Raw genomic sequence first — 57,671 nt, 5'->3', positions numbered from 1 at the left:
TTAAAACATTTTGTGCCATTGTTAAGCATGGCGGTTTTTCTAAAGCTGCTCTTGCATTAGGTTATGCGCAATCTACTGTTACAGGGCATATAAAAGCATTAGAAAACGACTTACATATCCCTCTTTTCGATCGATTAGGGAAAAAAGTACTTCTTACAAAAGCAGGTCATCAATTTCATCCTTATGCATTAGAATTACTTGCTATTTATGAAAAAGCACAAGAAATCCCTCAAAATAATGATTATTTGGAAGGGACGTTAAGTATTACATCTAACGAATCGTTAGCAGTGTACCGTTTACCACAATTATTACGTACTTACAAACAGCAAAATCCGAAAGTAAATATCGTTCTTGAGACTACTACAAATGAACATGCAATGAAAAAGCTACATGAAGGAGAAACAGATGTTATCTTCTTAATTGGTGAAAGTATAGCACATAACGATTTTATTATACGTACTTTTTGTAATGAAACATTCGGATGGATTTTACCTATTCATTCCCCCGTACAGGAAAACCCATTTCGTTTATTACAGGATACTCAGTTTATTTTTACAGAACAAAGCTGCGGTTATCGGCCAATGGTCGATCGTTTTTTGCGTCAAAGCGGAAATATTCTAGAAAAAACATTTGAAACTTCTAATGTTGAAGTCATTAAACAAGCTGTTATGTGTGAGTTAGGAATTTCAATTCTTCCTTATATCGTTGTACAAGAGAATTGTCAAAAGGAACAAATACGTTTTCAACCTATCGAAACTCCAGCCGTTATTCAAAGTCATGTAATCTATCATAAATCTAGATGGATTTCCCCGGTACTACAGTCGTTTCTTTCCTTACTAGAGCGAGGCTAAATTATTAAAAATGTGCACAAAAAAAGAGTAACTGCCTAAAAAGCACTTACTCTTTTTCATTGATAAGTATATTATTTATTAGCCTGTCCCCCACCTGCAATTAATTTACTACCTGAATATGTACCTTTTTGCATAAACACTTGATTAATTAATTCTTTTTGTTCAGCTTGCGACATTATTCCTTTTCCTTCTCCTAAATTCCCACTTTGCAATTTCCAAATTTTATTATGATCCACATCAACCTTTTCATATTTCCCTTGTTTCCATCGTTCTAAAATATCCACATATGTATTTTTTTGTGCAACATCATTACTATTTATAATTTCAAGTAAACTTTCAATACGTTCTTGTGTGATAAAAATATAGCCCCATTTTTGTTCAGCTTTCGTTTTTTGGTGTGCCATTTCATGTAACGCTGTCTGTATGTTCTCATCTGTCCATTTAAAATTTTTATTAAAACCACTATTAGGTAATGAATGATTGCCATTTTCTAAAAGCTTCGCATCTTCGGCTTTTACATTACTATCAGCTAGCACTTCTACTGCCGGAGCTGCTGGCGTTGACTTTTTCGCAACTGGTTTACTATTATTCAAATAATAAAGCATACCATATGTTAAACCTACTCCGATTACTGCCATACCAGCTATAATACCGATTATTTTAAATAGTGTTTTCATCTCGCTTATTTCCTCCCAAATATCTCTGTTCTTACTACCTCATTATTTCTTATATAAAACAGTTCCTTCATTCAAAATAGTTCATCCCATCCCCTACCATATTATTTATATATATTTCCTTATATTGTATTTCTTTTTTTGTAAAATTGAAAGATTATTCCGTCAAAAACCAAAAATATTCTACAAAATTTCCCTTTATATTTATATGGAAACAAAAAACAACGAGCGCCTTCTACAACACTCGTTGTTTTTACTTTATGCACGATTTTCTTTTAACCACTCCGTAATAGCATCTAACCTCGAAACATCAAAACGTCTATCTTCACATACGTTTAAGCTGTTTAAACTTTTCACAATTTCTAATTCATTCGACTTTATACTTTTTGCTTCAATCAATTTACAGTACCCGTCTGTGACGGTATTTAAATTTTCATAATAACACTGCAACGATTTTGATATATGTAAATGTTTTTCAAAGTTTCTTCTGCTTCTCGTCTCATCAAATTCTTTTCGTTTTCTAAGTTCTTCATCATTCGTGTACAAATAAAAATATTGATCTGGAAAACCAATTTCCCTATTTATCATCTTTTCTTTATAAAAGTTTTCTATTAAAGATAAAGGCTGATTAAATATATCAAAATGAAAACACCAATTATAACTAAGTGGCTGATATATATCCCCATCAAGTATTACTAATTCATATTGCTGCGATTTTTGCACTGCCATATTCCAGCGCTCTACTTGTTTTTCAAAATACCATGTTCTATGTTCATTTTTTGGTCTTTCAAATAAAAAATTCACTTCAGGTATAATGAAGGCTCCATAATTGTTTTCTAGTTCACGGCATGTTGTACTTTTCCCAACAGCACTCGCTCCCTCAAACGCTATAATCCCCATAGTTTCTCCCACTTTCATTAACTAAAATCTCGTTGTTTCGCTCTTCTCCCCCATAACTGTCTCCATAAAACAATTGAAGCGATAGAAAGCATTATTGTTGTAATAATACTACCTTCAATCCCAAATGAGCCTCCATGAAGGACTTCATTGCCATTTTTTACAGGTTTAAATAGTGGTGTTGAATATATCGTCATTCCACTAACGGCAAAGCCATAAACGTTATATTGTGCCCAATTCCAAATGGAATGCCATGCACAAATCCCCCAAAGACTACTGTCCTTTAAAACGTAAAAAGCTGCAAATACGCCAACTAATATTATATTCGATATTGAAAGAATTGTAATTCCTGGATTAAGCAAATGAAGAAAACCAAATAAAAAGGACGTCACAACAATTCCAATCCATATACGGCTTCTAACAGAAAGAACTGGGAATAACCAACCTCTTACAACAATTTCTTCAGTGGCCCCTTGTATTAAAAATGCGACTAAAGATCCTACAATACCAAATATAACTGTCATCGTAATTTCTTGCATTTGTAGTTTTACATTTCCTGTTAATATGAGTGAAATTACTGGTATCGAAATGAAAATAAACCCTATTAGTGCCCCTCTCAAATACTTTCTCATCCATTGCTCATTCCAAAAACCAATAGATGAAAATGACCTTTTCTCTACAAATTTAATCCATAAAAACACAAAAAATATAGCCCCGCCAAACGTTAATATCATCTCAATATTGCTATAAATTGCCTTCATAAAAGTTGTTTCTGTTTTCGGTAAAAACAGCATAAATAACATAAACAATTCACCTAAAGTTAAAAATACAATTGCAAGTATAACAGCAAAGACAGGGTGAACTTTCCTTCTTCCTTCTTTTGCTGCTTCGATTATTTTAAATTGTTTATTTTGCAATATTCATCCTCCTAATTATTGTAATCATCTTTATTCTTAAAAAATATACCGTTTCCTTTAAACATACTTTTTTATATAAATGATTTCTGTTTGGAATACATTCAGATTAGGAATAATATATAAATAAAAGAGATGTCTTTGTGCGTTTTACCATTATCGCCCAAATTACTCACTGGTATTACCAGCACTTGCTATTTCACACCATTTGTTGTAAGATAGTAATTAAGGTCAATTTAACAATATATTTTCTTTGCATATTATCAAGTATCAATCAGGACCATTTCGTACTCCTTATGGGTTTTTGATAATATGTGAACTTTTATTTTCATTCAAATAAGGCCGATCATATTGTAATCTTTTTAAATTTTAGGAGGCATTACCATGACATTAACAGGTAAAGTAAAATGGTTTAACAGCGAAAAAGGTTTCGGTTTCATCGAAGTTGCAGACGGTAACGACGTATTCGTTCACTTCTCAGCTATCACTGGCGACGGCTTCAAGTCTCTTGACGAAGGTCAAGAAGTTAGCTTCGAAGTTGAAGACGGTAACCGTGGACCTCAAGCTAAAAACGTTGTAAAGCTATAATTCAAACAATAAAAAGGTTGTTACCAGCTCGGTTAACAACCTTTTTAATATATAACTAAAATTTTTTACATAAAAGGAGTGGTTACATGTATCGCAATCGAAAGAACGATGTAGCAGAAGTACCACCAGAACAAACACCTGTTTGGGAATGTGAATCAGAGGATTGTTTAGGATGGATGAGAAAGAACTTTTCATTTGAAGAAGAACCTAAATGCCCTTTATGTAAAAGTAGCATGAAAAGCGGAGAACGTTTATTACCTAAGTTAGGTTAATTTTACTTAACCCCTCTTTTAATAAGAGGGGTTTTTTATTAAATATTTAAGTCCTCTACATCTGTTCGCACTATAGAATATAACAATGCATCATGTTGTTTATTTCCTTGATGAATATAGCCGCGTAACAAACCTTCCTTTTGAAAACCTATTTTAGATAGCATTTTACAAGAAGTAACGTTTTCAGGATATGTAATAGCTCCAATTCTATATAAACCTAAATCTTGAAATCCATAATGAATGATTTCCCCGGCTGCTTCCGAAGCATATCCCTGCCCCCAATAACGCGGATGCAAATCATACCCTATTTCAGATCGTTTACTCCATAATTGTAAATTATTCAACCCAATTGTCCCAATTAAAGTGTTTGTTTCTTTTAACACAATCCCCCAACGTATTGCCTTTTTCTCAAAGTAATTTTTCGAAAAAGATTCAATCATACGTGAAGCTTGGCCAAATTCCGTAAAAGAATTCATACCGTAATAACATGTAACTTCATCCAATGAAAAGATTTCATATATTTTTTGACAATAAGATTGTTCTATTTCAACTAAACGCAAGCGCTCTGTTTCTAATATAGGAAATACCACAGGATCACTCCTTTCTCTCTACTAATTTATTATAGCAGAAAAAATATTCATAATTAGGCAAGTCCTCAATGTCCCACTAATCAAATATTTCTAATGACTCTTTTCCTTTTTATTCTATAACAAGTAAGAGTATACCTTCTTACTTGTTGATTACGGCCGTGGTCATATAATGTAATTTATATTTTGCTTATTTCGCTTTACATAATACTAATACCCCTCCAGATACATCTGCTCGCTCATTATAAGAATAATTTCCATTCTAAAACAACAGACTAATTCATACATTAATGTTAAAATATAGAAAATATTCCATTCTATTATGGAGGTGTAAAAATTCTATGTATATATTCATCAGCTTAGTCCTCTTACTCATTTTGCTTATTTTTTTATTCGCAAAAAAATTCACACCAAACTCATTCATGATGACTAACTTTAAAGGAGATAGCTTTAAGGCATTTTCAATTGGTATATTAATCGCTGCCACACTCTCTCTTTCATATGGAATCTATCACGCAGCAACATATCAACCTAGTTATTTAGATATTAAATTACATAACCAAAACTACACCGTTTTCGGTAATGTGGGCGAGTTCGGTTATTTCTCAGAGAGCTTACCGAAAAAAGATGTAGAAGTTGAACTGTATTTCGCCTCTTGGGAAACACTACAGTTTAAAAATCCAGAAATATTCATAGATTATCCTTCAGGCAAACAAGAATTTTGGAGGGCAAGTATAGTATCAATATCCACAAATAAACTAAAAGAAAAACACAACATAAAAGAAATTTATCAACTCTCACCATACTCATTTAAAGAGTCTGGAAATATTACATTAACAATAAAAGAGAATAATGGAAGAACTAAAAAAGTTTCCATTCAAGTGAAATAAATAAAAAACTGTCCCTCCAGTAGACTGAAGGGACAGTTTTTACATATGTATTCTATATTATTATTTTAACTCTTCACTTAATGTAGTCATTATTTCTTTGGCCGTATTCTTCCCGTTTCCAATACATGCACCAATTCCAACACCGTAATATGAAGCGCCAGCTAAATATACATTAGGATATAGAGCAGTCAATTTTTCATTTAATGCTTGAACCGCTTGATTATGTTCTAAATGATATTTCGGCATTAAATCTTTCCAATTTGTAACTTCAACTACTTCTGGTTCACCTTTAATTCCAAGACTCTTTTCAATATCATATAAAGCGACTCGTACTAATTCTTCTTCACTATAATTTTTGATCGTTTCATATATCGGATTGGTACTCTTATAAAACATTCTTACTAATAGCTTTTGTGTACCCGATGTATGTTTCCACTTCCGGCTTGTCCATGTACAAGCATCACAATGTAAATCACTGTTTTCTGTTACGATAAACCCTGTACCGTCCGCCGGTAGTTGTTCATCTGGAATGTCAAAACCTAAATAAATACTAATAAGTGATGAATTTTTAAATTTATTAAAATGCTCGTTTAACTCATTAGATTGTAATAAAGTTTGTGCTATATCATGCGGAGCTGCTAAAACAACATAATCAGCTTGGATTGATTCCTGATTAGCAATAGAAATCTCATATTGATTTCCTCGTTTACTTACAGCCGTCGTTACAGCACCTTTTTTTATGACAGTTTCAGTTAACTTGTCTTCTAAGCGATTAATTATCGTAGATAGTCCACTTTTAAATGATACAAACTTTTTATTTCCTGCTGATTGAAATTGCTTTTTATTCTCTTCAAATCCTTTAATAATACTTCCATATTTATTTTTATAATCAAGTAAATACGGTAATGTTGATGCCATTGTAAGCTCATTCAATTTACCAGAATACACGCCTGAAAGTACCGGCGCAATTTGTCTTTCCACTAACTCTTTTCCTAAAAAGCTTTCTAAAAATAGAGCAAGTGATGTATCTTTCGTAAACTCTTTATTTTTCGTTATGAAATCTTTTAAAGCAACAATTTTCCCTTTCGTTGAGACTAGCGTACTGCTAAACAACGACTCGACACTCATCGGAATACCAAATATACTGTCAGAAGGAATTGGGTGTAAAATATTATCAGAATATATGTATGAAATACCCGTTTCGTTATATACCATTTCTTCTTCTAAGTTTAAATCTTTTACAAGCGGCATAACATGTTCATTGCGAGCAACGATAGAATCCGCTCCTGATTCCATAATAAAATCCTGTTCTTCAACACTATGGATTTTACCACCTAAAGACTCTTCTTTCTCGACAAGGATTAAATGTAAATCGATATTATAATCCTTTTTTAATTTTTCTAAATAAAACATAGTAGAAAGTCCCGTTATACCTCCACCGATAACAACAACTGTTTTCATATGTACTGCGCTCCTAACCGATACAATTAATCATTCCTTTATTATTATACCCAATACTCCTTACATTCGACTAGCGGCTTGCGCATTCTGTAAAAAATTTGACACTATATACATACATTTATATACATTTAATCCGTACATAACCATCATTGTAAATGAATATATAAAAAAGAACTATAACATTTACAAATCACGTCATAGTTCTCTCTATTTTAAAAACATAAAGTAATTGATCAGTTTGTCTATTTCTTGACTTAATGCCAGTACTTTTTCATGTTGAATTCCATAATCCGATACTAAATATAAAAGTTCTTCTTTTTTTATTTCAATTACCTTTTCCAATTTTACTAGTTCCATGTCGATTTACTTCTCTCCAAACATAAAATGTATGTTATTTAGTATAGCCTACTTACATAATTAGTAAAAGTAAAATACGCATGTAAAATCTTACATATTTGAAAAAACAATATACTACTAACAAAAAAAGAAACTTATATCCTCCCTTTTTACAGATTATTAAAATTCATTACGAATGAATAACATACCGGAATTGTTCTAAGGTTATACCTTTATATTCCGGAGCTCTCTTTATATGATCAAAATAACTATATGAGAATTTGAAAACATGTCCAAAATCCCAATCAAATTCACTATAGTCCTTTAGCCAAAATTGATTTTCAGTTGGTAATACGTGAGCACGTTTAGATTCAATTAAAGGCAAATGATCTATAGGAGAATGTAGATTTATTTCAGTATTCAGCATAAGTTTTTTACTAGCACGCAGTACGTATACTAGTTTTAAAAGCGGACGTATCCCTCGTTGAAATACATCTTTATGTCCTAAATCATACATTATATTAATTGCGTGGGAAAAAGTAAGCATATGGCCAATTAAATCATGATGTGATTCTGCTCTATAAATAACCTTAAACTCCGATAGTTCATTTAAAATAAACTTAGATAATTGTTTTGGATTTCTTAATTCACTTTGTATCTCGTCATATATACTTAATTGTTTAACTTCTGTCGTCGTAAAACCAATCCACGATCTACCGGGAATTGTTTTTTGAAATGATAATATAAGATCAGTTATCCCTTCTATCGCTTGATTATTTCCCCATTTTTGTAGCTCTTTCATAGCTAATAAACTTAATGCCGCATAAATGACGTTATGCCCCACCCAATGAAGTTCATCAATTGTATATTCCAATGATTTTATTATCTTTTTTTCAGCACTTTGAAAATCAATTTCTTCTTTACTATCGATGATTTCATCTAAGTTTTTCTTGTTCAGCATCATTTTTGTATGAGAATGCATATTACGAGCTATCTCTTCTTCAATATTATTATCCTTCATGAAAAAATAACTAGCAATTGCAGCTGCCCCGTAATGTGCATGCCAAATATCCTTTGTTTGTTTTTTGCATTGAGAAATAATTGAAAGGCCGCCTTTTAACACACTTTTATTTTCCATTTTCTATCCCCCATAATAAAACTCACTTTATATTCATCCTAAAGATGGCGTTAATACAAATAAAATGTGATTCGATTCATCACTTTTATTCAAAAATCGATGCTTCACGTTTGGTGGGATACGTACAACATCACCTTCTTCTAAAAAATATTCTTTTCCTTCTAATTCCACATACACTTCTCCTTTCATGACAACCGCAATCTCTTCCTTATCTTCATGTGAATAGTGACTTTCCGTTGTGTTTGCTTTTTTATTTAAATCCATCATTAACATTTCAATACGTGCTTTCATAAAATCAGGTGTTAATACATCATATACAATGTGATCATTATTTTCCCGATATACTTTTTTTCGATCTTTTTTCTTAGAAATGAGTGAGTCTGTATCAATATCATTAATAAAAAGTGTAAATAGCGGCACATTTAATGCTTTCGCAATTAATTCCAATACATTTAAAGAAGGATTAGCATGACCTCTTTCAATTTGGCTAATCAGTGACGTACTAATCCCTGCATACTCAGCAAACTCACGAATTGTCATATTATTTTTCTTACGATAACTTAAAACGGTTTGTCCAAGTCGATAGTGAATCAAAATAACTACTCCCTTTCGTCCATCATAATGTATGATTCATTCCCTTTGTGCTGACTTACTAAACAAGGGCAAATAATTCTTTTCTATCGTCTCCAAGACTTATATACTTACCTTTGTGCATTATATCGCATTAAATATATTATAATAAACATTCTATCGGAGGGACAGACTTTGAAATCACCTATTTTTTCATATTTCATCTTATTTTTCGGTGTATTCGCCTTATCAACTTCAGCAATTTTTGTGAAATTGGCAGATGCTCCTGCGGCAATTATTGCTTTTTATCGATTATTATTTGCTACAGTAATTCTGTTACCATTATTACTATTTAATAAAAGGAATCGAAACGAACTAAAAACATTATCGAAAAAACAATGGGGATTCGGATTTCTATCCGGGCTATTTTTAGCTGCACATTATGTACTATGGTTTGAATCCTTACGATATACTTCCGTAGCAAGTTCTACAGTTATCGTAACGTTACAACCTTTATTTTCAATGATTGGTGGTTACTTTTTATTTAAAGAGAGATTTACGAAAGGAGCGGTTATCGGTTGCTTCATTGCCATTTCAGGAAGTAGCATCATCGGTTGGCAAGATTTCCAAATTAGTGGCGACGCTTTATACGGAGATATTTTAGCATTTATGGCGGCCGGCATTATTACAGCTTACTTTTTCATTAGTCAACACATTCGTAAAGATTTATCTCTTATACCATATTCGGTAATTAGTTATGGAAGTAGCGCATGTTTTCTCGGTATATTTGCTTATATACAGCAACAATCTTTCATTCATTACGCTACACAAACTTGGTTGTCCTTTATTGGACTAGCTTTCATTGCAACGATTTTAGGACAAACGATATTCAATTGGTTATTAAAATGGATGAGCGCTACTGTTATTTCAATGAGTATTTTAGGTGAAACAATTGGTACTTGTGTTCTAGCATATTTTATTTTGAGTGAAACCATTACTTTACAACAAGCACTTGGAATTTCAATTATTTTCATTGGATTAACATTATTTTTATTACAACCGAAACTAGCGAATCGCAAATGACAATTAAAAAGCATGACATTGATTTGTCATGCTTTTACATATTAATTATGTACAATTAAACCATCAGGTCTAAAACGACTCATCATAATTTCATTTATAAACTTTCCGTGAGCCTTTAAATTCCCTACCTTTACCCCTTCTACTACAAACCCAAATTTTCCATATAGATCTTTTGCTTTCGGATTCGTTTCTAATACACCAAGTTCAACTCTTTCTAACATTAACCAATTATCAGCTAAATCAAGCATTTTTGTAAGAAGTGCTTTGCCAATACCTTTATTATGATATTCACTGTCTACCCCAATAAATAAATCGCCTGAATGAGATCTTCGTCCCGGACTTTGTGTTAAGCCAATAAACCCTACTACTTCCCCGTCATACTCTGCAACAAATTCAAATTGATTTGGTGCTAAGTTTCGAATTCTATTTTCCATAGCGTCTACACGCATGCTAGGTAAGAAAACCATATAAGGTAAAACCTCATCCTGTATACATATACGATGAATTGCTCTAGCATCTTGTATTTCTACTGCTCGTATGTTGATTTCCATATTCCTCCCCCTCCATATAAATAGCATTATATTTATCATTCTAGAAACCTATATTAAATCATTCCCGACCTGTATTTCTTTATGTTATTTTTACATAATTATTTCGGTATAACACTTAATTTCCAAACTTCTTATCCTAACAACCGAAATGCTTTAAATTTTCACCTTATTATATAACTCAAGCAAATTCTCTATTGGAATACCGTTTATCTTCATACCAGTTACATCACAATTTACTATTTCAATATTTTTCAGGTTACTATTATGTATTGTACTACCCTCCAAATCACAGTTTTCAAATGAAAGAGGTTCCTTCTCATCTCCAAGACTTGTATTTTTGAATTGCACTCCACCTAATGTCACCAAATTAAATGTACTACTAGAAAGATTTAAATCTGCATATGAAGAGCTTCTAAAGTTTATATTCCTAAACTTTGATTGACTTACATTACAATTACTCATATTCAAATGCATTATATTACTACCAACAAATGCACTATTTTTTAAATTTACTTGATAATATTCTGTATGAACCAAATTACAGTTTTCGTATTGACCATTTTTCATATCTTTATTTTTAATTAAGTTCTCTTCACCTGCACCTACATTTTTTCTTTTTACATAGCAATACTCATCTTCAGATTTAAAAATGATTTCATAGCCCATTTTTTTATAAAAATGATGATTATTAACTTGTCTACTAGATGTTTCAAGATCCCAAATCCTTATGTTCGGAAATTTTTCTTCTATTAACTTAATAATCCTTGATCCAATTCCTTTTCCTTGAAGAAAAGGCTCTACAAAAATACGATCGATTCTTCCGTACGATTTACCAGAGATCGTAACTATAATTCCCCCGATTATTTTTTCATCCATTATCACTTTGTAAGAATCCAATTCTTCAATTGAATATGTCATCATTTCAACTGAAGAATATCCTGGTGGTTGAATGTTATAATCAATTACATCATCTTGGCCGCATAACCACCGCTTCGCTTCTTCGTCAAATGTTCTTTTCATTATTTCTGTTAACTTTTCAGCATCTAAAATTGTAGCTTTTTCTATAGATATTATTGTCATTTTTGTTTTCCCCTTCATCGTTACAATCTCATAACTTTTGCGATCTATATAGTTAGAAAATAAAGAGAATTAAAATCAATCACTCTCTTTACTATTAAACTACAAATCAACCTATATTTTCCACTGTTACTTAGTATGAATGAATAAAAAGAAGAGAATACGTAATATACACATGTTCTCTTCTTTTTATTTTACGCTTATTCATTTTTAATTTTATATAATTAAAAATTAGATATTACTTAAAGCCACTCGTTACATGTATTAACTAGTTCCTGTAAATCCTCTATAAAACGACTCGCATGATATCCATCACAAACCGCATGATGTACTTGCAATGAAAAAGGTAGCATTACCTTGCTTCCATCATTGAAATATTTTCCGCAAGTTATAATTGGTAATAGAAAATCACCATCATTATTAATATTTAAATTAAATCCTGTAAAACTAGTCCAAGGTATCCCAGAAATCGGATAAACATTTGGCGGAATATTTTCTTTCGGGAAGAGACCATGAACATTAGCAAAACATTTCATATCCTCTTCATAGTTTTTATAGAAAATGTGGAAATCACTAGAATAATCCGTCCATATACTTGAAAAAGATTTATCATCTTTATGAAAGATTGTATAACTAGGTATCATTTCCTCCCAATACCCTAAAACTCCTTCATCATTAAAACATGTCCGAAATTCTTTATGATTATTTATCATTCTAGAAATTATATAAATAAAAGTCGGATAAAATTTTATTTCCTTTTGATGTATTTTCTCTAGCATCATCGTAATATCAACATTCGCTGTCATACTAAACGAACACTTTAATTTTAAATAATGTTCAAAATACTGCTCTCTATTCCAATTTTCTCTGTCAATTACATGAAACTTCATTTCATTTGCCTCCTAAAATTTCATTTTTATTTTAGAAGGCTAATTTCCTTGTTTTCACCACACTTGTTCACTCCTTATAGTTTACATTTATACTCACGTTTTTATTTAATTATATAACATTTGCAAAAATCCATTCACATATTTCTTGCAATCCATCCACATACTATTAATAATGTGAAACTTTAATCAGTGGCGGGCAGTTGATCCCCCACCTAACCTTCTTTGTTTTTGCCGAATTTTGAGGTGGAGGTCTTACTGCCCGTTAATGCGGGATAAATCAAATGACGTTTGGAGGATTCAAACATGCATGATAAAAATGAAAATAAAAAAGTAAATGTTATCGAAAACACTACATCTATTCACAATAATAATACTGCAAATCTAACTAGCGAAGAACAAGCAATGAACGGCTTATACGGAATGCCCGAAACAACCATTGAAGATGCTGATCACGCTGTAACTGATGATTTGACTCCAAAAAATTAATGAACTACATAGAAAAAAGCCAAGGAAAATATCCTCGGCTTTTTTAACTATGCATCCACTTTTTGTATTTCTTCACTCTTTTTTGAAAGTTTTCCTGGCCAAAAAGCAAAGCGACCTAAAACAACTGTAATTGCCGGTACAAGTAACGGTCTTACAATAAACGTATCAAGTAAAACTCCAATTGCCGTCACAATACCAAATTGAACTAAAACTTGAATTGGTAACGTACCTAACACCGCAAAAGTTCCTGCTAAAATTAAACCTGCGGATGTAATGACACTTCCTGTTTGTATAACACCATTTTTTACTGCATCCAAGTGATTTTGTGTCTTTCTGTTTTTCCATATTTCTGAAACCATAAAGATATTATAATCTTCACCTAAAGCAACTAAAAATACGAATGCGTATAGCGGTATCGCCCCTTGTATTGCCGGCGCTCCCATACCAAAGTGAAGTAATATCCATCCTGCTCCTAATGCAGAGAAGAATGATAAAACAACTGTTACTATTAAATAAATCATCGCTACAATTGATCGTAAGTAGACAAGTAATAGTAAAGCTATAATACTAATCATTACTGGAATAATAACTGCTTCATCACGTTCCGTAATTTGTTTTGTGTCATATAGTGACGCTGTTTCTCCACCAATCCACAATTGATCTTCAACATCATTAATCCCCGCATCTTTTAATACTTTTTCTACACTATTTTTCAATTTTGGGATTTGATCTAGCGCTTCAATAGCGTACGGATTTTCCGCTAAAGAAACTTCATACATTTGTATTTGTTTATTTTCTTTTCCCTCTTTTGGCTCTTTCACTGTATTTACAAAAGAAAATTTCTCTATCTCTTGTTTAATAGGAAGCTCTTTTCCTTTCGTATTAACAACAACTTTTACTGGCGCTAGTTCTCCAGCTGAAAAATGATCACTAATTAACGTAAACCCTTCACGTGAAGGCATATCCTTCGGAAACGATTCTAAAAGGTCATATGTGTATTGAATACGTGGTACGAATGAAGCTAATCCACCTAATACAAACACAGTTAGCATAATTATTGTCCACGGTCTTCGTACTACAATATCTCCAATTTTATTACTAAAGGAGCCTTTTGATTTTTTAACTTTTATTACTTTCTGTTTCTTTCTTGCAAATTCCTCATTCATCGCAGTTGTTCTTGGTATAAACGGGAAGAATGCAGCTCTGCCGAAAATTAATAAAAATGCAGGAAGAATTGTTAAAGCAGCAACCCCCATTATGAATACAGCAACACTAAATGGTACTGCAAATCGATGAAAGGCGCCGTAATGAGCAAGTAATAATGTTCCTAATCCAAGTACGACAGTTAATGCACTCATTATAATTGCCCCGCCAGATGCTTTAATCGCAAGTTGCAGCGCTTTATATTTACTTTCTTCTTCTAACAAGTACTCTCTATATCTTGAAATTAAAAATAGACAATAGTCTGTACCCGCGCCAAACAATAATACGGTCATGATTGATATCGCTTGGGCATCTACTTTAATCCACCCATGATCAGCTAAAAAACCAAGTGTAGGACTAATAATACCGTATGCAAAGCCAACAACAAGTAAAGGTAAAATTGCTAAAATTGGTGAACGGTAAAGTAAAATTAATAAAACCAATACTAATAGTACAGTAGCGACTAATAATTTCACATCAGCTTGACTAAATAAACTAACCGCATCTGTTTGAATACCTACAGGGCCAGATAATCGAACATGTAAACCAGAGTCCGTTATTTTTTGTTTAAATGGATCAACATCCACCTTACTATTCACCAGTTTTCTTACATCTTCAAGATTTCCTTTTAATATATCCGTACCAGCTGATTTATTAAAGAATATCGGTGTGACAAATGATGTACCATCTTTTGATGCACTTTTTGATAATACTTGCTCTGGAATTGTATCAAATGGTGGTAACATTGATTGTTCTTTTAAAGGGCTAGCTTTTAACTCTTTATAAACGTCCTGTATAAGTTTATAGTCTTTTGACTGTAATCCACCATCTCTATGCCATACTACTAACAACGGATTTCCTGCATTATTAGGAAACTCTTTTTTCATAAGTTCTTCCGCTTGCTGTGACATAGCTGTTTCAGGTAAATTTTTCGGATTCGGTTCTTTCGTACTATTTACTTGTGGCAACGTAAATGAAAGTACTAATGTAATAAGGATCCAAACCGATAAAGTTATCCATTGCGTATTCTTCCCTGCTACAATCCTCCCTAACATATGTAACGGGTGCTTTTTCATAAAAACCCACCTTCCTTTTTTCCTCCAATATTAATTATATATATACTGGTCAGTTAATTAATCAAGAAAGATTAAAAATTATGTTATAATTATCTCAATAATAAATGTCAGGAGCGAATGTATTTGGAACAAAAACAACGTCCTCTCGGAAGACCTCGTCAAAATAAAAATACAAAATCTACAAAAGAAATAATTTTAGAAGTTGCAACTCGATTATTTCTTACTCAAAATTATCAAGTCGTTTCCATGGATGAGGTCGCGAAAGAATGCGGTGTTACGAAAGCAACCGTCTACTATTACTATTCTACAAAAGCTGATTTATTTACCGCTACTATGATTCAAATGATGATACGTATAAGAGAGAATATGGATCAAATACTTTCCACGAATAAAACTTTGGAAGAAAGGTTGTTAGACTTCGCTACAGTATACTTACACGCAACGATAGATATTGACATGAAGAACTTTATGAAAGATGCAAAACACTCTTTATCTGAAGAGCAGTTGAAAGAATTAAAAAATGCCGAAGATAACATGTATGAAGTGTTGGAAAAAGCACTTCATAACGCGATGCAACTTGGAGAAATAAGTAAAGGCAATCCTAAATTTGCTGCCCATGCTTTCGTATCTTTATTATCAATTGGGAATTTTAAGGATGAAAATCACAATCCTATTCTTGCAAATATAGATGAGTTAGCACAAGAAATCGTTTCTTTTTATTGGAACGGGTTAGGTCATTCGTATTAAATAGATTCCCTTTAATAAAAGAGCATATTTGAATTTTTCTCAAACATGCTCTTTTATCAATTACGTGTTTTATTTATATACTTACAATTAGATTATTCTTTAGCACAAATTCAAAATTTTCATTTACAAATTTTGAATTTGTGCATTTATATTCCCTTTACTTAATCCCCCATGGTAACAAACTACGGATTCAATATCTAGATTTAAATACTTCTTCAAAGACTGTTGTGCTTCCTGAACATCCAAAGTAGTTGGAGCATGAATTCCTCCTAACATTCCATTTACACTATACATTGAATCCCCAGCGATAAGAGTTTTACTTTGTTTCAAATATAAACTAATATGACCCGGCGTGTGTCCTGGCGTATGGAGAATTAGTATGCCACCGCAATACGGAAGTTCTTGTCCATCAATCACAGTATCACTCACTTTTCCTTTTGGTGGATTCTCCACATTTCCACCTTTCAATAAAGGTAAATCTCCTTCAATATATGGCTTATCTAGCTCGTGCGCATAAACTTTAATATTACTTCCACAGTTCTGCAACAACTTTGGAAGACTACCTATATGATCTATATCCTGATGCGTTAAAATCACGGCTTTTAATTTATCAAACGATACGCCAACTCTCTCCATCTCTACTTGTATATCTTCAATTTGTTCAGGGAAGCCAGTATCTATTAATACTGCCATTTCATCATCCCATAAAAGAATTGGGTGAATAATAAATCCTTGAAATTCAAGTTGTAACATTTCTACTCCTTTAGCAATCTCCATACAGCAATTCTCCTTTATACTGAAGTTTGAAAATATGTACGAGTAAACTGAAAATATAAAGCGCCGCTATCTTTTAATATGTTTTGTCATCCCAACAGAGAATACCTCAAACCCTATAGATTTATAGTAAGATTGCAATTTTTCCACACACATAAGTTGGGGAATAACTTTGTTTTGTTCACAGTGCTGGATTAATCGTTCCACTATTTCTTTTCCAATACCAATGGACTGATATTTTGGCAATACACATACACCGCAAATAACCCCCGTTGTTACACCATCGGATATAACACGCCCCATGCCAATTAATTGTTGCTCCTTAAAAGCATATATCACATACCAACTTTGTTTACACATTTGTTCCAATTCATTAACCGTTAATTTTAGAGAATTCCATCCTAAAGATTCATATAAAGCTAATAATTCATTAAAATTTGTTGGATGTTCAATTGTATAGCTTATTTTAGTTTTCATAAACGCCTCCCTATTCTCCTATTTATTTATACTCTCTTTTACATTACTCTATTAAAAATTTTAGATCCTCACCAACTTAACTTGAACAAACTTCAATAAGAAAATTAGAATTCCTTCTCAACATAAAATATAAAGAAGTTACCTCACCTGAGATAACTTCTTTTATATAAATCTATCACTATATTATCACCCAAAAATTATGCAGCTGCATACGATAAGAACGAACAAAACTAATAAACCATTTGAGAAATAACCCATAGAATACTACCCCTTTATTTCATTATGTAAAAGATTTTATCATAAAATTATTTACAACATAATAACTGAAAAAGACATTACATTCATTAGTTACGTATATTTAGTAATATTTTAATTTTAGCCATATTCGCCTTTTCTAAAATCAATTCTCCTCCTCCTCTGCTTTAGTCCACATAATCTCAAAATAACAAATTAGTAAATGTTAATTTACTATAATAAGTTTAAACATTTGATTTATAGCTAAATTAGTAATAAAATAATGACTAAATCCAAAAAGGAAGCGAAAATAATGTCCCATAAAGAATTATTAAACGAATACATGAATTTATCATTAAATATGTCAGGTACTTTCAAATTACTATCAGAAAAATCCTCTGAATTTACACATTTAGAACAACACGTAGTGGAGTATATCGCCCAGCAAAAAGTACCTGTAAATTCAAAGATGATTGCTAATTATTTAAACATTCCTAAGCAACAATTAAGTGTAACTGTACGTAATTTAAAACTAAACGGCTATATTGTAAAAAAACAAGATACGGTAGACAAAAGAGCTGTATTAATTTCTTTGACAGAAAAGGCTGAAAAGGTACATTATGAGAGATGGAAACAAATTTATAAAAATTTCACAGTAAACCTCGAAAAGTTATCTGAAGAAGATAGGCGGGATTTAACTTACGGACTATATAAAACAAATACAATGCTCTCAAAAATGTTACATAACGACTAACTATATTGTTTTATTATGCAACGGAGGATGTTTCATGGTTAAAGAGTTAGATTTACAATCAGTACAAGGTACGATGCTTATTCCCCTATGGGGACGAGCATATGGCAGTGAGAAAAATAAGGATATTTTAGATGATACAGAGGCTATTCGAATAATTAAAGAATGCGATTTTGACTTCTCGACAATAGCAAATACATTTGGCGAATACGGATGTATCACATACATTACTCGTGCACGAAAAATTGATGATACGATAAAACAATTTATAGCAAAACACCCGAACGCCACTATAGTAAATATCGGTTCAGGACTAGATACTACTTTTTCAAGAATTGATAACGGTACAATACATTGGTATAACCTTGATTTACCCGATGCAATCTCTTTTCGCAAGACTTTGATTGAAGATACACCGAGGAATATTAGCATCGCTAAATCATTTTTTGGTACTTCTTGGTTTGACGATATAAGATATGATCCAAACGACGGTATTCTTTTTATATCAGCAGGTGTATTTTATTACTTTAAAGAAGAAAATTTAAAAGAGATCATAGTTGCTATGTCAAAACGTTTTCCTGGAGGAGAGCTATATTTTGATGCTGAATCAAAATTCGCACTCAACCTTTCGAATGCAACTGTAAAAAAATCTGGCAATAACGGCGCGATGATGTTTTTTTATGTAAACAATCCAAAATCAATAGAAAAATGGTCTTCAAACATAAAAATATTAAGCTGCTCCCCTTTATTTAAAGGTATACCTACAAATAAAGATTGGGATGGTAGTACACGTATTATGATGCGAATTGTAAACGTAATAAAGATGTTGAAGTTTGTTCATTTGCGGTTTGAAAAATAATAAATAAAGAAGGCCGCAATACATTTATATTTAGGTCATACATGTTAAATTTAATAAAAAGGCAGGAACATATTTGATATGTTCCTGCCTTTTTATTATGGAGTACCGATACATAGTCATCTAGCTATGAAAAGCAACTACCCCAAAATGAGAAATTTGGCATCTTAACACCCCCTCAAGTGGCTTCTGTATATAATACATTTTAAATTTAATTTTTCTTGATAAATCAAAGATTTCCTGGTATACTCTTAAAATTATTTATGCACGAATAAAATCTCTTCGTAAACGTCCAATTGCACTAAAATATACAAAAATTGAGAAATATGAAAAAGACACTCTTATGAGTGCCCTTCTTAGCAACTAAGTCCGCTGCAGCTTTTACCATAACCCATATGAATTTCGCCTGTAAGAGGGAATTTTAAATTCATATTTAATTATTAAAATAAACCGCACCAAAGTTTTCATTAAATCTTTTACACCAAACAGAAACCGAACCATATTCACTTACATCTATCCCTTCAGGAATTTCGTAGTTTTGGTCTCCTTTATTTCCCTTTAATTTTCCTAATTCAATATACTGATAGTTTTTTACGTCTTCATTATTTTTCAAACGATTTGTAGGAACTAATACAACTCGTACATCTGGCCCATTTGATGTTGCAAAATTAGAAAGTCGTAAAACACGTTTTCCATCCGCTAATTGGTGAATTTTTGCCGTTCCAGTTGTTTCATGGACACCGTTTTGAAACTGACCTTCCCTTATTACTCGATCACTTTGTTTCCTTACTTCAGTTGATTGTATCTCTGCTTGTGGCAATGATTCATTTACGTGCTTATCAATAAATAATTTCTCTGGTCGGAACAATGACCATAAAATCCCCAATACAATTATTAAACCACCTATAAGCCATACATATTTTCTTTTCATAAAGTAAAAAACCTCCTGTAACATACTGTGTAGTAGTATGTTAACAAGAAGGTATTTCATTTTTCTAACGTAAATGTTACAAAAGTCTTTCAGCCATCTTATTTTTTTACTGATGTGATGGGAAGAGTGAACCAAAATTCACTTCCCTGCTTACCATCTGCGCGATTCCTTACACCAATTTCCCCTTTGTGCATTTCAATTAATGATTTTGCAATAGCTAATCCAAGTCCGGAACCTCCAGATTGTGAACTTCTTGATCGATCTGTTCTAAAAAAACGTTCAAATACACGTAATTGATCATTTGGAGAAATTCCCATTCCTTCATCCCGCATAGTGAATTGGACCTGTTGAGTTGATTTATTTTCCACTACAGTCAATTCAATTGTTCCAGAGATAGGAGAATATCGAATTGCATTATGTAATAAATTACCTATGACTCTTTCAATTTTACAAGGCATAATCAAAAGTCGAGGTAATGTATCAGGGACATCCAATTGCACATGGATTTGTTTGTCTCCTAATAAGACAGAATGTGACTCTAATACATCTAATAGAACTTTATCTAAATGTGTGAAACTTGGGTGAAAATCTACTTGCTCAAACTCTAACTTTGAAAGATCAAATAAGTCGTTAATTAATCCATTTAATCTTTCTATTTCTTTTAAAACCGTTGCCAAGTATTGCTTTTTTATTTCAGGATCTTCAATCAGGTTATCTTGTAATGCTTCTATCATCATTTGCATGCTCGCCATAGGTGTTCGTAAGTCGTGTGAGATATTGGTAATTAGCTCCTTACGAGAGTTTTCCTGTTCCTCTAACTTAGTAAACCCTTCTTCTAATTTTTTTGCCATCTGTTGAAAAGCTGTTGCCAATTCTTTAAACTCACGTGGTTCTTGCCCAATTATATACATCGTTTCAAAGTGTCTATCACTAAATTGTTTCGTCAATTTTATTAAATTTTGTATAGATTTCATGATAGGACGTGTCATTAACCAATAAATAAACGTTGAAATAATGAATGCCACAAATGCAATTACTGTTAATAACCGCGTTTGTTCCGGTTCAAGTAACATTTTCGTCTCACTATACCATATAGCAATTACCATAATACTAGTACTTAATAGATTCATGAGTAACAATTGAATACGTAATCTCATGTTTCATTTCCTCCATTTGGCTCAAAGCGATATCCTATACCCCAAACCGTATGAATCCAGCGATTCTTTATCGTATGCTTTTCGAGCTTTTCACGTAAACGACTCACTAACACGGTAACTGTGTTTGATGCTCCTTCATGTCCAAAATCCCAAATTAATTCAAGAAGCTGCGAGCGAGAAAATACTTGTTTTGGATGCTTTGCCATGAGATAAAGTACCTCAAACTCTTTCACCGTTAACTCCACTTCCTTATCACAAACAAGTACATATCTTGTCTTTGGATATATTTTTAAATCTGGAAACTCTATCACTTCCAATAGAGATTCTTTCGCTTGTATTGGTACATGGCTTCCTCTTCTTAGTATAATTTGAACCCTTAATACTAATTCACGAGGGGAAAATGGCTTTGTTAAATAATCATCTGCCCCCATTGTTAAGCCTAAAATTCGATCCCTTTCCTCTCCCTTAGCAGTTAACATAATAATAGGGACATTTGACTGTTGACGAATTTCCTCGCATAATTCCCATCCATCTTTTTTTGGCATCATCAAATCTAATATAATTAAATCTGGTTGATGTGTAAGAAATAAATCCCAACCTTCTTTACCATTTACAGCGGTATAAACTTCATATTCTTCTCTTTCTAAATACCGTTTGCATACTTCTCGAATATTTTCTTCATCTTCTACGATTAAAATTCTTTTCTTCATATACTATCCTCACTTCTTTTTCACCAATAATGCAAAATTTATTGTTTCTATTATCCAATGAAAATTCAGAAAATAAATTTTGTAATACAGATAGTAATCTTAACATTTGATTACTTATATGACTAGATAGGTATTTAAAATAGTAGTTACTAAATTATATAAATTAAAAGGAATGAGTCCGATTCAACATCGAACTCATTCCTTATTAGTAACCTAAATTATTGTATCTAACTTTTCGGATTCAATTCATTTCCGGTTCTCTTTTCAAACTTAGCAACAGAACTGTTACCTATTACTGAACTCTTGATAGATTCCATGCTATAGTATCAGTCCCATTCTCTCCATTACCATATTTCATATAATCGATTAAATATCCTACCTTTAACTTGTTACCATTAGATAGTATGTTCCATTGCTTATGGTATCCAGTGAAATTCTTTGGATATGCATGATTAAATTTAAAAGTACTTGCATTCTGTTTTTGATCTAAATGGATATAACTATCTTGAAGTTTTAAATATGCATAATCTGAATAAATAGGATTTCGAAATTTAATTAATACCTCTTCATCCTTTTTAATTGGTTTTCCAGGTTTAGGTTGACCTACTCTTTCAATAATTACATTCACTTTTTCATCGCTAGATTTTTCAGCCCAAAGATACTCCCATTTATTCCCGGCATGATGACTTCCCCAATAAGCTGTATTTCCATATGAAGCTACGGTATAAGGAACCCCTTCTGTAACAAATTCACCTGAATTATCTACTACATAATCTTCAAATTCTTTATTAGCTTTAATTTCAGTATCAATCTTTTGTGTAGGGGTTAGATTGTGTGCGTCATTGATTTCAAATGTAACTTTTCTGTGCGCAGCAATTTCAGATTTAATAGGGTGTATATTTTCTCTAGACTCATATGTAAATCCATTCTCACGTTTAACTAGTGTTACTGTTTGTGACGGAGCATTCCATTTCTTACTATAAGTAGTAGGAATCTCTTTACTCACACCAAATAAACCAGGTAAAATTGTTGCCCTAATCTTTTGCGTCACAGAATCAAAACTACCTTCTACTAATGTTGGTTGCTGTAGTTTTGCAAAAGCACCGTGTACAGAGTCTTTATGTAAATAACCGCGATTTCCCTGTCCCGCTTTTAAATCGTTCAATGCATCAGTTCCATTATTAGCTGAAACTACTGATACGTTATTAGTACTTTTAGCCTTGTTTACAATATGATTTACTTTTTTCGTATCTATATTTACATGTTGAAAAACTTCGTTATAGGATAAAACTGGCTTATCAGCAAGGGATTTGTCTTTAGGAGTATATACCCTAAACTTTGGTATATTTCCTATATCTGTTTCTAATTGTTCAGTAGCTGCATTTACTCTAGACTCATATCTCCCTGAATCCCCCAAATGCATAATTTCTTCACCTTTTTCAATAGATAAATCCATTGTACTTGTAGGTAAAACTTCAATCGAAAGAAGTTCCCCTTGTTCAACAGCTTTCAATTCATCCAAAGATAAGACAATATTCGCATCTGCTTGTCCTTCTAAACTGTCAATTACTACTTCTGTTTTATTCCGTCCACCTTTTTCTGTACTTAAATAGTTTGCTTTATAACGATCTTGTGTTGCCTTTACAGTATTAATAATTTTGTTTCCTAAACGAATATTAAAATGAGGCGAAACATTTTCAGCGGATGCTGTTCCTACATTCTTATATTCCAAATGTACCCGTAATTTTGCTGCGTTCGCTGTATCCACAGTTGTTGCAGTAGACCAATCAAAATTATTTGTATAACTCTCCGTTTCCGTAGTTGTTTTTGAATATCCGTATCCCACATTTGCTGAAACACTTCCGGAAGGAACAGGACCGGCTGCTGAGCCTTCTACACCACCTGAACCACTTAAACCTACATTAAATGAATGTTGTGTAGATACACTTTTTTCCCATCCTCTGCTGACTGATCCGCCATTATTATCCGTAATGGTTGCAATAGGAATTACTTCAATTCGTTTGACACCAATTTGCAAATTCGGCATGTTGGCAACTATCGGATTGAAATTAGTATCAGAATCGTTGTTATGATTCTCAACCTCATACATATCAGTAAAAGGATCACCATCCGTATTTGCATTCATAGGATTCGATATAAATTTTGGTTTCCCTTTATCCTTCTCGGGATCCCATGCTTTCACTTCATTTTTTCCAGTTTGTGAATTGAATTCAATTTTATATCCATTCATCTCTAAGTCGTTAGAAATACCATCTTTATCCCAATCGTTGTTTGCCATTTCAATGTTTTGTGTAATGAGTGAACCTATTTCCCCATCAGATCCGAGCGTGAAATTCTTATCTTCTTTTTTTACATTTGCATTCTCTTTGAATATTTCAACTGTACCTCCTGGATTCGGTTGTTTTACATCTGCTAAAGCAGGAGATGCTAAAGTCAGTGCCATCGATACACTACCTAATACACTAATTGCTGGCTTCAATTGTTTCATTGTTATTTTTCCTCCTTGGTTTCTAGGTCAATTAGAACACCTACTAGTAAGATTAATTTCATCATATATAACAAATCTTTCTTTTTTCTCTCATAACTGTTAAAAAAGTCTCTCGTAAATGTTACAAAACACTTACAGAGTTTTTAAAATCTATATATGAAACATTAAAAAGCCGTAATATGAAGAATCGATTACAATATATACAAAAAAACAGCTAGCCAAAGCTAACTGCTTACTAATTTATAAAATTTCAGTAAAAGAATGTATTAATTTTGAAGTGTGCAAATTGGAAGAGTGACTTCAACTATAGTTCCCTTATTCACTTCACTCTCAATAAATACCTTCCCCTGGTGTGTTTCAATAATTTTATAACATACCATTAATCCTAAGCCGATTCCCTCTTCCTTAATACTGTAAAAAGGTTCTCCTAAGTATGGTATACGTTCTTTTGGAATCCCACATCCTTGATCGATAAAGCGAATCCTTATTTGATTATTATCAAGTTTATCAAATTGAATCAAAATTTCTCCTCCTGTTGGCATAGATTCAATTGCATTTTTTATAATATTAACAAATACTTGTTTTAATTGATTTCCTTCACATGGAATCAATGGAATACCAGGTGTAAAATCAATTCTAATTTTTATATTATTCATCATTGCTTGAGGTTGCAGTAGCATTAAAACTTGATCCATTAGCACACTAATATCATTAGGTTGTATCTTTACCACCTGTGGTTTGGCTACCGCCATAAATTCATTAGTAATACTTTCTATACGCTCAATCTCTGATGATACTATATTTATATACCCCTGATTATTCTCAGTTTCCGTTGATTTTAGTAATTGCATAAACCCTTTCATTGCGGTTAATGGATTATTAATTTCATGAGCCATTGCAGTCGCTAATTGTCCTACGACAGCAAGTTTTTCAGATTTCCGTAGTAATTCTTCTGTTTTTAGCCGTTCAGTGATATCACGAGAAATACTCAGGAAAACCTTTTTACCATTTAAGTTAAAAACACGGACACTAAACTCAGTTGTTATTATTTTTCCTGTTGGAAAAGCATATTCATCTTGTAAAGTGAAGGAAGTTTGTCCCTCTCTAATTTTTTCTAACAACCTTACAATCATTTTAGAATCTTGTGGTACTACATTTGGAAATGGTAACGAGAGCAGCTCTTCTCTACTATATCCAAATCTTTTACAACCAACAGGGTTTACCTCAATGAATCGACTGGGAACATAATTTTCATTCAGCTCTACTACATATACTGCATCAGTTGCTTGTTCGATTAGTGCACGGTACTTCATTTCACTATCTTTTAATTGTTGATGTAATCGATGTCGCTCTCTTTCTGCTTGTTTTCTTTCAGAGATGTCTCTACATATTGCAGATAAAGCTATCACATTTCCTCTTACGTCTAATATAGGAGAAACTGTCAGACTGACATCAAGAAGACTTCCATCGTTACGTCGTCTAACAGTTTCTAATCTAGTAACTACGGATTCTCCTGTTAGAATTTTCTGAATATTTTCGAGTGATTCTTCCATTAAGAAATCTGGTACACAAGGTAATCTCTTACCTATGATTTCTTGTAATGACCAACCAAATATCTTTTCATAAGCTTTATTTGCTTGTAAAATATGCCCTTCTCGATCAGATATGGTAATAGCATCTACATTATGCTTTATAAATGATTCTAGTAATTCTTTGGTAGCTCTTAATTCTGATTCTACCTTTTTCCTTTCGGTTATATCGACTGTAGAACCAACAACTTCAATAACTTGTCCATTTCGTTTAATCGGCCTAAGTGCAATAAGAATAATTGTTTTATCATCTGGCCAGGGTAATTCGAATATAATTTCTTTCCCTTCCCATGCCTGAAGATAATACTTCATCAATTGTGAAACTAAATGTGGTGGAACAATAGAGGCATCAATAGTCCGTAAGCTTTTCCCTACCACCTGTTCAGAGTAAAATCCTTTTTGATAATAAAACTGTCCATCACATAAAGTGTGTATAAAGTGCTTACCCACTTTTTTAAATTTAAAAATCCCTCCTTGAAGCTCATGTACGGTATCAGTAAGTTCTTGCTTGGATTTTTTTAATTCCCGGTTCATTTTAGATAAGTCCTGTGTTAAATAATACAATCTCTGGTAGGCTTCCATAAGAAATAGCCCAATTAAAAGTCCTAACGCTATATATAATAAACCTCCAGAGTAAAGTAACGTAGTATTAAAGAATACACCAACTAACCACTTTATTCCGACAAAAATAGAAAAATATAAAGATGCACTTTTAAAAGGATGAAGGTTTTTAAAATATGTTTTAAAAGTAAAAAATAGAACACTCATACTTAAATATGCAATCACAGGTGGCTCCCAATACCCACCAATGAAAAAGATACGCATTATAATTATGCTAATTAGTGTAATCCAACCAGCAATGCGACCAAAGTAAATAAAAGATAGAATAAGAGGAACAACTCGAAGATCGTAGGAAAATCCCATGTATGGAAAAGAAAAGAGCATCAAAGTAACTGCAATAATCCCTCCATAGAATTTTTCGAAATATCGCCTGGAATGAATCAAAAACACTTGAATAAATATCGCTGCGCTAACTAATAAAGAAAAAATAGAAAGATTGATGAAATAGTCTTTAATAATCATGTAATGTCCCTCCCTGCATTAAAGATATATTCGACATAAAAACAGAAAATCCTACAAATAATATACACAGTTCAGGTGCAAAAAAATATAATTCCGTACATGACAATACATGTAAATAGTATCATATTGATTCAAATCGAAAATCAGGGCATCTTCCATTTGAACCTGTAAATCCCCCAAAAATAAGGTGTTTATTTAAATGTTATGTACAAAAAAACGTAGGAATATTTAATTCCTACGTTTTTTATAAATTAATCAATTCCTTCACTATTACGATTCTTCTAATTCCTCAATTTCGGCTTTTCGCTTTAAAAATATTGCAATATCTTTATTCTCCCTTTCTATTAAACCAAGAGCATGTCTATCATTTAAAGTTAATTCTTTATAACCCCATATATATTGTATCGTTGTCGCTTTACTATGTTTATGATCCGCAAAATACCATTCTAAAGGTTGTAAAGGGTTCGATACTTCAAACAATTCTGCTGGGTACCATGAAGGCAAGTTTTCATTTTCACCCAAGATTAGATAGTCTAATGCTCCATTCAATGAACTAATACCATAAACCACATATTCCTTATCGGTTTCTAAATTTATAATAGAGTCTCGATTATATCCTTGATCTAATAAAACCTCTGAAAATGTATCTCCTGAATTTTTTATACACATTACCTTCACATACGAGCTCCTATCAACAAAAAATTAATTTTTAAATTTAAAATCATTAAATTCGCCTGTTCTATTATTTTTAAAATAATGAATTGCTACAAGAGTTCCATTCCTAGCCACCTTCTTTGGGTCAACAAGAATCTGTCATTGGTATTCTCGTTAGAACTATTCTTTGTGGATTTGAATTATTTTTTTTCATTGCAAGTCGTTCTTTTAATGTATTTGCAGTGCTTCTACCTGCGGAGTCTCTTCCTAATATTTCAACTTCATATTTTGTATTCTTTGTAGCCTCTTCTAGTTCCTTTTCTTTCTTTTCAGGTTTGCATATATTTCATGTCAAATTACAGAAGTGAGTCAGGCCACTCTAAATCTTAGATTAGAAGAACATGAATAATATTCTTTTTTGAATTGTAATTAAACCTCAGAGTGGCACCTCATACTCAGAACCATTTCCTTACCCAACAGAAGTTAATAAAACATATTTAATTATTGCTTCACCGCTTTGGCTACAAGTGCTGCGTATGCTTCTGCACCTACTTTGGTTAAATGCACACCGTCAGGTGCAAAGTAGTCTTTCTTTCCAGCACTTGCTGCATACCAATCAACTAGAGTTACATTCGGATATTCAGATACCGTTACTTTCAGTCTCTCATTCACGATTGATTCCCACGGACGTGGTACTCTCGTATTAATAAATATGATTTTACGTTCGTTTCCAATTACTTTTATTAATGAAACAAGTTGCTCAGTAGTAAAGGCTCCATTTGTACCTAATCCAATAATGACATAATTCCCTAAATTACCTTCATATTTTAACTGTTCAACTACCGGAATCGCTTTTGACAGCTGGCGACCAATTTGGGCATCAATCCTAATATCAGGAAAAGTATTTTTTAAATACGGAGTAATATCAATCATAACGGAATCGCCTATCGCAGTAACTGTGAGTGAATTTTTAGGTTGCGCAGAATTTACTTCTCTTGATTCCCCTTGTTTTTGAGGCGTCTCTTGATTTGGATTTTCCCAAACTGCAACTGGATGTGGCGCCGGTTGTGTTTGTGCTGCTTTCACCTTATCTTGTTGAGAGTTCTCCTTAGCCTTACTAGCTTTTGATAACCCTACGACCGCTATCGACGAAACGAATAATGTACAAATTAAAGCTAACTTAACACCTAAAGTGACATTTTGAATTCTTAAATTCTTAAACTGAATGTTCCGGAGCGCACCTTGTCGGATTGGTTTTTCAATAAACTTCCATGAAATTTGCGCAATCAATATAATCAAAAGAAATTGAAGGATTGCTCTTATTAATGAAAAATCCCCAGCATTTACCTTTGGAGTCGTCAATGTAAGAATTGGATAATGCCAGAGGTATATGCCATACGATCTTATCCCTATCCAACGTAAAGGTCTAAATCGTAAAAATTGAGCAATACGACTAGCTGGATGAGCTAGATTTGCGACTAACAATGCTGTTGCAATTGATAAGAGAACCATTCCTCCCTTGTATAGAAATGGATCATATTGATTGGTCTTCCAAAACATAACCAAAATAATAATAAGGGCAATGCCCCCCACTACATCAAGAATGAAACGCGCCTTTGGGATAATTTTATTTGCAAGTCTATTGCTTGGCCAAACTAAGGCAAGTACCGCTCCGATAAGTAAGGAAAAGGCCCTCGTATCTGTACCATAATATATTCTGCTCGGATCAGCTCCAGGTTCATACAAAATTGCCATCGCTAAAGCTGAAGCAACGGCTCCCAGACAAATTAATAAAATCATACGGGATTGTTTTTTTATGTAGTAAAGCCCTAAACTAATGATAAACGGCCAAACAACGTAGAATTGTTCCTCAACTGCTAACGACCAAAAATGATTCAATGGAGAAAGCTGGTTAAAATTATCAAAGTACGATAATTTATGATAAATATACCACCAGTTACTAACATAAAATAATGCCGCTAATGAATCTCCGCGCATTTTTTCAAGTAAAGAGCTATGAAAAACTGTAATCCATGCCAACGTTATAACGAGCATAACAAGCATTCCTGGAAGCAATCTCCTTGCCCTACTAAGCCAGAATTTTTTTAAATAAATTCTCTTATTTCTCTTCCACTCTATGGCTAGAATATCTGTAATTAAATAACCTGAAAGTACAAAAAATACAGTAACTCCTAAAAATCCTCCAGGCATCCAATTAAAATTAATATGATACAAAATAACACCTAGTATAGCTAGGCCCCTTAGACTGTCCAATCCAACCATATAACGACTATTTTTTTTAAAAGGTTTAGTCATCCTACATTCACCTCTTTTTCTTGGAAATTAGGTTAATAATAACGGCACAAAGTACTATTTATCCCCTAAAATCGTATAAGCTAAACTATTACAAACATCTTTTTGTAAAGCTCTTTTTTTATCTTTACATGCACAGTAATTAATACTTTAACACGTTATCTGGCTCTGTTGTGAAAATTTTTAAGCTAGATGTTCTTGTTGCTCTTCCGAAAAAGAGGAATATGATATATAACGTATATTTGAACATTTCCCTGCAAAATAACGTTATAAAGAAGGGCTACTGGTTATGAGCAGCCCCTCTTTTACCTTACTTCACATATACATATGTTTCATTTGAAATCACATTTTATGTCTTGCCCTTACTGTCGTGTATTTTATATTGCAGCGAACCTTGCATCAGAACAATATGTGTTCTGGTGCAAGGTTTTTTTAACTAGAATAAATTCTGGGAAAGCAAATAAGGAACATGACAGATGTGATATTTTAAAGAAAAATAATAGTAGCCATTTGCTACTATTATTTTTTTCTTTAAGTTATCATAATATGCCTGAAATTCTAAAGGGACGTGGTATGTCAATTCATCTAACAACCATTATGTGCTGAGTTCGTAAATGCGGAAATTTCATTCGTGATTTTTGAAAAATAAAACAAAAAAGAAAAACTATCTTTGAAAATGGATGAAACCTACATAAATGTCAACTAATCTATGTACGAATTCCTTTGCTTTAGCTAGGTGTTCTAGGAAATAAGGAGCCATATGCCGGTCAATTTTTCAATTAACTTGGTGTCTGGTTTAGTGTACCATCTCCAATTAATGCATTTTTTCGGGTTCAGTTCATTATATTTTCTACTTTGTCTTTATATACAACATATTCTTTTCCATCCACTACTGCTACCACCGCAAATTCATCATTTGGATTGAATGAAAGCCAGTCAGCCCACATGCTTGTATTAGCACCTCCACTCCACATATGATGAACAGTGTTTTTAGTTAAATTCATAACTTTATAAGACGCATTTGGTGCATTTGTTCCAGTCTTTATTTCAAAAGTGTATGCGTTATGGATTTTTTTATAAAAGTAAAAAACGTTTGATGGACGAAGTAGATTCATAAAATCTTGTTCTTTCTTCTCTGCAATTTTTATGCCTTCTAGTAATGTGACAACATCTGCTCTTAATGTTTTCCAACTGTCTTTAGCTGAATTCAAGTTAGGCTTTAAAAATTTATATCTATTTTGATCAGCTTTTTCATCAGCTTTATCAATATGCCCCATTACGCCCGAATATTGAGAGTCTAAATCATCCCATTGTGTGGACATATAAGTAAGAGCAGTAATAGCACTATCAATCGTACTATGCATATCACTAATATTATGAAATGCAACTCCGACTACACGATTTAATGTAATTTTATAATCTACAGTTTTACGTAATTCTGCTAAAGCAGGCTCTAATCGACCTAAATTATCTCTAGCAGTACCTATCATTATGCCACCAGAAATAAGCGTGGGGATAAAAGGGACTTTCACCATTATTAACCCATCAGATTCTAATTTCTTATAATAGTTTACTTGTCCTAAAACTTCATCTAAACGCTTTTGATCAGTCTCTACATCAGCTCCTTGGTTTTTTAAAATCGATTGCAAGGTCTCTTTATGGCTTCCAAATACTCTAACATCTTCTCCAATAGCGTTTTTAAATTTAGTTAATTCTTCTATTAACGCTTTTGCGGACTTTTGATTTCGTTGAATCCCCACCCTTAAATCTGTAATCCCCTTTTTTAAAGTATCCCCATTTCCATTATTGATCGCCTCTACTAATGTTTCATAATAATTTTCAAACTTTGTATCGTATTCAATAATGCCGGTCAATGTATCTAAAAGCTGTTTTTTTACTTTTGTATTCCATGTAACAGCATGTGCTCTTGCATTCTTTTGATCCTGTACAATTTTACTAGGTAAATCTGCATACCCATTAATAGAAATTCCTTCAAAACTCACATCCGGATTATTAATTAGTAAATAAGAATATTCATTCATAGCCTTTGCAAATAACCCAGCATCTTGTACGGTTTTTTTCATCTTTTCTTCATTTGCTGAAAGAGACATATCTCCAGTGTTCGTTTGTTCAGTTTCAATTGCAAAGGTTGCTACTGGTGTGACTGCATAGGTAGTTGTCATAATTAAAAATGCTGATACAGCCAGTATTTTATAAGGTTTTTTTTTCATCTTTTCTTATTCCTCCTGCATAGAGTATGATTTCAAGTCCTATTCTTATTAAAAGACGATGTTGTTGCATAGATTCGATATTATTAAGCAAATCTATATAACCTGTCCCCTATTGATTAATTCTGTTACAAATTTTTAAAAACAAGTAAACTACATGACTATCTTTTTATTTGGATAAAACTTATATATAAGTGAAAGGCGAAGTCTTTAATGAGACTCCGCCTTTTTAATATGTAAGGATTTATTAATTATCGCTTTACTGTTTAACAGTGTAATCATAGGCTCTCTATGTTATGGATTACTTTGCAATAGAATAAATATCTCCCTATTTTTGTGGAGTAACAGTTTCCACTTTTAATTCCTTTATCCCCTCTTTTAATGTAACCGCATCTGTTCTTAATGTTTTCCAACTGTCTTTCGCTGCATTTAAATTAGGTTTTAAGAATTTAAATTTATTTTGATCCGCTTTTTGAGCTGCATTCTCAATATGCCCTAGAACGCCCGAATATTGAGAATCTAAATCATGCCACTGCGTTGACATATAAGTAAGAGCGTTAATAGCATCATCAAGCGCCTTGTGCATTTCATTAATATTACTATAAGCAACTCCAACTACACGATTTAATGTTACTTTATAATCCACGGTCTGACGTAATTCTGCTAATAAAGGCTCTAACTTACCTAAGTTGTCTCTTGCTACTCCCACTATAATACCACCAATTATTGGTAGACCCAAAATAGCACCCTTCATTACATTAAACCCATCAGATTCTAATTGTTTATAATAGTTTACTGATCCTAATACTTCTTCTAGACGCTTTTGATCTGCATCAACATCTGCACCTTGGTTTTTTAGAATCGACTGCAAAAGATCTTTATTGCCTCCAAATGCTCTAACATCTTGTCCAATAGAGTCTCTTAATTTAGTTAATTCTTCTATTAATTGTTGTGCGTACTTTTGGTTTTGTTGAATTTCACCTCGTAAATCTGTAATTCCTTCTTTTAAAGTTTCTCCATCCCCTGTATTAATCGCCTCAACCAATGTTTCATAATAATTGTCGAACGTGGTATCATATTCAACAATACCAGTCAATGTATCTAAAAGCTGTTTTTTTACTTTCGTGTCCCAAGTAACAGCATGTGCTCTTGCATTCTTTTGATCTTGTACGATTCTACCAGGTAAATCTACATATCCATTAATAGTAATTCCTTCAAAATTCACATCAGGATTCTTAATTAGCATATAAGAATAGGCATTCATAGATTTTGCAAATAATCCAGCCTTTTGCAAGGTCTCTTTCATTCTCGCTTCATTTGCAGAAAGAGCCGTATCTCCATTGTTCGTTTGTTCAATTTCACCTGCAAAAGTTGCTACTGGTGAGACTACAGAAGTTGCTGTCATAGTTAAAAGAGCCGATGCAACGATTAGTTTGTACGGGATATTTTTCATCATTTTCTATTCCTCCAATATAAGTTTTCATTTTCAGTTCTATTCCTGTTTAAAAGCGATGTCTTTTGAAATGAATTCTGCATCTTTATGAATATCATTCCAACTTTCTTTAGCAGCTTTTAAATCATCCGGTATTAAAGAGAATTTGTGGTCTTGCATAGAATCGATATTATCCAGTAAATCTGTATAATTTGCGCCCATTGTATTCCATTGCTTTTGAATATTTGTTAGAGATAAAATCGCCTGATCTACAGTCTGATATAGATATGCCAATGTTTCTTTCGCGTTAGTAAGCGAAAGAACCGCTTGATTAGCACGATCTGCTTTCATACTTAATTCTCCGATTTTGTTAGAAATTTCGTTATAGGAGTCCATATGCTTAGATGCCGTGACACCCGCCGCAGTTCCTAGACCGATACCAGCTGCTCCAAGAGCTGAAAGTCCACCAACAACAGCCGGTGTTGCTGTACCACCAGTTACAACAATTACAACCGCTCCTCCAATAGCTGCAATAACTAAAATAGCTGCTCCCAATCCACCACCAATTGACCATGCTAATACATCATCAAAATGTTTTTTCTGAGTAGAACGAAGTTGCTCAATTTCAGCTTGAAGTTGTGGAATCGTTGCCTGTTGACCTGCTAATATTGCAGTTAATCCACCTTTCCCATCTGGACCACCAACATTATTTTTAAAATCTACAGAATTTTGATATAGTTTCCCTTTGAAGTCTTGTAGCATCTTAATTACATCTGTAACCTCTTTTGAATTTTTATTAATTGTAGTAATTAAATCATTTATGCCCTCTTTTAGACCTGCCTTATCTTTCTTTTGTACAGTATCTACTAAAGTGTCGTAATAATTTTGAAATTGTTCATCGTAATTTACAATATTACGAGCTGTTTTTTGAATCTGTGGCTTTGCTGTATCTAACCAATAATTCGCATTGATTCGTGACAGTTCTTGATTAAGGTGAATATTTTTGAGCAACTCTCCTCCTTCTGATCCTAAATCGATATTAGATAAATTTACATTCGGTTGCTTAATCATTGTTTTTGCGTACAAATCCATTACTAGAATATGAGACCCTGTTTCAGCCAATGCTTTCTTCAGTCCCTCAGGACCTAAAGCATAATTACCTACTTTTTGTTCTTGGGCGGTCGTTTCTTGTGCAAATGCATGAATAGTGTTACCAGTAGTAGCAGTTATAACCGTTGCCAGCGTGGCTAAAGTTAGCACTTTGAATGGGAATTTTTTCATCACTTTTCTCCTTCTTTCGCTAGATTCTTATAATCTTTATAGTTTTTTTAAAAAACGTAATATCAAAATTTATATACCTGCTCTTCAAGATAACTTATTACATTTTTTAATTGTCTTAATGTATCTTTTTGAGACTGCTCGTTAGTTGCATCAACATTAGTAGATAATTTTGTAATATTATTTTTTATTAGATCCAAATCTTCTTTATAGCGCTTTAGTAGGTCAAGTTCTACATCTACTTGATTTGCAAACGTATGCAAATCATTTTGTGAAAGAAGAAGCATTGATTTTTGCAAATCTGCTATTGATAGTTTCGTTGTTAAATCATATATTTTTTGGTTTTGTTTCTCTAAGTCATCTAAATATGATCGCTGCTCTGCTGTTAGTTTATTTACTTCTGCGAAGACACCAAATGTTTTCTTAATCTTTTCAGTATCAATGGCTTTCATCAGGTCATATTCTTGCGTTTTTGCAGCTGCAGCTGCAGCTATTTCACCTTGTTTGCTTTTCTCAATTGCTTCACGAGCTGCTTTTTTGGCCGATTCAATCTCTAGAGCAGTTTTACCTTGTTCAGTCGCTTCTTGCGCTGCTTTTTTCTCCGCTTCTAGAATAGAGTTGTTAATTTCTTTTCCTTTGTTATACGCTGCCATCCCTGCTTGAGCAGCCGGTTCAATAATTTCTTTTGAAAGACTATAAATTTCTTTGAATATAGCAAATCCCTGCTCATTTAAAGCTCCTGGTATTAATGCAATTTGTTGTAAATCATTTTGAATTGCTTTTTTGGTATTTAACATTTCATTTTTTAACTGATCTATTTTTCCCGTTCCATCTGTACCTAATATGCCTTGCGCAGTTGCCACATCAGTATCGAAATCTTTTAATTTTTTATCAACCTGTAATTTAAGATCAGTTAACTCATTAATTTGTCGTTGCGCATTTTCTTGATTCGTCATAGCCATTTCTTGAAGTACTTCAAGTCTATCCAAAAAACCTTCTCTATCTTCTTTATTGTCTACATACGATTTTAATGTCGGATAATAGCTATTAAATTTTGTTACAAATCCTTTGCTTTTTGAATTTAATAGAATTAACTGTGGATAGAGTTCCGATGACCATTCCTTCATATCTTGTTTGATTAGGAATTGATTTGTATTTAAAGCTGGGACTTCCTCTAGCTGTACATTAGGACTCATTAAAGATTGATCAATATACGTTTGGATTAATTTAGATTGCGCACCTAATTTTCGTAATGATGAAGAAATATCCATGTTTTCCTGTTGAGTTTCTGCTTGAACGATTGGTGTTGCGAGAGTATTGATAGGAATAGTCGCTCCAGTTACAATGGATGTTATTAAAAATCCTGTCATTATTTTATTCTTCATTCCGTACACTCCTTTACCATTTTTTTCTATAACTTGATTCATATAACTTGTACGACCTAGCGCTAGGCTCTCTCTTTGTACACGGATGAGGAAAGAGAAGTCTTTCAGATAGGGTGTTATCCTTATTTTTTACTTCTAATAGGATGTAAGAATTTTACTCATCTCTCATTTAAATACTCTATTTTTCAAAAATAAACAATAAAAATTCATCAGCTATATTTGAATTAGACACCCAATGGGTAGTAAAATATTAATTCTCCCAAAGAGTTGCGGTTTAACTTACAGAGCCACGAGGATAGATAAGCCAATGCTTACAGTTAATCCTGTTTTGACCTTGTTTAATATCAATTACATAATATGTCTCTTAGTTTTGTCAGCAAGAGCCTTACAAGACTACAAAAGACGAACTTATACTGTACATTGCTTATACTTTTATTGCGGAATAAATTCACTTTTGTTATGCAAAAACTTAGAACACTTTTATTACAAACTTGATCATTTTGAGATTCTAGGTCTCTCATTAATTAACTGATTATTAAGGAAATTATTTTCGACATAATGTTACTTACAACTTCGCTATACTCCTATTAGCGTAATCTTCTCCTTTCTCTCTGGTCATACCAGTTATGTTGTTCATTAAAACATTAAATTTTTAATGCGTAAATAGCAAAATTTTGTCGATTGTACTCAATAATTTAACTGTTAAGTAAAAACACGAGCCGAAAACATTATACAAATATAATTAATTAAAAATTTCACCTCTGTAATTGTAATGATTACAAATTAATATATATAAGGTTAAAAAATAACTATTTTAGCTTAACCAAGAAATTATATTTTAGAAAAAATACTTATAGAATAATTTAATAGGTTTTTTTATACTTTTTTACCTTTATTTAGTTATGTATAATTGCATAAAACATAGATATATCATGCGATATATGTTACATTATTAATTTTTACGAAATATAACCTAATATCATCATTAATAAATATTTAAAATGGAGATATTAATCTATAAACTTATCCATCTTTATAACCATATATTTTAAAATATAAAATAGCTGCAAAGCTTTCTTAAAAATCCTTTGCAGCCTTCTGTTTTTTTGTTTTCTTTAGAAAAATAGTGTTTCAAGTTAACAATATGGTATAAACATTTCCATTATGCTTTTGCTTGGATATATGTTTCATGGACTCTTCAAAAGCTATTTGTTTGAGCTGGCGTCAGACTCGTTTGTCTAATTCAGAACTATACTGATAAATCCAGCGCCTAATTATTATTTAAAAAATAGATAAGCTTCGTTTCTCCATTATTTTTGCCAACTCCTGAAAATTGAAACTGTTCCGCTAACAAGATAATATCAGGTTGATCATACGTCTATTTGAATACAAGTTCCTTATCTAAACAAATCACACACTTTTTCTAGAGTAATAAGCTCAGTATTTTCAAGTTTTAGAGATTACTTACACCTATGTTTAAGTTTTTACATTGAAACCAGATAACAAGTCTATATTATTGTATATTTTTCACGGTACTGTCTAGGGGTCATGCTAGTAATTTTTTTGAAAACCCTCGTAAAATAACTTTGGTCATTAAAGTTAAGCCAAGCACAGATATCTGATAACGAATAAGTAGTTAGAGTTAATAATTTTTTTGCTTCTTCCACTCGTTCCCTTTGAATATATTCGCTTAAAGTAATTCCCATTTCTTTTTTAAATAGTTTAGACAGATAAGTAGGGGTAATTTCCAAATGATTAGCAAGTTCATTGAGAGTTATTCCATCGTAAACATTTTTATTAATATGTTTCATACATGTAGTAACCGCGTATGAATACTTTTGTGCATTGAATTCTTTCACACGATCTGCAAAGGTACGTAAAGCGTCTCCTGACAATCGCTTTGCAGATTCTACGTTATCTAATTGTTCCAGAGTTTGTATATATAAAATACTATGAGCAAAAGCAATATCTGGTGGCAGGTTTCCTTCTATCGCATATCGAGTAGCTAAGGTAATCGCAATAATTCCAAGGTTTTTTTGGTTCCTGAGCGGATCCTCTATTAACATCAGTTCAACATCCTCTTGTGAAACTGCATACATATACTGTATTAACTTTTTTTTATTTCCTTCTTTGATAGTCAAAAAGAAATCATTTACTAATGCCATGTTGTGAGTTTTAGGTTTGTTTTGTCGGCGTTTTAAAATATATAAATCAGGTTTCACAATTTTATTAGGAACTTCCTCTAGTACTTTATTTTTTTCTAAAACAATACCTACATCTAACTTTTCATTGAAAATCATGTAATGTAATAAAATTCCCATATCAATTAATGTAGTTTTTTTAATCTCAGATAAACACTGATAATAGGCTAGTCTTTCTTGAATTTTATCATTTGATTTAAATTCTTTTTGAAGTTTTATGGTCATATCATCTGAACCTTTTGGATGTATAGTGGGACCGATAATAATAGTCCCTTTAATGTGATCATGATTTTCTATATGTATTAGAACAAAATTTTCAAGATAGCTGTTACATCTGAAAAGTGGTAAGTTAAAGGGATCGTTTTCTTGATAAATATCACTAAGATGTTCTACTTTTGAAGAATAAAAAGGACTATAAACATCATCAGATGTAGAATGATATAAAATTTTTTTGTCTGTAGATAAAATATGTACAGGGGCATTAAATGCTTTATGTGCAAGATCACACAAGTGTTGTATATCGATAGAAGTATTCATTACATTCTCCTTTTAAGTAAATTATTTGATAAATTTCCGCATTGTTCCTTTTATAGTTTCATAAAATGTATTCTGCTAGGTATAATTCACGACAAATAATACTATAAAATATCAAATTAGTACAATTAACGACAAAATATTACTATATCTTTTTTATGAAAATCATATATTATTTAATTGTAATTAGCATCTAAATATCAGAGTAGATAAGAAAATGAAATGAACGAAGGTCATTTCTTAATTCTACAAGATCTAATCATTACACTTGAGAAAACAGTGAAGAACATACAAAATACAGTGGTACTCAATGCGAGGACCAAGCTGGAAAAAAGATTCAAAATACAGCGAAAGTAACAGGAGATACTGTATCACCGCAAGAACCAACAAACAAAATTTCAATTCAATTACTTGTACAAATTGAATTCCAAAAATAGATAATGCTAATTTAAATGTAAAACTGAAAACCTACTGTGTTTCAAATTTTAGACAAAGATAACAAAAAGTCGGGAAATTAACAACAGAGGACAATGATAAGACTATTTATGAACCACTATGCTTCGGAAAGTACACGTTGGAAGAAATTCAAGCACCAAATAGGTCTACGTTATTTAAAGATCTAATTGAGAGAAGAATCTTATCATCAGTACAAAAATAAAAAAAGAAAACATAAAAAACGAATGGAATATTTAAAATTCTGGTGATATAGGGACAACTATTTTTATCTAATCCCCACAATATTACTGGTCCCAACATTAGTTTTATTTTCCACAAATGAGGAAGAAATATATAGATTTCAAAGATACTAGGAATTGCAGAGGAGATAGAACATATGAATAAACTTTATTTATATGTTGTTCATCTTTGTATTATTAATCTTTATGCTACCTAGCTTTAATATCGCACCACATCAACATATTCTTAATTTTCCACTTTATTTTTAATTAAGAATCAAAATACCTTTAAATGAAGTTGTATTATAGTTTATTAAATACTATAAATAAAAACAAAATGCTATTTAAACATCCTCTGACTACTCATATGAGGTTTTTTCTCTAATGATACCTATGGTATCAACTCCACTTTAAAGGATCATTTTAAGAGAATTTGAGAAGCCATTTTTCTAGTTCACCATCAAAATTCTTGAAATTTATGTAAAAAAGAACCCATTTTATATATAGTTTCTTTTTTCATTTCTTTAACTTAGTCTAATCTATATTGGCCAGTTAATTGTTCCTCAGCCATTCGAGCTAAGTGTAATTATTCTAATCATTAACACCTTTTTCCTTTAAATTCTTTAGACCCTATCCTTGTTTATATGAATAGCTTTCTTATTCGAAAATAGATTTTTAAAAATTCCTACCCCTACAATTAATACACCTATTCCAACTAATTTATTTATTTGTATTGGAACGCTCTCCATTCCAAACAATCCGAATGTATCAATACATAATGCAACAACTAATTGTGTAATAAGACTAATTAACACCGTATACGCTGGACCTAAACTCTTTATTGCACCCATTATACAAATAATTAATCCAATGCCAAACAATCCGCTTATATAAAACAAATAATTTGTAGTGTAAAAATTAATGCTAATACTTTTCTCTGTTATGATATAAAATAGACCAGAACTTATGAGACCTATTCCAAGAACACATGCAGTTGTTAACCACTGTCCTACACATTCATTGACCTTTGTGTTAAAAATAGATTGTAAGCTAATTAATACTCCAGCAAATATAGCTAAACTAAATCCAATCAAAATATTCCTCTCCCTTTCATTGCTCATATATATTATCTTTAGCAACTTCCTTCATTCTAGAAAAATCTTTAATTACGATAACTCCATTTTTCTTTTCAATTAATTTTTCTTTATTTAATTTTTGTAACACCCGAATTACGTGCCTATAACTTACTCCTATAAAATCAGCAATACTTGATATGGAAGTTGCATCTAAATCCTCTTTATACATATTTCCGTTACTATCTGTTGAAATTGATAGTAAATAACTAGCTACACGCACTTCTACTGGATAAAGTAAATTTAGAGCTGTAAAACGGGTCGATATTTTTAACGTGTTCGCAATGTTTTCAAGCAAGAAGTTCATAAATATAGGATCATGTAATAACTTGTTTCTAATAACCGTATTAGAAATGGAGATAGCTACAACATCTGAACAAGCTTCAACGACATTATGAGTCTTGCTTTTTTGTATTAATTCAAGATCACCAACAACCGCCAATGGATTGATAAAGCGAAGAATTAGTTTCTTTCCTTCTGGTGTAATCGTATAAACTTTTACTTTACCTTTCACTACAAAATATAAACGATCCATTTCGTCATCTATATTGCAAATAAACTTGCCTTTTTCAAAATGATTTATTTGAAAATAAGCTGTATCTATTTCTGAAAAAATCTCAAATATTTTATTAGTTTTCAAATAATGAATAATTAAATCTGATCTATTCTCCATTCTCATTTCCTCCTTCTATTCACATATTAAATATTACAATCCCTATAATCATTACTATTGTTCCCACAATATGATATCTCTCCATATGTATCTTTTTTATATGGAACAGTCCTTTTATTTCAACGAAAGTTGCTGTTAACAATTGAGCAACCATAAGTGTGCCAGCTGTCAATGTAACCCCCATTGAATATATCGCCATAGTTTCTGCACAAATAATGAATCCACCAAATGCACCGGCTACTAAATATATTTTTTTCACACCCTTTAAATCCGTTACTTTCTCTTCTTTCTTTAACAAAAATATAGTTACTGCAATAAGGAACCCAATTAAATGCGTTATAATACTCGTTGACCATATGCCGATATGTGAACTAAGTTTCGCATTAAAGGTTCCTTGAAGTGTTATACATACACCAGCAAAAACAGCAAATACAATGCCTTTCAAAAAATCATCTCCTAATTTTTTATTTCTAACTTAATTAAAAGCTATGACCCTAAAAGGCAAAAGGACAAATGTCACATCACTATGAAAATAATTAGAAATGAACAAAAAACACATCTCAAAAATTTGAGATGTGTTTTTATATTTTTATTAATATATAATTTTTTACATATTATAACTACGCTACATTAACAGTCTTCTTCATAACAAACTTTGCAAATAAGAAACGCACAAGCGGCCCCATAATAATTAATTGTAATGGATAAGCCATAATGAAATTTTTAATAAAAATTGAAAAATAACTTGAAACAAATGATTCACCTTGTAGTCCACCATGTAAATACATCATAGCCATTCCGTAAAATGACATAAAGAAAACCATTCCGATTACCATAGCTGTAGCCATCGCTACTATAATATTTATTTTCTTCGATTTATTAAACGGTATCGCGAATACAATTTTTTTCGCACAAGGTCCAACGATACATATCTCAATTAATAACGCAATCATAAATCCAATTAGTAGTTCTAATGCGATCTCCTTAATATGAATTGGCCCTCCTGCTCCGTTCAATAATAAATTGTAAAACGTCATTACGATAACCATCCCTAGGCACATCATCATACCGAATTGGAGGTTTTCCTTTCTTGTTGTTGGCAACTTTCATCATCCCTTCTCTTTGATTCTTTGCCATTATATCGATATTGGAAACTCCTTCGTAAGTGAACATTTTGTGAACATTTCGAAAGCGTTTACGTGTATTTCTTTTACTCTTCACTCTTCACTCTTCACTCTTCACTCTTCACTCTTCACTCTTCACTCTTCACTCTTCACTCTTCACTCTTCACTCTAATCTTCCCATTCTATAACTGTATGCTTATAAAGGTTTTATATATTTCAATGTTGAATTACTAAATTTAACATTGAAATATATTACTACTAGGAGGATAACTATGAATGAAGCAGAATTTTACGCATATCACATCGTTACAAAGAAAAAAATGAATATCGGACAAATCATTCATTTTGATAAAAATCAAACTAACACTTTATATCACTTCTTTTTTGAAAGAGAACACTTAAATGCTACTGGCGAAGATTCTATTCAAATTTTAAAAAGCAATTATATAAATAACGAACTACATATAAATAATGAAAATGCTCAAGTAGTTATGAAATATACGGATCAAACAATTAGAGCCGTTAGGGAAACGATTGTCGAAATGGTTAGGCTGCAAGAATATCCTGAATACCCTTCAAGGTTGTCTTGCTTATATGCTTCTAAAAGCTATGAAGATGTTTTGAAATGGAAAGCGTTATTTGATTCTTACAACCGAGATGTTTTACAGATTGTTAAGCTACTAGTGAGTGGAAATTCTTTTGAAAGCGACGGAAATCTTTTACCAAAAGAAGATGGTATTTCTTTCTCCAGAAAAATTGAACAGGCTAGAGACTATTGGAAAGGAAATAGCAAAAGCGAATTACCTGAGCTACTGATTAATGGGAAAATTCAGGTGGTGGAAATTATCGATGATTTTTCCAAAATTAAAATTTAATTCTTGGCTAAATATTAGAGAATGGAGATTACAATGATGAAAAAGGTGTACTTCAATCATGATGGTGGTGTAGATGATCTAATTTCACTATTTTTATTACTCCAGATGGGTAATGTCGAACTTACAGGTGTTTCAGTTATCCCTGCAGATTGTTATTTAGAACCCGCAATGTCTGCAAGTCGTAAAATTATTGATCGCTTCGGCAAAGGTAATATCGAAGTATCAGCGTCAAACTCTCGTGGAAAAAATCCATTTCCGAAAGACTGGCGAATGCATGCATTTTATGTAGATGCTTTACCCATTTTAAATGAGTATGGAAAAGTTGCAACACCTGCAGCAGCCAAACCTGCGCATCATCATTTAATAGAAACTCTTCTACAAACGGAAGGAAAAACAACTTTATTATTTACAGGGCCGCTAACTGACCTAGCCCGTGCATTATATGAGGCTCCTATAATCGAAGATAAAATTGAACGTCTCGTTTGGATGGGTGGTACATTTCGGACTGCAGGCAATGTACATGAGCCGGAACACGATGGAACGGCTGAGTGGAATTCGTTTTGGGACCCTGAAGCAGTAGCTCGTGTATGGGAGGCGAAGATTGAAATCGACTTAGTAACACTAGAAAGTACAAACCAAGTTCCGTTAACAATAGACATACGTGAACAGTGGGCAAAAGAGCGTAAATATATTGGTGTTGATTTCCTTGGTCAATGCTATGCGATGGTTCCTCCTCTCGTTCACTTTTCAACGAACTCTACCTACTATTTATGGGATGTACTAACTACCGCGCTTGTCGGAAACACTAACCTTGCAAAAACTGAAACAATTAATAGTATTGTTCATACATACGGACCTAGCCAAGGACGTACAGAGGAAACTGCTGATGGACGACCTGTAAATGTCGTTTACGATGTAAAACACGATGTTTTCTTTGAATATATTACTAAATTAGCTAAAAAAGCTGCTACTTGGAACCTCAATAACACGAAAAAAATTTATTAAGAATGATATACTTTAATTAATATAACATGAGGTGATAAGATGGATTATGAGTTACTAAAAGAACGAATAGAAATTATAACTTCTAGAATTAAATACATAGGTGGTGAAGTTCAAGAAGTTTGTATAGATGAACCATCTTCCCTTGAACAAATAATCCAAGTAGAAGAAAAACTGGGTATTAAACTACCAAATAGCTTCAAAAAAGTACTTTTAGAGTTTTCAGGAAATTTTAGCTTACGCTGGTTTTTACCTGACGATGTAGAGCTACCAAATGAATTTACTGATATTTTTTGCGGAACACCCCACTGGAGTTTAGAAAGTCTTTCTGAATTCGAAAAAGAACGTAAAGACTTGGTTGACGAGTTTTTTTCAAATCTAGATGATGAATATGATGTAGTTTGGCACAACAAATTAGCATTTTGTGAAGTGGGAAATGGAGATTATTTAGCATTTGATATGAAAGATGATATAGATGCTCCAATAATTTACCTAAGCCACGACGATGGAGAAGGACATGGGTATAAGATTGCGAATAATTTCATTGAATTCATTGAGAATTGGTCAAGAGTAGCTTTTGTAGGATGCGAAGATTGGCAGTGGTTACCTTTCACTACCAGTTTTGAAAGTGGTATAAATCCAGATGATGAACCAGCCAAAAAATTTAGAAATTGCTTGGAACTTAATATTTAAAAGAGTATTGAATTAAATTTCAATACTCTTTTTGTGCAGTATAATGCTATTTGATTAAAGTTGCGTTTTACAGGTTAACCATTTCATAACCATTTACAAAATACGTTATTGTTTCTAACTCATCTTCATTTAATTCTCTATCTAGCTCTTGTTTATACGCTTCCTTTATCTTCCCTCCATCGCCTTTATGAGCTTCTGTGTATGTTCCTACTGTTTTTAGCAATTGTATTTCTTGTAAAAACTCCTCCCGATTTATAGCTGTCCCATGAGAAAGAATATATGTCTCAGCATCAAATTTTTCTAATTCATCTATTAATGTAACCGTTCGTTTCGTCGTATAGTTCCACTTCGAAGAAAAAATATCTGCATATATACAGTCTCCTAAAAACAATATCTTTTCTTCTTTTATATACATAACAACAGAGTCATGTGAATGATCTCCTCCCACATGCTTTAGCACACATGTCACTTCACCAAGATCTAATTCAAGTTGATTCTGGAATGTTAAAGTTGGAGGAATAATTTTAATATTTCTCGCTTTTTCATTAAACTCTTTTTTGATACAATCCGCACAAAATTCAATTTCAGTACCCTCTTTTACACGTGTGTCCAACGCTTCATCTGTCCATTCATAAGAAACAAGTGTACTCATCTCTTTTTTCGTTTCAGAATGTGCAATAGACAATGCCTCTTGTAGTACAGGTAATCCAAAAATATGATCCCAGTGCCAATGCGTTAGTGCTACGAAATCAGGACTCGATACATTCTGTTCTTTTAGCATTTCTAAAAACAATTGTGCATGTTCTTCTGAATTCCCTGCATCAATCATTAACGTTTTTTCTTTTCCAACGACCATCCCTAATATAGGTCTATCTGTTTCAGAAACAGGTGTCATATACCAAAATGAGTTTCCTATTTTTTTAATTTGCTGCATAATCAATTCCCCTTTTCATCTTTCCACTTAAATTTAATATATAAATTATAACGAATTGCTAGTTTTTTCTCTATACTCAAACACAATTACTTGGACTAATCCAACTTAACTTTTCGTAAGCTAAAAATAGGGGAATACAATCGGAGTGTGATACTATGGAGCGTTTATGGATTCCAATGATTGTAACATTTTTTTCGTTCGGTGGATTACTATTAGGAGGTGTTGTTGGAGTTGCAACACGCCAGCTAATTGAAGAAAAGATGCATCGTTTATACGCATTATGTGGTGGTATTTTGCTTGGCCTTTTATCCCTTGAAATTATTCCTGAAACATTTTCAGGCTATGAAATGACTGGTCCTATACTTGGTATAGCTATCGGTATTTTAGTTATGAGCTTATTAGATAACTATTGTCACCATCCAATGATACATAAAAAGGATCAACAAGCATGGCAAACATTCCTGTTTCTCTCTTTCGCTATATTTATTCATAATATACCGAGTGGATTTGCGTTAGGCACAGCTTTTATTAATCATGCTGACTCAGCCATTCCCTTTTTAATAGCAATCGTCGTTCACCATATTCCAGAAGGATTAGCTTTAATTATCCCCTTTCTCTTTACAAAACATAAATATGTTTCATTTCTATTAACAACTTTATTACTTTCTCTTATTCTCGGTACCGGTACGGTGTTTGGCATTTTAATGAAAGGAAAAGCTCTTCATTTACAAGGGCTCATTATGGGCAGCGCTATCGGTTCACTTGGTTATGTCACAATTCATGAAATGCTTTGGAAAGCTAAGAAACAGCTCTCTTTCCTTACATTTCTCATGTGGGCAACTAGTGGTTTTTTACTAATAACAGTGTTTACTTTATTCGCTGGTCATCATTAAAGCTAAAAAATTTATTATTTGTATATTTTTCCTTTTTCTTCAAAACATATTGTTATCTACCTATTATGAGGAGGAACAATTATGTTTGGGAAAACAGCTGGTGAAGCATTAGTTGATTTATTAATTGACTGGGGAGTAGAACATATATACGGTATGCCTGGAGATTCTATCAATTCTATCATTGAAGCTTTAAGAAAAAAACAAGATAAAATTAAATTCATTCAAGTTCGCCACGAAGAAGCTGGCGCATTAGCAGCGGCCGCTTATGCGAAATTAACAGGGAAACTCGGTGTTTGTATGGCAATCGCAGGACCTGGAGCTATTCATTTATTAAACGGTTTATATGATGCGAAACTCGATAAGGCTCCTGTGCTAGCAATTTCAGGACAGGTAGAAACCGATTTACTCGGAACGGATTTTTTCCAAGAAGTAAACTTAGAAAGATTGTTTGATGATGTTGCAGTGTATAACCAGCGCATTATGTCAGCGGAGCAACTACCTGCTGTAGTGAATCAAGCGATTCGTATGGCCTATACGAAAAAAGGTGTATCTGTTCTCACTATTCCGGATGACGTTCCGAAATTCGAAGTAAAAAATGGGGCTCGTGTTACAAACACTTCTTTTACATTGCCTGAGCTATTTCCGCAAAAAGAAGATTTAGATGCAGCGAAACTCGCAATAAATGAAGCGACAAAACCTGTTATTTTAGCAGGTAAAGGCGCAAAACATGCAAGAGAATCTTTACTTGCATTCGCAGAACATATCGGCGCTCCAATCGTACTTACATTGCCAGCTAAAGGAATTGTTCCTGATGAACACCCACTTTGCATCGGTGGATTGGGATTAATTGGAACGAAACCATCTTATGAAGCAATGAAACACGCGGATACTTTAATTATGGTGGGTACTTCTTATCCGTTCACTGGTTTCTTACCTGAAAAGGCAAAAACAATTCATATCGATACAGATCCTGCCCAAATCGGGAAGCGTTATGTGACAGATATCGGCTTAGCCGGTGATGCTGATAAAACATTAAAATGGTTAATTGAAAATGTAGAAAAACACGAGGACCATTCCTTCTTAGAGCATCATCAAGAAATGATGAAAAAGTGGGAAGAAAAATTACACGGTCAGGAAGAAGATTCCTCTACTCCAATTAAACCACAACGCGTTATGCATGCATTGCAGCAAGTAGCAGAAGATGACGCCATCCTTTCAGTTGATGTCGGAAATGTAACGGTCTGGACAGCAAGGCACTTCCGTATGACGAACCAGCAATTTATCATTTCAAGCTGGCTCGCAACACTTGGCTGCGGTTTACCTGGTGCACTTGCTGGAAAAATTGCGTTCCCGAATAAACAAGTATTTGCAGTTTGTGGTGACGGCGGATTTGGAATGACTATGAACGATTTTGTAACAGCTGTAAAATATAAACTACCAATCGTTGTCGTCGTATTGAACAATAATAAAATTGCCATGATTAAATTCGAACAAGAAGTTATGGGTAATATCGAATTCGGCACCGATTTAACGAATCCAGATTTCGCAAAATACGCAGAGGCGTGCGGCGGTATTGGCTACCGTATTGAGAAATTAGATGAACTACTACCTGCTTTCGAAAGTGCAGTAAAACAAAACAGGCCGTGTATTATTGATGTAATTGTAGATGTAAACGAAGCACCAATGCCAGCAAAAATCACATTTGGTCAAGCAGCTGGTTATACGAAACATATGATAAAAGAATTATTTGAAGAAGGTAAAATTGATTTACCTCCACTTTAAACGAAAAAAGATAGCTGAAAACGATTTGTCTTCAGCTATCTTTTTTTATTTTTGTACCTCTCTATAGAATGAAAAATCATTCATAGTCGGTTGTATTTGTTTCTCTACTTTCCCTTTTTTCTTTTCCCCCTTTGGCCTTCTCACATTTCCTAATTTAATCGCATCTTGCATACTATTACTAATCAAATTTCCAGATAAGATTGTCATACTATAAAAAAGAATTGGTATGACCACGATCCAAGTATGAGTAGTTAAATGGCGGAAGTTTTGACCAATTAATCCTGTCCATTCTTTTGTTACACTATCTGCCTCTGTACCAAAGATTATTGTTCCGCCGAAAAACAGTTCTAACAAACCAAGATGTAAGAGAAGTAATAGGGTGCTTACAAATTGCTGGGCTACTAATAAAAGAAATGATGGTAATATATGTGGCCATACATGGCGTTTCAACCGCTGCCACTTACTCCCTCCGAGCACAGTAGCAGCCAACATAAATTCTTCATTCTTAACACGCTTTACTTCTTGCGCCGTATACAACATAACAGTTGGTACAGCAAGGCACGCAAGAACTATAAGTTGAAACGTAACCCGTAAATGAAACGGAGCAGCCTCCTCTCCACTTTCAAACATTAAAACTTCATTTAACATAAAATAGGAAATCATAATCATCGGTACAATACTAAACGGATCAAAAAAAGATGAGATAACTGAAAATGAGCGTTTACTGTACATACCAAGCAATAAACCAATAGTTCCGCCAATTACTACACGTAAAATTGCGATAACGATACTAGCACCAACTGTCCATTTCGCTCCTTCTATTATTAACTGAAAAAGGTCGCGTCCTTTCTCATCGCTTCCAAACCAAAATTTACTCGATGGTGAAAACGGAGCAGCCTCTAATTTTCCTTTTTCGTTATACATCATCGTTAATTCACGAATATTTCCGTCAAAAAACACCGTATTTCCAATACTAACAATCATTAATACACTCAAAAAAGTAACACCTAGCCAAAATCTCACATCTCTTTTTACAACTTGCCACATGTTACACACGCTCCTTTATAACATTTTTTAAAAGCGTATGTAATAAACGAAATAGTATAAAAAGCGGTACGTATAATATAACTAAACTCACTGTAAATATTTCTAATTTGGAATTTTCTTTTACAAAAACAAACATGCCGTACGTATTAAATAGCCATTCAATAATATATAAATTTGATAACATAAATAAAATATTTGTTTTTGCATAATAGACTGTTGTTAACAAGACGTTTCTTGAAATATGGTGCGTCAAAATATGTCTTAAACTCAGTCCTTTTCCCTTTGCAAATATGCTATAATCTTTCTCTAATTCTTCTCTAAAACGTAATAATAGTAGCTTCATAAATAATAACGTTGTAGGTATAGCAAGACATATTATTGGTAACATACGAGCTCTATCCTCACCAAATCCCGCATGTTTCACTGGCATAAATCCTGTTTTTTGAAAGATAATTACTACTAGAAGTTGAGATAATAAAATTAATAAAATGTCCGGGATACTTTCCAGTGCGACGAAAACTCCATTCCATATACGTTGCTTTGATTGAGAGCGCTGCAATACCCACACAACGATAACATACGCAATGAGTAAAGAAAGTATAAATGCCGAAATAAATACAAACATTGTCTCTACATAATGAGTCCATATTTGTGGAAATAACTTTCTTGAGTTCCGAAATCCATAAGTAATTTCACCTGGTTGTAGTAACTTCTCCCCAAGAAACAGAACTGTGTCCCAAAAACCGATTAAATCAATTTGCAGTCCTTTAAATAAACGCGGAAGTGCTCCTAAAAAAAGGATACAAATAAGTGCCGCAAATAATTGTAAACATGTAACTCCACACCACTTACCAATTCGAATGAACATAACTATTATCCTTTCTATTTAAATGAATATTCAGAAATAAAATCTATGTATAGTACCTATACCTTTTAACAAATTAACTCCTCTTTCTAAAAAACATAGCAATTCCCGTCATTTTTTGGAAGTTGTATTATATCTTTCGACCATTATCCAACATTTTCCTTCCTAATCAATTCCATACTATAAAAAAGCACTTATTTTTAAACTAAGTGCTTTTTGTATTTAATTCTATTTTACGAATGTATCACACATCCACTCATAAAACTTTTCCTTTTCTTCAAATTGAGGGTAATGTGCTGAGTTTTCAAAAGCTATAAATTCCTTTTGATCCGCTTCAATCAAATCAAAATATTTTTTAGCTGCATGAAATGAAGTATTATAGTCATATTTACCCATAAGAAAATAAAATGGTAGCTTTAGCTTAGTTACTTTAGTAGGTAATGGATTCTTTAAATCTTTTTCTAATAAGACCGTTTGGGAATGTGATAATCCAACGTTATAACGAATTACGTCTAACAAGTTATATTCATTACTAAGTAACATCTGAATGTTATCACCATCTGGATTTTCAATGAGTCTTGATGTTCCACCATATTTTGCAACATAATCTCTCGGAGTGTATGTATCGCCGTTTTTAATTTTTTCGGTTAACTCTTTTAAATATGAAACCTCCTCCGCATTTCCCCCATTTTGCGCCTGTTCAATAACGTATTTTAAACTATCCATCTCACTTTCTACTGTGTCACTCATCTGCCCTATACCAACATACGCTTCATATTTTTCAGGAGCTTTATAGGCAGCTTGCATTCCAATATATGTACCGTAAGAATGCCCAATCAATATTACTTTTTCTTTACCGAGACGTTTTGAAACATAATCTGTCATAGCTAATAAATCTTCTACAAGTAGGTCTGATGATAATTTCGAATAGTCTTCAAAAAAATGATATGATTTCCCGCTTGCCCTTTGATCATAATTAACAACTGTGAATTTCTCTTCCAATAAGTATTGATATTTTTGAGCATATGGTATTTCCGAAGAACCTCGTCCACCATGAACAAAGATAATTACTGGATTCCTCTTATCTTTGCCGCGTATCATAATCTCATGACCACTTCCATTTATCTCTACTTGTTCTAATGTACTTATACTGTTATTACTCTTTATTTGCGAAGTCCATGTAGGAAATATTAGTGCTATGGTTAGTAATAGTATAGTAATGACTCCAATAAGTTTTATTGATTTTTTTATCTTTTTCATAATACGCTTCCTTTCTGTTAAATTTATAAAATATCAATTTATTTCTGCAAAACTACCTCAAGTAAATAAAAGTACAAAACAAGTACACTTTCCAATTTCATCTCAATGTTTTTGTACATTATTAATGTCCCATACACATCTTAACTTTCCGCTATATAAACTCTTAATATTTTCTTAATTTTCGATATATAAATTACAGAAAGGCTTGATATCACCTCTCATACACGTATTTATGTATCACAAACATAGAAAAAAGCCCTTGTTTTCAAAACAAGGACTTTTTTCATAAACTATTTCGCTACCTCTTCTTTCGGCATTACCATACCTTTATAAAGTTGAACAGTTATCCAGTAATAAATGAAATAAATGACTAAGAAAATTCCTATTGGCACCCACACTTTTACAAACGGATCAACTAATATGAAGCTAAATAAGTTTAGCCCAACTAAAACGTGAGAGATGCCAATGATCGCTGGGAAGATAAATAAATATGAAATTTCTTTATATATACTTTTCGTTAACATACTACGTCTTACGCCGATTTTTCGTAACATTTCATAACGGCGTACATCACGAGAAGCACCTGTTAATATTTTGAACATTAGTGAACTTGCCATCATTGCTAAAAAGGCAATTCCAAGGAAAAACCCCATAAACATTGTTCCACTCATGAAACTGTTCATAAACTGATAAATTGTCATTTTTGTAAATAAGTCTACTTTTGTACCTGTTGTTTTTTCAATTTGTTCTTTTTGTCTCTTGTCTATTTCAATTAACAACGGTTTATATTTTTTCATATCATCTACTTTTGCTAATGTTACACTATGTTCCGTTCCTTGAACTGCTTTGTAGTGTTCTTCATCAGCAATTCTTACAGGTTTTCCGTTAAATTGATTATGTGTAATTTGTATTTCTCTTACAACCGCATCTTCCCAATCCCTTGGCATACGAGGAAGTTTATTGGCTGCTTCGGGAGCTTCCAAAGCAGAATAAACAGGTTCAGTTAAAGGTTCAGCCACACGTTTACGAGCAGGCTCTTTTAAAGTTTTTGTATCAAAGTGATCGGAAACGAGTGGTGGTTTCTCAGTTAAGTCGTTACGTAAATAATAAACCGCTTCTCCATCTACTTTATACTTGTACTTACTTTCTTCAACAATTTCCATTTCTTTCAAGGCCGCTTTATCTTGTTCATTTGGATCATGAATTACAACATCATATACACGAGAAAAGTCTGTCATTATGCCTACATTTTTTTGAAATGCCATACCTGCCGTCATTGCCCCTGCACCTAATGCAATTAACATCGCTACAGTTCCTAATACTCTCGATAAACTATTTACTCGAAAGCGTAGCTGTGCATATGTAAAACTATTTAAGCCCGTTTCATTTCGTTTTTTATTCCCCTTAATTTTCATCACAAAAAATGGGAGTAATGAACTAAAAATAAAGTACGTTCCAAGTGTTGTAACAATCGTCGCTATTATAAAACCAAGTTCAGCATATGTTCTTATATTTACCATAAAATAATACCCTGTACTTACTAGTAATACACCCAGTACTGTCATTATAATAATGCGAGTTTTACTTTTCTTCACTTCATCTAGTGTTTCATCTTCACGAATTAACTCTAGTTCAGTTTTACGTAACAATCGGACACTGTTCATTAAGCCAGTAATGAAAAATAGTATTAAGAAGAAAATAGATGTAACTAAGATTGCTGGTGTGTATACAGATGCATAACTACCTTTTGCTGAAATTTCCATTCCATTTATTAAAAAGTTTCCTGCTACACTTGCAAGTAACATCCCTACTAAAATACCGATAATAATACTTACAATCCCCATACCGAATGTTTCAATAAATAATAACTGTGCTACTTTTTTCTTTTTCGCTCCAAGCATCATATACATACCAAGTTCTTTTCTTCTTAATGTAAGTAAAAAAGAATTGGCATATATAATATAAAATACAGTTATGAAAGAAAGTAATATTGCACCTACCCAGAAGACGAGTCTAATACTACTAATGAGACTATTATCTTTTGTAAATTCACTGTTCATCGCCATCGTTTGGAACATATAGAAAATACTAATACTAATAACGAGACCAATCAGTAAAACCATATAATCTTTTAACATCTTTTTCATACTATGACGTGATAATTTAAATAACATAGTTTCGCCCCCTACTTAGACTCAGCAGCTGAGCCCATATGAGCGAGCACACCTAAAATGTCTTGATAGAAATTCTCTCGAGTGCCTTGACGATTTAATTCTTTATAAAGAAGACCATCTTGAATAAATAAAATACGCTCACAGTAACTTGCACTAAACGCATCATGTGTAACCATCAAAATACTTACATTGTGATTTTCATGTAAATCTTGCATTGCTTCTAATAAACTTTTTGCATTTTTACTATCAAGTGCTCCTGTTGGTTCATCTGCTAATACGATTGCCGGATTATGTACTAAAGCTCGTGCTGCCGCCGTTCTTTGTTTTTGCCCACCAGAAACAGCAGTCGGATATTTTGTTAAAATTTCAGTAATTCCTAATTTCTTCGCAACCTCATTTACTTTTCCTGTAATCTCACTTGATGGTACGCCTTGCAAAGAAAGAGGCAAAGCAATATTTTCATAAATTGATAAGTTTTCTAGTAAGTTAAAATCTTGAAAAATGAATCCTAATTTTTGAGAACGAAAATCTGATAATGCATTCCCCTTCATAGAAGTAATATTTGTACCAGCTATCGTCACACTACCACCTGTCGCTTGATCCAGTGTACTAATCACATTAAGTAAAGTCGTTTTTCCAGATCCAGAAGGACCCATGATCCCTACAAACTCTCCTTCTTTAATATGTAATGAAACACCCCTTAACGCTTTTGACTGATTCTCATTTCTTTTCCCGTACGTTTTTTCTACACTTTCTACAGTAACTACATTTGTTGACATTTCTTTCACTCCATCCCTTTTGTATAGAATTAATTTCTCACATATTTCTTATCATTTTGTCCTGTAAATCCTTAAGAATTTTTTAATTTTTCAAACACAAAAGATACACAAGTAACATGAACTTTTCCCTACTTCATATTCTCACTTTTCAAAAACTCGTTCCTTCGATTTCTCTTACATTTACCTTACATTTTTGTAAGGTAAACAAGAAAACACACCAATTTCTAATGGTGTGTTTTCTTGTTAATCAATATTTTCTATTCTTTATTTCCTCTTCCATACTTGCCGCAAATACATCTAGCGCAACAACCTCTGACTTTTCTTCCCCATATTTACGTACATTTACAGATCCGTTTTCCATTTCCTTATCCCCAATAACAAGAACATAAGGAATTTTTTGCATTTGTGCTTCTCTTATTTTATATCCTAACTTTTCATCTCGCACATCTCGTTCAATACGAACTCCAGCTTGTGCTAATTTATCCGCAACCTCATTTGCATATTGTACATGAACTGCATTTGAAACTGGAATTACTTTCACTTGAACTGGTGCTACCCATGCCGGGAACGCGCCTCCAAAGTGTTCAATTAATATTGCTAAAAAGCGGTCTAACGAACCTAAAACTGCTCGGTGAATAACAACTGGTCTTTTCTTTTCATTCTTCACATCTATATAATTTAAATCGAATTTCTCTGGCATTTGGAAATCAAGCTGAATTGTTCCGCACTGGTGACTTCTATTTAAGGCATCTTTAATATGGAAATCAATCTTCGGTCCATAAAATGCGCCGTCACCTTCATTTAGTCTATATTTATAATTCAATGACTGTAATACATTTTCTAATGCGGCTTCTGCTTGCTCCCACAATTTATCGTCACCCATTGAATCTTCTGGACGAGTAGACAGCTCCACTTCATATTCGAATCCAAAAGTTTTATATACGTAATCAATTTGCCCCATTACGGATTTAATTTCATCCTCAATTTGTTCTGGTGTTACAAATAAATGAGCATCATCTTGGCAGAAAGTACGAACTCTTAATAACCCGTTTAACGCGCCGCTAAATTCATGTCGATGCACTTGACCGAACTCACACATGCGAATCGGTAATTCACGATAAGAATGCAATTTATTTTTAAACATAAGCATATGTCCAGGACAATTCATTGGCTTTAATGCAAAACTTTTGTTGTCTACTTCTGAGAAATACATATTATCTTTATAATGGCCCCAATGCCCTGATCTCTCCCATACTTCTTGGTTCATCATAAACGGAGTGCGTACTTCTTGATAATTGTATTCTTTTTGAATTTCTCTTAAAAATGCTTCTAATTCATTCCGAATAATTTGGCCTTTCGGTAAATAAAATGGCATTCCCGGAGCCTCTTCAGAAAACATAAATAACTCAAGTTCATTACCTAACTTACGGTGGTTTCTTTTTGCTGCTTCTTCAACGAAATGTAAATACTCTTCTAATTCTTTTTGAGAAGAGAATGCAACACCATATATACGCTGAAGCACTTGGTTATTACTATCCCCTCGCCAATATGCACCGGAAACGTGAGTTAATTGAAATGCTTTCAAATAACCTGTAGATGGTACATGTGGCCCCCTGCATAAATCTACAAATTCACCTTGTTTATATAGTGTTACACTTTCCCCACTAGGAATTACTTCTAAAAGTTCTAATTTCAAGCGATCGTTCATTTCTTGAAACAGTTTTGCTGCTTCTTCTCGAGAAACCTCAACTCTTTCTATACTTATATTTTCTTTTATAATATTTCTCATTTCTTTCTCGATTTTTGGTAAATCTTCTACGTTTACACTACTTGGAAGATCCATATCATAATAAAATCCATTTTCAATAACAGGCCCTACCCCAAGATTTATATCACCATATAATCTTTTTACAGCTTGCGCTAAAATATGTGCCGCAGAGTGTCTTGCAATTTCTACTCCATCATTTGAATCTATAGTAATGATTTCTACTTCCGCATTTTCTTCAATATTTCGGCGTAAATCATATAACTGATCATTTACTTTCCCCGCGACTGCTTTCTTTTTCAAGCTACTACTAATTGATCCAGCAATTTCTTCTAAAGTAATTCCTTTTACAAATTCTTTAACACTACCATCTGGAAATTTAATTTCAATCATCTGTTCTTTCATTTTTCATCTCTCCATTTCATAATAAAAAGCACACTCATCCCTAAAATAGGGACGAGCGTGCTTTTACCCGTGGTTCCACCCAGATTCCCATTGTAAACATACAATGGCTTCTTTTACGGTAACGTCGTTTACACGGCACTAGATACTTCATTTCCCCAGTGCAGCTCTAAGGTGGTAAGTTATTTTTCTGCGTTAGGAAGTTCTCA

At 32.8% G+C, this 57,671-nt stretch carries 51 protein-coding genes (1 of these 51 running past the window's edge); 14 read left to right on the top strand and 37 right to left on the bottom strand.

Translation table 11 applies throughout. The annotated features are described in order from the left end of the window. Positions 1-851: the 3' portion of a LysR family transcriptional regulator gene (locus JDS81_RS21055; protein ID WP_173781512.1), read on the top strand. It extends 40 nt beyond the left edge of the window; 851 of the gene's 891 nt are visible here — the last part of the coding sequence; its start codon lies off the left edge, out of view; its stop codon occupies positions 849-851. A gap of 71 nt (positions 852-922) precedes the next feature. Here JDS81_RS21055 and JDS81_RS21050 read toward each other — a convergent pair whose 3' ends face one another. The 3 genes from JDS81_RS21050 to JDS81_RS21040 form a co-directional block, all read right to left on the bottom strand. After that, positions 923-1,528 (bottom strand): PRK06770 family protein, encoded by a 606-nt coding sequence (locus tag JDS81_RS21050; RefSeq protein WP_000853589.1) that lies wholly within the window; start codon positions 1,526-1,528, stop codon positions 923-925. A gap of 255 nt (positions 1,529-1,783) precedes the next feature. After that, complete coding sequence (locus tag JDS81_RS21045; RefSeq protein WP_141499413.1) at positions 1,784-2,443, bottom strand: AAA family ATPase; 660 nt, start codon at positions 2,441-2,443, stop codon at positions 1,784-1,786. Continuing rightward, the gene (locus JDS81_RS21040; RefSeq protein WP_097954971.1) at positions 2,443-3,339 is read right to left on the bottom strand and encodes a CPBP family intramembrane glutamic endopeptidase; all 897 of its coding nucleotides are present in this window, start codon (positions 3,337-3,339) and stop codon (positions 2,443-2,445) included. The genes JDS81_RS21045 and JDS81_RS21040 overlap by 1 nt, the downstream gene beginning before the upstream one ends. A gap of 381 nt (positions 3,340-3,720) precedes the next feature. Between JDS81_RS21040 and cspD the strand changes: the two genes are divergently transcribed. Further along, complete coding sequence (gene cspD, locus JDS81_RS21035; RefSeq protein ID WP_000176365.1) at positions 3,721-3,924, top strand: cold-shock protein CspD; 204 nt, start codon at positions 3,721-3,723, stop codon at positions 3,922-3,924. A gap of 86 nt (positions 3,925-4,010) precedes the next feature. Further along, positions 4,011-4,196, top strand: a complete 186-nt coding sequence (locus tag JDS81_RS21030; protein ID WP_000286203.1) for a cold-shock protein — start codon at positions 4,011-4,013, stop codon at positions 4,194-4,196. Positions 4,197-4,234: 38 nt separating this feature from the next. Here the strand turns inward: JDS81_RS21030 and JDS81_RS21025 are convergent, their stop codons facing one another. Further along, complete coding sequence (locus tag JDS81_RS21025; RefSeq protein WP_000231762.1) at positions 4,235-4,786, bottom strand: GNAT family N-acetyltransferase; 552 nt, start codon at positions 4,784-4,786, stop codon at positions 4,235-4,237. A gap of 338 nt (positions 4,787-5,124) precedes the next feature. Between JDS81_RS21025 and JDS81_RS21020 the strand changes: the two genes are divergently transcribed. Further along, positions 5,125-5,673, top strand: coding sequence for a hypothetical protein (locus tag JDS81_RS21020; protein WP_097954973.1), 549 nt, complete (start codon positions 5,125-5,127; stop codon positions 5,671-5,673). Between the two features lie 60 nt (positions 5,674-5,733). Here JDS81_RS21020 and JDS81_RS21015 read toward each other — a convergent pair whose 3' ends face one another. The 4 genes from JDS81_RS21015 to JDS81_RS21000 form a co-directional block, all read right to left on the bottom strand. Further along, positions 5,734-7,134 (bottom strand): protoporphyrinogen oxidase, encoded by a 1,401-nt coding sequence (locus tag JDS81_RS21015; RefSeq protein ID WP_097954974.1) that lies wholly within the window; start codon positions 7,132-7,134, stop codon positions 5,734-5,736. Between the two features lie 207 nt (positions 7,135-7,341). Beyond that, complete coding sequence (locus JDS81_RS21010; RefSeq protein ID WP_000424361.1) at positions 7,342-7,491, bottom strand: aspartyl-phosphate phosphatase Spo0E family protein; 150 nt, start codon at positions 7,489-7,491, stop codon at positions 7,342-7,344. Between the two features lie 169 nt (positions 7,492-7,660). Beyond that, positions 7,661-8,608 (bottom strand): hypothetical protein, encoded by a 948-nt coding sequence (locus tag JDS81_RS21005; RefSeq protein WP_097954976.1) that lies wholly within the window; start codon positions 8,606-8,608, stop codon positions 7,661-7,663. A 33-nt stretch (positions 8,609-8,641) separates the two neighbouring features. Continuing rightward, positions 8,642-9,202, bottom strand: a complete 561-nt coding sequence (locus JDS81_RS21000) for a helix-turn-helix domain-containing protein (RefSeq protein ID WP_000582249.1) — start codon at positions 9,200-9,202, stop codon at positions 8,642-8,644. Between the two features lie 171 nt (positions 9,203-9,373). Between JDS81_RS21000 and JDS81_RS20995 the strand changes: the two genes are divergently transcribed. Further along, the gene (locus JDS81_RS20995) at positions 9,374-10,261 is read left to right on the top strand and encodes a DMT family transporter (protein ID WP_097954978.1); all 888 of its coding nucleotides are present in this window, start codon (positions 9,374-9,376) and stop codon (positions 10,259-10,261) included. 41 nt (positions 10,262-10,302) lie between these two features. Here JDS81_RS20995 and JDS81_RS20990 read toward each other — a convergent pair whose 3' ends face one another. The 3 genes from JDS81_RS20990 to catA all read right to left on the bottom strand — a co-directional run bounded on the left by JDS81_RS20990 (position 10,303) and on the right by catA (position 12,779). Next, on the bottom strand, positions 10,303-10,812 hold the full coding sequence (locus tag JDS81_RS20990) for a GNAT family N-acetyltransferase (protein WP_097954979.1): 510 nt from the start codon (positions 10,810-10,812) through the stop codon (positions 10,303-10,305). A gap of 153 nt (positions 10,813-10,965) precedes the next feature. Then, entirely contained in the window at positions 10,966-11,910 is a 945-nt protein-coding gene (locus JDS81_RS20985) for a GNAT family N-acetyltransferase (protein ID WP_141499412.1), read from the bottom strand. Positions 11,911-12,131: 221 nt separating this feature from the next. Continuing rightward, positions 12,132-12,779, bottom strand: coding sequence for a type A chloramphenicol O-acetyltransferase (catA, locus tag JDS81_RS20980; RefSeq protein WP_000668562.1), 648 nt, complete (start codon positions 12,777-12,779; stop codon positions 12,132-12,134). Between the two features lie 303 nt (positions 12,780-13,082). Between catA and JDS81_RS20975 the strand changes: the two genes are divergently transcribed. Beyond that, positions 13,083-13,265, top strand: coding sequence for a DUF4021 domain-containing protein (locus tag JDS81_RS20975; protein ID WP_097954982.1), 183 nt, complete (start codon positions 13,083-13,085; stop codon positions 13,263-13,265). A gap of 47 nt (positions 13,266-13,312) precedes the next feature. Here the strand turns inward: JDS81_RS20975 and JDS81_RS20970 are convergent, their stop codons facing one another. Continuing rightward, positions 13,313-15,544: an MMPL family transporter gene (locus JDS81_RS20970; RefSeq protein ID WP_097954984.1), complete on the bottom strand. Its 2,232-nt coding sequence runs from the start codon at positions 15,542-15,544 to the stop codon at positions 13,313-13,315. Positions 15,545-15,667: 123 nt separating this feature from the next. Here JDS81_RS20970 and JDS81_RS20965 point away from each other — a divergent pair, with 123 nt between their 5' ends. After that, a complete protein-coding gene (locus tag JDS81_RS20965) occupies positions 15,668-16,291 on the top strand; it encodes a TetR/AcrR family transcriptional regulator (protein WP_000436000.1) in 624 nt (207 codons plus the stop codon). A gap of 123 nt (positions 16,292-16,414) precedes the next feature. On the opposite strand, the gene JDS81_RS20960 is transcribed toward JDS81_RS20965, so the two are convergent. Together JDS81_RS20960 and JDS81_RS20955 are read right to left on the bottom strand one after the other, a co-directional pair. Then, positions 16,415-17,068: an MBL fold metallo-hydrolase gene (locus JDS81_RS20960; RefSeq protein WP_097954986.1), complete on the bottom strand. Its 654-nt coding sequence runs from the start codon at positions 17,066-17,068 to the stop codon at positions 16,415-16,417. A gap of 66 nt (positions 17,069-17,134) precedes the next feature. Beyond that, a complete protein-coding gene (locus JDS81_RS20955) occupies positions 17,135-17,542 on the bottom strand; it encodes a GNAT family N-acetyltransferase (protein ID WP_097954987.1) in 408 nt (135 codons plus the stop codon). Between the two features lie 547 nt (positions 17,543-18,089). Here JDS81_RS20955 and JDS81_RS20950 point away from each other — a divergent pair. Together JDS81_RS20950 and JDS81_RS20945 are read left to right on the top strand one after the other, a co-directional pair. Next, positions 18,090-18,530 carry a MarR family winged helix-turn-helix transcriptional regulator gene (locus JDS81_RS20950; protein WP_097954989.1) on the top strand — a complete coding sequence of 147 codons (441 nt, stop codon included), beginning with the start codon at positions 18,090-18,092 and terminating at the stop codon, positions 18,528-18,530. A gap of 34 nt (positions 18,531-18,564) precedes the next feature. Then, positions 18,565-19,386, top strand: coding sequence for a class I SAM-dependent methyltransferase (locus JDS81_RS20945; protein WP_097954990.1), 822 nt, complete (start codon positions 18,565-18,567; stop codon positions 19,384-19,386). A gap of 430 nt (positions 19,387-19,816) precedes the next feature. Here JDS81_RS20945 and JDS81_RS20940 read toward each other — a convergent pair whose 3' ends face one another. The 16 genes from JDS81_RS20940 to JDS81_RS20865 all read right to left on the bottom strand — a co-directional run bounded on the left by JDS81_RS20940 (position 19,817) and on the right by JDS81_RS20865 (position 42,970). Beyond that, a complete protein-coding gene (locus tag JDS81_RS20940) occupies positions 19,817-20,314 on the bottom strand; it encodes a DM13 domain-containing protein (RefSeq protein WP_097954992.1) in 498 nt (165 codons plus the stop codon). A gap of 98 nt (positions 20,315-20,412) precedes the next feature. Next, on the bottom strand, positions 20,413-21,471 hold the full coding sequence (locus tag JDS81_RS20935; protein WP_033660541.1) for a sensor histidine kinase: 1,059 nt from the start codon (positions 21,469-21,471) through the stop codon (positions 20,413-20,415). After that, positions 21,468-22,181 (bottom strand): response regulator transcription factor, encoded by a 714-nt coding sequence (locus JDS81_RS20930; RefSeq protein WP_000746049.1) that lies wholly within the window; start codon positions 22,179-22,181, stop codon positions 21,468-21,470. Before JDS81_RS20930 ends, JDS81_RS20935 begins: the two co-directional genes overlap by 4 nt. 292 nt (positions 22,182-22,473) lie before the next feature. Continuing rightward, positions 22,474-24,690, bottom strand: coding sequence for a binary toxin-like calcium binding domain-containing protein (locus JDS81_RS20925; RefSeq protein ID WP_097954993.1), 2,217 nt, complete (start codon positions 24,688-24,690; stop codon positions 22,474-22,476). A 266-nt stretch (positions 24,691-24,956) separates the two neighbouring features. Next, a complete protein-coding gene (locus JDS81_RS20920; protein WP_097954995.1) occupies positions 24,957-27,362 on the bottom strand; it encodes a PAS domain S-box protein in 2,406 nt (801 codons plus the stop codon). A 270-nt stretch (positions 27,363-27,632) separates the two neighbouring features. Further along, on the bottom strand, positions 27,633-28,040 hold the full coding sequence (locus tag JDS81_RS20915) for a hypothetical protein (RefSeq protein WP_097954997.1): 408 nt from the start codon (positions 28,038-28,040) through the stop codon (positions 27,633-27,635). A gap of 477 nt (positions 28,041-28,517) precedes the next feature. After that, complete coding sequence (locus tag JDS81_RS20910) at positions 28,518-30,332, bottom strand: acyltransferase family protein (RefSeq protein WP_097954998.1); 1,815 nt, start codon at positions 30,330-30,332, stop codon at positions 28,518-28,520. An 830-nt stretch (positions 30,333-31,162) separates the two neighbouring features. Beyond that, the gene (hblB, locus tag JDS81_RS20905) at positions 31,163-32,560 is read right to left on the bottom strand and encodes a hemolysin BL regulatory component HblB (RefSeq protein WP_097955000.1); all 1,398 of its coding nucleotides are present in this window, start codon (positions 32,558-32,560) and stop codon (positions 31,163-31,165) included. Between the two features lie 325 nt (positions 32,561-32,885). Then, positions 32,886-34,013 carry a hemolysin BL binding component B gene (hblA, locus tag JDS81_RS20900; RefSeq protein WP_097955001.1) on the bottom strand — a complete coding sequence of 376 codons (1,128 nt, stop codon included), beginning with the start codon at positions 34,011-34,013 and terminating at the stop codon, positions 32,886-32,888. A 36-nt stretch (positions 34,014-34,049) separates the two neighbouring features. Then, positions 34,050-35,270 carry a hemolytic enterotoxin HBL lytic component L1 gene (hblD, locus tag JDS81_RS20895; RefSeq protein WP_000714429.1) on the bottom strand — a complete coding sequence of 407 codons (1,221 nt, stop codon included), beginning with the start codon at positions 35,268-35,270 and terminating at the stop codon, positions 34,050-34,052. A 62-nt stretch (positions 35,271-35,332) separates the two neighbouring features. Further along, positions 35,333-36,652, bottom strand: a complete 1,320-nt coding sequence (gene hblC / locus JDS81_RS20890; RefSeq protein WP_199688614.1) for a hemolytic enterotoxin HBL lytic component L2 — start codon at positions 36,650-36,652, stop codon at positions 35,333-35,335. A gap of 1,508 nt (positions 36,653-38,160) precedes the next feature. Beyond that, the gene (locus tag JDS81_RS20885; RefSeq protein ID WP_097955003.1) at positions 38,161-39,390 is read right to left on the bottom strand and encodes a helix-turn-helix domain-containing protein; all 1,230 of its coding nucleotides are present in this window, start codon (positions 39,388-39,390) and stop codon (positions 38,161-38,163) included. A 1,294-nt stretch (positions 39,391-40,684) separates the two neighbouring features. After that, positions 40,685-41,155: a DMT family transporter gene (locus JDS81_RS20880; protein ID WP_000578999.1), complete on the bottom strand. Its 471-nt coding sequence runs from the start codon at positions 41,153-41,155 to the stop codon at positions 40,685-40,687. A 16-nt stretch (positions 41,156-41,171) separates the two neighbouring features. Continuing rightward, positions 41,172-41,867: a Crp/Fnr family transcriptional regulator gene (locus JDS81_RS20875; protein WP_000431587.1), complete on the bottom strand. Its 696-nt coding sequence runs from the start codon at positions 41,865-41,867 to the stop codon at positions 41,172-41,174. A gap of 19 nt (positions 41,868-41,886) precedes the next feature. After that, positions 41,887-42,312 carry a DMT family transporter gene (locus JDS81_RS20870; RefSeq protein ID WP_097955004.1) on the bottom strand — a complete coding sequence of 142 codons (426 nt, stop codon included), beginning with the start codon at positions 42,310-42,312 and terminating at the stop codon, positions 41,887-41,889. 175 nt (positions 42,313-42,487) lie between these two features. Beyond that, the gene (locus JDS81_RS20865) at positions 42,488-42,970 is read right to left on the bottom strand and encodes a DUF2798 domain-containing protein (RefSeq protein WP_001143399.1); all 483 of its coding nucleotides are present in this window, start codon (positions 42,968-42,970) and stop codon (positions 42,488-42,490) included. A gap of 293 nt (positions 42,971-43,263) precedes the next feature. On the opposite strand from JDS81_RS20865, the gene JDS81_RS20860 reads away from it, so the two are divergent. The 3 genes from JDS81_RS20860 to JDS81_RS20850 are packed head-to-tail and all read left to right on the top strand — an operon-like array spanning position 43,264 to position 45,561. Continuing rightward, positions 43,264-43,866 (top strand): DUF2441 domain-containing protein, encoded by a 603-nt coding sequence (locus JDS81_RS20860; RefSeq protein ID WP_097955006.1) that lies wholly within the window; start codon positions 43,264-43,266, stop codon positions 43,864-43,866. Between the two features lie 21 nt (positions 43,867-43,887). Next, a complete protein-coding gene (locus tag JDS81_RS20855; RefSeq protein WP_142311415.1) occupies positions 43,888-44,871 on the top strand; it encodes a nucleoside hydrolase in 984 nt (327 codons plus the stop codon). Between the two features lie 39 nt (positions 44,872-44,910). Further along, the gene (locus JDS81_RS20850; protein WP_000384349.1) at positions 44,911-45,561 is read left to right on the top strand and encodes an SMI1/KNR4 family protein; all 651 of its coding nucleotides are present in this window, start codon (positions 44,911-44,913) and stop codon (positions 45,559-45,561) included. 67 nt (positions 45,562-45,628) lie between these two features. On the opposite strand, the gene JDS81_RS20845 is transcribed toward JDS81_RS20850, so the two are convergent. Next, the gene (locus tag JDS81_RS20845) at positions 45,629-46,495 is read right to left on the bottom strand and encodes an MBL fold metallo-hydrolase (RefSeq protein ID WP_097955009.1); all 867 of its coding nucleotides are present in this window, start codon (positions 46,493-46,495) and stop codon (positions 45,629-45,631) included. A 155-nt stretch (positions 46,496-46,650) separates the two neighbouring features. On the opposite strand from JDS81_RS20845, the gene JDS81_RS20840 reads away from it, so the two are divergent. After that, positions 46,651-47,388: a ZIP family metal transporter gene (locus JDS81_RS20840; protein ID WP_097955010.1), complete on the top strand. Its 738-nt coding sequence runs from the start codon at positions 46,651-46,653 to the stop codon at positions 47,386-47,388. 81 nt (positions 47,389-47,469) lie between these two features. Beyond that, on the top strand, positions 47,470-49,170 hold the full coding sequence (locus tag JDS81_RS20835; protein ID WP_097955012.1) for a pyruvate oxidase: 1,701 nt from the start codon (positions 47,470-47,472) through the stop codon (positions 49,168-49,170). Between the two features lie 45 nt (positions 49,171-49,215). On the opposite strand, the gene JDS81_RS20830 is transcribed toward JDS81_RS20835, so the two are convergent. The 6 genes from JDS81_RS20830 to thrS form a co-directional block, all read right to left on the bottom strand. Next, positions 49,216-50,217, bottom strand: a complete 1,002-nt coding sequence (locus JDS81_RS20830; protein ID WP_097955013.1) for an ABC transporter permease — start codon at positions 50,215-50,217, stop codon at positions 49,216-49,218. Between the two features lies 1 nt (position 50,218). Beyond that, complete coding sequence (locus JDS81_RS20825) at positions 50,219-51,085, bottom strand: ABC transporter permease subunit (protein WP_142286012.1); 867 nt, start codon at positions 51,083-51,085, stop codon at positions 50,219-50,221. 225 nt (positions 51,086-51,310) lie between these two features. Then, on the bottom strand, positions 51,311-52,342 hold the full coding sequence (locus tag JDS81_RS20820; protein ID WP_097955015.1) for an alpha/beta hydrolase: 1,032 nt from the start codon (positions 52,340-52,342) through the stop codon (positions 51,311-51,313). Positions 52,343-52,632: 290 nt separating this feature from the next. After that, a complete protein-coding gene (locus tag JDS81_RS20815) occupies positions 52,633-54,516 on the bottom strand; it encodes an FtsX-like permease family protein (protein ID WP_097955016.1) in 1,884 nt (627 codons plus the stop codon). An 11-nt stretch (positions 54,517-54,527) separates the two neighbouring features. Continuing rightward, positions 54,528-55,295: an ABC transporter ATP-binding protein gene (locus tag JDS81_RS20810; RefSeq protein WP_000106414.1), complete on the bottom strand. Its 768-nt coding sequence runs from the start codon at positions 55,293-55,295 to the stop codon at positions 54,528-54,530. A 247-nt stretch (positions 55,296-55,542) separates the two neighbouring features. Then, positions 55,543-57,465, bottom strand: a complete 1,923-nt coding sequence (gene thrS / locus JDS81_RS20805) for a threonine--tRNA ligase (RefSeq protein WP_097955018.1) — start codon at positions 57,463-57,465, stop codon at positions 55,543-55,545. Positions 57,466-57,671: the final 206 nt, after the last annotated feature.

Source organism: Bacillus cereus group sp. N31 (assembly GCF_016483245.1).
GTDB classification, from domain to species: domain Bacteria; phylum Bacillota; class Bacilli; order Bacillales; family Bacillaceae_G; genus Bacillus_A; species Bacillus_A toyonensis.
Note: the sequence above shows the minus strand (reverse complement) of the source record. Positions and strands in the feature narration are given on the sequence as shown.

What these genes read in the sequence shown, in the direction of transcription:
- JDS81_RS21050 (WP_000853589.1), bottom strand. Translation starts at nt 1,528, where the DNA reads ATGAAAACACTATTTAAAATAATCGGTATTATAGCTGGTATGGCAGTA.
- JDS81_RS21045 (WP_141499413.1), bottom strand. Translation starts at nt 2,443, where the DNA reads ATGAAAGTGGGAGAAACTATGGGGATTATAGCGTTTGAGGGAGCGAGT.
- cspD (WP_000176365.1), top strand. Translation starts at nt 3,721, where the DNA reads ATGACATTAACAGGTAAAGTAAAATGGTTTAACAGCGAAAAAGGTTTC.
- JDS81_RS21030 (WP_000286203.1), top strand. Translation starts at nt 4,011, where the DNA reads ATGTATCGCAATCGAAAGAACGATGTAGCAGAAGTACCACCAGAACAA.
- JDS81_RS21020 (WP_097954973.1), top strand. Translation starts at nt 5,125, where the DNA reads ATGTATATATTCATCAGCTTAGTCCTCTTACTCATTTTGCTTATTTTT.
- JDS81_RS21015 (WP_097954974.1), bottom strand. Translation starts at nt 7,134, where the DNA reads ATGAAAACAGTTGTTGTTATCGGTGGAGGTATAACGGGACTTTCTACT.
- JDS81_RS21010 (WP_000424361.1), bottom strand. Translation starts at nt 7,491, where the DNA reads ATGGAACTAGTAAAATTGGAAAAGGTAATTGAAATAAAAAAAGAAGAA.
- JDS81_RS21005 (WP_097954976.1), bottom strand. Translation starts at nt 8,608, where the DNA reads ATGGAAAATAAAAGTGTGTTAAAAGGCGGCCTTTCAATTATTTCTCAA.
- JDS81_RS20990 (WP_097954979.1), bottom strand. Translation starts at nt 10,812, where the DNA reads ATGGAAATCAACATACGAGCAGTAGAAATACAAGATGCTAGAGCAATT.
- JDS81_RS20985 (WP_141499412.1), bottom strand. Translation starts at nt 11,910, where the DNA reads ATGAAGGGGAAAACAAAAATGACAATAATATCTATAGAAAAAGCTACA.
- catA (WP_000668562.1), bottom strand. Translation starts at nt 12,779, where the DNA reads ATGAAGTTTCATGTAATTGACAGAGAAAATTGGAATAGAGAGCAGTAT.
- JDS81_RS20975 (WP_097954982.1), top strand. Translation starts at nt 13,083, where the DNA reads ATGCATGATAAAAATGAAAATAAAAAAGTAAATGTTATCGAAAACACT.
- JDS81_RS20970 (WP_097954984.1), bottom strand. Translation starts at nt 15,544, where the DNA reads ATGAAAAAGCACCCGTTACATATGTTAGGGAGGATTGTAGCAGGGAAG.
- JDS81_RS20960 (WP_097954986.1), bottom strand. Translation starts at nt 17,068, where the DNA reads ATGGAGATTGCTAAAGGAGTAGAAATGTTACAACTTGAATTTCAAGGA.
- JDS81_RS20955 (WP_097954987.1), bottom strand. Translation starts at nt 17,542, where the DNA reads ATGAAAACTAAAATAAGCTATACAATTGAACATCCAACAAATTTTAAT.
- JDS81_RS20950 (WP_097954989.1), top strand. Translation starts at nt 18,090, where the DNA reads ATGTCCCATAAAGAATTATTAAACGAATACATGAATTTATCATTAAAT.
- JDS81_RS20945 (WP_097954990.1), top strand. Translation starts at nt 18,565, where the DNA reads ATGGTTAAAGAGTTAGATTTACAATCAGTACAAGGTACGATGCTTATT.
- JDS81_RS20940 (WP_097954992.1), bottom strand. Translation starts at nt 20,314, where the DNA reads ATGAAAAGAAAATATGTATGGCTTATAGGTGGTTTAATAATTGTATTG.
- JDS81_RS20935 (WP_033660541.1), bottom strand. Translation starts at nt 21,471, where the DNA reads ATGAGATTACGTATTCAATTGTTACTCATGAATCTATTAAGTACTAGT.
- JDS81_RS20930 (WP_000746049.1), bottom strand. Translation starts at nt 22,181, where the DNA reads ATGAAGAAAAGAATTTTAATCGTAGAAGATGAAGAAAATATTCGAGAA.
- JDS81_RS20925 (WP_097954993.1), bottom strand. Translation starts at nt 24,690, where the DNA reads ATGAAACAATTGAAGCCAGCAATTAGTGTATTAGGTAGTGTATCGATG.
- JDS81_RS20920 (WP_097954995.1), bottom strand. Translation starts at nt 27,362, where the DNA reads ATGATTATTAAAGACTATTTCATCAATCTTTCTATTTTTTCTTTATTA.
- JDS81_RS20910 (WP_097954998.1), bottom strand. Translation starts at nt 30,332, where the DNA reads ATGACTAAACCTTTTAAAAAAAATAGTCGTTATATGGTTGGATTGGAC.
- hblB (WP_097955000.1), bottom strand. Translation starts at nt 32,560, where the DNA reads ATGAAAAAAAAACCTTATAAAATACTGGCTGTATCAGCATTTTTAATT.
- hblA (WP_097955001.1), bottom strand. Translation starts at nt 34,013, where the DNA reads ATGATGAAAAATATCCCGTACAAACTAATCGTTGCATCGGCTCTTTTA.
- hblD (WP_000714429.1), bottom strand. Translation starts at nt 35,270, where the DNA reads ATGAAAAAATTCCCATTCAAAGTGCTAACTTTAGCCACGCTGGCAACG.
- hblC (WP_199688614.1), bottom strand. Translation starts at nt 36,652, where the DNA reads ATGAAGAATAAAATAATGACAGGATTTTTAATAACATCCATTGTAACT.
- JDS81_RS20885 (WP_097955003.1), bottom strand. Translation starts at nt 39,390, where the DNA reads ATGAATACTTCTATCGATATACAACACTTGTGTGATCTTGCACATAAA.
- JDS81_RS20875 (WP_000431587.1), bottom strand. Translation starts at nt 41,867, where the DNA reads ATGGAGAATAGATCAGATTTAATTATTCATTATTTGAAAACTAATAAA.
- JDS81_RS20860 (WP_097955006.1), top strand. Translation starts at nt 43,264, where the DNA reads ATGAATGAAGCAGAATTTTACGCATATCACATCGTTACAAAGAAAAAA.
- JDS81_RS20855 (WP_142311415.1), top strand. Translation starts at nt 43,888, where the DNA reads ATGGAGATTACAATGATGAAAAAGGTGTACTTCAATCATGATGGTGGT.
- JDS81_RS20850 (WP_000384349.1), top strand. Translation starts at nt 44,911, where the DNA reads ATGGATTATGAGTTACTAAAAGAACGAATAGAAATTATAACTTCTAGA.
- JDS81_RS20845 (WP_097955009.1), bottom strand. Translation starts at nt 46,495, where the DNA reads ATGCAGCAAATTAAAAAAATAGGAAACTCATTTTGGTATATGACACCT.
- JDS81_RS20840 (WP_097955010.1), top strand. Translation starts at nt 46,651, where the DNA reads ATGGAGCGTTTATGGATTCCAATGATTGTAACATTTTTTTCGTTCGGT.
- JDS81_RS20835 (WP_097955012.1), top strand. Translation starts at nt 47,470, where the DNA reads ATGTTTGGGAAAACAGCTGGTGAAGCATTAGTTGATTTATTAATTGAC.
- JDS81_RS20830 (WP_097955013.1), bottom strand. Translation starts at nt 50,217, where the DNA reads ATGTGGCAAGTTGTAAAAAGAGATGTGAGATTTTGGCTAGGTGTTACT.
- JDS81_RS20825 (WP_142286012.1), bottom strand. Translation starts at nt 51,085, where the DNA reads ATGTTCATTCGAATTGGTAAGTGGTGTGGAGTTACATGTTTACAATTA.
- JDS81_RS20820 (WP_097955015.1), bottom strand. Translation starts at nt 52,342, where the DNA reads ATGAAAAAGATAAAAAAATCAATAAAACTTATTGGAGTCATTACTATA.
- JDS81_RS20815 (WP_097955016.1), bottom strand. Translation starts at nt 54,516, where the DNA reads ATGTTATTTAAATTATCACGTCATAGTATGAAAAAGATGTTAAAAGAT.
- JDS81_RS20810 (WP_000106414.1), bottom strand. Translation starts at nt 55,295, where the DNA reads ATGTCAACAAATGTAGTTACTGTAGAAAGTGTAGAAAAAACGTACGGG.
- thrS (WP_097955018.1), bottom strand. Translation starts at nt 57,465, where the DNA reads ATGAAAGAACAGATGATTGAAATTAAATTTCCAGATGGTAGTGTTAAA.